Raw genomic sequence first — 57,671 nt, forward strand, 5'->3', positions numbered from 1 at the left:
CTTCGGGCAGTTGAAGTCCGAGATGTTCTATCTGCAGAAATTCGACACGGTCGAGGACCTCAAGGCCGCGATCGATGAGTACATTCATTGGTATAACTACGAACGGATCTCGTCACGACTTGGCGGCGTTGCCCCGATGGAATATCGAAGCAAGACCGCCAAGGATGGTGAGCCTATTTACGAACTATGCTGACCTCACAGCAGTCCAACTTTTGGGGACCAGTCCACGCCAGGTTGCTGCGCCGCCATCAGGTAGTAATAAGGAGGTGGGGAATGTCTTGAGGGATCGTCCGGAGATCCCTACTTCGGAGCAAGTCGTTTTGTCAGTGATGTGAACATTATGACGACGAACGACACTGCATTGCACGCTCAATCAGCGGAGCCGGACGCCCAACAGTCTCGGTTACGGTCGCGCTGGATCGGTATGCTCTGGGCCCTGCATTGGCTGCTGCGCATCGGATTGGCGATCGCGCTCCTGCCCTACGCCTGGACGAAGATCTTCCACGTTCAGATGGGCTATGCCGACTACGCTGACGCATTAGTCCAGTACGGCGAGATGAGCCCCATGGGGCTGCTGTGGCGGTTCATGGCGTTCTCCCCGACCGTTCAATTCCTGGCTGGCCTGGCTGAGCTTCTGGCCGTCGTCCTACTGCTCTTCCGTCGTTCTGCCTGGCTCGGCGCACTCATCGCGGCTCTCGACATGAGCGTGGTCTTCCTTCTCAATCTGACGTTCGACGTGCCGGTGAAGCAGCGCTCAGGAGCGATGGCCCTGGTCGGTCTCATCCTTCTCATCCCCAACGTGCCCCGAATCGTGAGATTCGCACTCGGGCGCAGCGTCGGACCGGTTGTCAGCGGCCTAATCTGGCACAACCGGATCTTCGTTCGCATCACCCGCTGGGTCTCCCCGATACTTGCTGTCGTCATCATCGTCGGCAGTGGACTGGCAACCGGAATCAGTCTCAAATGGGGCCGCCCTGGGACTCCTGAGGAGATCTCAGGTGTCTATACCATCACCACGTCAGGCAAACCGGCCCCGATCGAGGGCACCGACCATACAACCGCAGATATCACTCAGATCGCTTTCGGGCAGATAGGCTGGGGCTAGGGCAAGAGAATGAGCGTGCGGTACTCCGACGGAGACTTCCAGGACGGTGTCTACAGCGTCGATGGCCCGTCGATCACAGGGAAGCTCTACCAGGTCCGGAAAGGCGCTCAGGCGCTTATTCGCGATCCCTCCGGCACGGTTGAGTTCCGGTACGCGAAGGTCGGAGAGGGCGAGTTCTCTCTTCAAGCAGAGGACTCGGAACTGACGCTGCGCAATGATGATGAGCGAAGGTTCCTCTTCGATCGAGGCTTCCGCTGGGGACCCGAGACGCCCGTCAACCGCTGAAAGCCGATGAATGATTTGGGGCCCCGCCGATCGGCGGGGCCCCAATCCTTCAGGGATTCAACAGCTCAGCGGCGCATCAGCGTCCGAACAGCTTGGAGAACAGGCCCTTCTTCTTCGGCTTGGCGCCCTTGCTCGGTTCTTCCGCGATCGGAGTATCCGTCTCGGCGGGTTCGACAGACCCGTCTCCGAGCAGCCGCTCGTCTTGCTGCTGCTGTCCGCGTGCGGCGTCCGAAGCCTCCGCCGCAGGCTCTGCCGCTTCCTCGGCCTGAGCCTCGGGCGCCGGGGCCGCTTCCGCTGCCGGCTTCTCGTCTGGCACGGACTCCGTGGGTGCAGCTTCCTCTGTCTGAGCAGGCGTCGGTGTCGCGGGGGTCGACGCAGGTGGTGCGGCAACATCCTTCGCGGCGGGCGCGGAAGTCGAATCGGTCGCGTGAGAGGCGGCGGCTGCCTCGGCGGGGGTGCTTGTGGTTTCCGCAGCCGCGTACTGCTCGGCGGCCTCGCCCTCCAGCGGCGCATTCAGGTCGCAGTTGGAGATTCGACGCTGATCGTCGAAGGACAGGTCAGCCGAGCCGTCGGCGAACAGCATCCGCAGGCCGCCCTCGGGGAGCTCAGCCGTCGGAATGCCGCGTCTGGCGACGTACGCTTCGATGGCCGCGCGGTGGTCGGTCACCGTCGTCTGCGTCAGTCCCTGCATGAGCGCCCGCACAGAGACCTTGACCTGCGGTGCGGGCAGTGCGATCTCGGCGGCATCGACGAGGAGCCAGACAGTGGTCCCGGCTCCGGCGGCGGCAGGATAGTGGGCCCACTTGTCGGTGGCCTCCTTCGACGCCAGGGTCAGCCGCAGTGCGAGCTCCTCATCGAGGGAGAGCTCAGGTGTCGTGAGCTCGCTGACGTCCTTGGCGGCCCCGAACTTGCGCACCTCGTGGGAGAGCCCGACGACGGCATCGGGGAAGTCATTGACGTTCTCCCAACCCCACAGCCACGTCTTCTCCCTGCCTGACTCCGATCCGAGCAGATGCGGCCGGGTGCGCAGGACGGCGCCCTCGGTCGAGGTGAACGTCAGGTGCGGGTCGGAGCTGAAGTCGACTTCCCACTCGGCGTCGGCGATGAGCGCACCGAAATGCGTCTGCACCTCCGTCGAATAGAAGACGGCACGATTGACCAGGTCCTGCAGAGTTGAGCTCATGCTTTCAAGCGTATGCGGGAGCGCCCGAGAATCGAGGAGGCACGCGGTGCGAAGGCCGTGTCAGTGCCTCATGGTGAAGTGGAGGTCGTGGCAGAACGCCTGGATCTGCCGCCGGCTCGTCTATCTCTGAGAGGAGAACCAAAGTAAGATAGTCTGTTGCGCTTCGCAACTCTCACGACTCCATCATCAGCCGCTCTTCTCTCAGGACGTTCAACGTGGCATTACTCCGCCTGTCCCTGAAATACGCCAAAAACTACTGGCCGTTCATCATTCTGGTCGTCATCCTGCAGCTGGCCTCGACCATCGCAGCACTGTACCTGCCCAGCCTCAATGCGCGGATCATCGACGAGGGAGTCGCCAAGGGCGATACCGACTTCATCTGGTCGACGGGCATGACGATGCTGCTGGTCTGCCTCGTGCAGGTCGTCACCGCGATCACCGCGATCTACTTCGGCGCCCGCACGGGAATGGGCGTCGGCCGCGACCTCCGCAGAGCCATCTACCGTCAGGTCGACGACCTGTCGATGCTCGAAGTCGGAAAGTTCGGATCCGCCACCCTCATCACCCGCAACACCAACGACGTCCAACAGGTTCAGATGCTCGTGCTCATGACCCTGAACTTCATGGTCTCGACACCGATCATGTGCATCGGCGGCATCATCATGGCCCTGCGGGAAGACGCCGGGCTGTCCTGGTTGGTGTGGGTGTCCGTGCCCGTCCTGTTCATCGTCGTCGCCATTCTCGTCTACCTCCTCATGCCGCTGTTCCGCCGGATGCAGGACCAGGTCGACGACATCAACGGAGTTCTGCGCGAACAGATCACCGGCATCCGTGTCATCCGCGCTTTCGTCCGCGAGCCCTTCGAAACCGACCGCTACGCCGATGCCAACCGTGCCCTGACCGAAACCTCGGTCAAGGTCGGCAACCTGTTCGTGCTCATGTTCCCTGCCATCATGATGATCCTCCATCTCGCGACCGCCGCCGTCCTGTGGTTCGGCGGCCACCGCGTCGACGCCGGACAAATGGAAGTGGGATCGCTGACCGCGTTCCTGCAGTACCTGCTGCAGATCCTCGTGGCCGTGATGATGGGCGTATTCATGATGATGATGATTCCGCGCGCCGTCGTCTGCGCCGAACGCATCGCCGAGATCCTCGACACCCGCAGCACGATGACCATCCCGGCCGGTGTCACGGAGCTGCCCGGTCGCGGTGAGCTCGAATTCCGCAATGTCACCTTCGGCTATCCCGGCGCCGAGGTGCCTGTGCTCGAAGGACTGAACTTCACGGCCCAGCCCGGAACGACGACCGCGATCATCGGATCGACCGGTTCCGGCAAGTCGACGATCGTCAACCTCATCCCCAGACTCATCGACCCGCAGGTCGGCGAGATCCTCATCGACGGCACCCCCGTCACCGAGTTCAATCGCCACCAGCTGGCCCAGCTCATCGGTCTGGTGCCGCAGAAGCCGTACCTGTTCTCCGGCACGATCGCCTCGAACCTGCGCTTCGGCAATGAAGACGCCACCGATGAAGAGCTGTGGGAGGCCCTGCGCATCGCTCAGGCCGACGATTTCGTGGCCGAGAAAGAAGACAAACTCTCAGAACGCGTCGCCCAGGGAGGCACGAACTATTCCGGTGGGCAGCGGCAGCGTCTGTGCATCGCTAGAGCCCTGACGGTGAAGCCGCAGATCTACGTCTTCGACGATTCGTTCTCCGCCCTCGACGTCGCCACCGACGCCCGCCTGCGGGCCGCCCTCGACGAATCGACGGGGGACGCCACCGTCATCGTCGTCGCCCAGCGTGTATCGACGATCCGGGACGCCGATCAGATCATCGTCCTCGAAGCCGGGAAGATCGTCGGCCGCGGCACCCATGAGGAACTCGCCGAGGCGAACCCGACCTACCGCGAGATCATCGAATCCCAGCTGACCACGGAAGAGGTGGACTGACATGGCCGACAACACCTCAACTGAGACCGTGGTGGCCGCGGAAGACGAATACATCCCCGGCGGCGAAGAGCTGGAGATGAGCGGAGGCACACCTCCGCGCAAGGCCAAGCACTTCTGGCCATCGGTCAAACGTCTGTTCGGACTCATGGCCACGGAGAAGAAGGGCATGTTCTACGTCGTCGCCCTCGTTGTCGGCTCCGTCGTGCTCACCGTCATCGCGCCCAAGGTCCTCGGCAAGGCGATGGACGTCGTCTACTCCGGAGTCATCGGCGCTCAGCTGCCCGCTGGCGCGAACATCGACGACATCATCGCCGGGGCCCGCGCCGAGGGCCGGGACGACTTCGCCGATATGCTCACCACCGCCGAGGTGGTGCCCGGGCAGGGGATCGACTTCACGGCGCTCGGTCAGATCATCATCGCCGTCCTGCTCATGTACCTCGTGGCCTCGATGCTCATGTGGGCGCAGGGGTATATCCTCAACGCCCTGGTCATGCGCGTGGTCTACCGTCTGCGTGAGGACATCGAACGCAAGATCAACCGGCTGCCGCTGCGCTACTTCGACACCCGTCAGCGCGGCGACGTGATGTCGCGAGTGACCAACGACGTCGACAACATCCAGCAGGCCCTGCAGCAGGCGTTCTCTCAGCTCGTGCAGTCTGCGCTGACGATCATCGGCATCGGCGTGATGATGTTCATCGTGTCCTGGCAACTCGCACTGCTGGCTCTCATCGCTCTGCCGCTGTCGGCGATCATCGCCGGCGTCATCGGCACCCGTTCGCAGAAGCTGTTCAAGGCGCAGTGGAAGCACACCGGTGAGGTCAACGGGCACGTGGAAGAGTCATTCTCCGGCCTTGACATCGTCAGGGCCTTCGGTCGTGACGCGGTCATGCTCGAGGAGTTCGACCGTCGCAACGAATCGCTGTACAAGGCTTCGGCAGGAGCACAGTTCGTCTCCGGCATGATCATGCCCTCGATGCAGTTCGTGTCCTACCTCAGCTATGTCCTCATCGCCGTCGCCGGCGGCCTCAAGGTGGCGACGGGACAGATGACGCTCGGTGATGCGACCGCGTTCATCCAGTACTCACGTGAGTTCTCGCAGCCGATCTCCGAAATGGCCGGTGTCGCGAATATGCTCCAGTCCGGGGTCGCCTCGGCGGAGCGGACCTTCGAACTGCTCGACGCCGAGGAGGAGGACCCCGACGAGGTGCAGCAAGAACTGCCCCCGCGCACTCCGGGCAAGGTCGAATTCTCCGAAGTGAGCTTCCGGTATGCTCCGGAGACGCCTCTCATCGAGAAGGTGTCCTTCACCGCCGAGCCGGGACATACGGTGGCGATCGTCGGCCCGACCGGCGCCGGCAAGACCACCTTGGTCAACCTCGTGATGCGCTTCTACGAGATCACGGGCGGCACCATCTACCTCGACCGCATCGACACCCGCGACCTCAGCCGGGCCGACCTCCGCTCACATGTGGGCATGGTGCTCCAGGACGCGTGGCTGTTCGAAGGCACCATCGCCGACAACATCCGCTACGGCCGGCTGGGCGCCACCAATGAGGAAGTCGTCGCAGCCGCCAAGGCGACGATGGTCGATAGGTTCGTGCGCCAGCTGCCCGACGGCTATGACACCGTCATCGATTCCGACGGCGGCAGCGTCTCGGCCGGCGAACGGCAGCTCATCACCATCGCCCGAGCGTTCCTCGCCGACCCCTCACTGCTCATCCTCGACGAGGCGACCTCTTCGGTCGACACCCGCACTGAGGTACTCGTGCAGCAGGCGATGGCAGCGCTGCGAACCGATCGGACGTCGTTCGTCATCGCCCACCGGCTGTCAACGATCCGTGACGCTCACACCATTCTCGTGATGGAGGACGGAGCGATCGTCGAACACGGCAATCACGAGCAGCTGCTCGCGGCAGAAGGCGCCTACCACCGGCTGTACATGTCGCAGTTCCGCGGGGAGGACGCCGAGGAGCAGTTCACTGCCGAGGTGCTCGCCGAGGCCGAGGCCGGTGCGTCGGTCGACGAGGCTGCGGCCTCCGACAGCGCGGACGGACCGGATGCCGAAGGTGAAAGCCCCGAGGCGCCGGCAGAGGAAGGCCGCTCTCCGCAAGCCTGATCGTTCCGAGCAGTGGCAGGGTCCCCGAGCTTGAGCGCGGGGACCCTGCATCGCATTCACCGCAGAAATCAGGTGGCGAACGAGAATCCGACATAACGTTTTTCGGGGCATGAATGCCGAAGTCGATCCAAATGTGACACTGTTCTGAACGCTCTGCAGTGCGGCTCACCAGCCCCAAATAGAAGTTGCTGTGCAGGTGAGAGCACAGCCTGAGGCACGAACACGTGAAGCACCATAATCAGGGCGCACGACCAGTATTGCGAAGTGATAAATATTCGGCCAAACACCTCTATCACTTCTGTCATGACCTAAATGACCTAAAGTCGTGCGCTCTCCTATGCCTGCGTATGGTCCATGCCATAACCGAAGACGGCAACCGACCAGAACTCTGGAAGGACCATCATGAAACGGTTGGCAATGGCGGCAACGTTCGCTCTGGCACTCTCCCTCGGAGGATGGGGTCAGGCAGCCGCACAAGCAGATGAGCGCACAACTGCGCAAGCTGCCGACGTCCAAGCCGCAGGAGAAGCAGGAAACAGCGACGCAGAATCCCCGGGCACAGAGGACCCGCCCACGGATCCTGGTGACGACGCCGCTGATCCCGGCACACCCACCGAACCCGGCGACGGGGAGGAATCGACTGAACCGGGAGGCGATGAGAACGCAGCCGATGCCGGCGACGGTGAAGAGGCGGCCGACCCTGGCGAAGGTTCGGACGAACCGACCGAGGACTCGACCCCGATCGATGCCTCGTTCTCCCTCGACCAGTCGTCGATGACCGTCGACGAGGCAGCCGAGGCCATCCCGTACACCATCACCGGGCTGAAGGCCGGAGACACCGTCACCGCCGGACCCGGCGAGAACGGCTCCATCACCGTCGACAGTGACGGAACGTTCAACGGAGAGCTCCGCGGCAACACCGAGCTCAAGGTCGGCGACGTCGTCGATGTCACCGTGACCGTCGCCCGCGACGGAGAGGAGTCGAAGACCTTCAGCGGCAGTGTGGAGATCACCGACAGCCAAGATGACTCGGATGCGACCGTCAGCGTCGACCCGCAGAGCCAGGGGATCGACTCGTATCTCGACAACGGTGTCGACATCACCGTGAGCAATTGCGAGGCGGGCGAAGAAGTGACCGTCACCATCGTCCGCAAGGGCGAAGATACGAGCATCTGGGAAGAGACGAAGACCGCCGGCGATGACGGTTCGGTCTCCACGTCCTTCATGCCAGGCACCGGCGGTGACGGATGGATCGGTGACTTCGTGGTCAGTGCAGAATGCGGTGACACGAGTGCCGAGACGACGTATTCCGTCACTGAGAACGACGACGGCTCCGATGCGGACCTCAGTGTCACCCCGCAGAGCCAGAAACTCGCCGACTTCCTCGAGAACGGAGTCAACATCACCCTCGTCGACTGCCATGTCAACTCCGAGGTGAAGTTCCAGGTGAGCTCCGCGAAAGACCCCGACACCGTGATCTGGGACGAGACCCAGGAAGCCGGTGAGGATGCAGCGGGATCCGTCCAGTTCCTACCCGACGGTGACGGCGGCAAGGGCTGGATCGGTGACTTCAAGGTCGTGGCCTCCTGCGGTGACAAGAGCGCAGAGACCACGTCCACTGTCACCGACGACGGCATCGTCGTCGACCCCGAGCTCTCGATCAACCCCGAAAAGATTTCGGGGGAGGACTTCATCGACCGGGACCAAGGTGTGCAGCTGATGGTCAACAAATGCGTCCCGGATGCTGACGTCCACTTCGAGGTCTATTCCGGGGACGAGGGCGAGAAACTCTACGAACAGACCGCGACGGCCAATGAAGAAGGCGCGGCCGGAATCCACGTCTACGGACTCGGGGATGATCCCGCATACTACGTCGGGACCTACAAGGTCTTCGCCGAATGCATGGACATCGGCAGGTCAGGAAAGTTCGCCGTGACCGGCGGTGAGTTCGGTGGCGGCAACGGAGGAGACTCCGGTGAAGCCGGCGGATCCGGGGGCGGCTCGTCGATGCCTCGCACCGGTACCGAACTCACCGGGCTGGCTGCAGGCGTCCTGCTCATCCTCGGCGGTGGAGCGGCCATCGGTCTGGTCCGCCGGAAGAACAAGAGCTGACAGTGACCGGTGACCCGTCGGGTTGGTGACTCCACCCGGCCCGACGGCGAGAAGCGGTCCTGGCGGAAACGATCGGCCCCGATTCCTCGACTTCGTGTCGAAGAACCGGGGCCGATCTGTGCTGTCCTCACGGGCGGTGCCGAACCAGTTCGCGTGCACGCCCGTTGAGTCTCGTCGGAGCCTTGCAGGTGCAGGAACAACGGGCCTAGCTTGATCGTCGTGGAGGCAAGGAAGCTTCCACGAAACCGATGAAAGAGGAGCACAGTCATGTCCAATCCAGGACAGCCCGAAATCAAACGCGGTGACAAGGGCGCCGCGGTCCTGCGTGCCCAGCGAGCTCTGCGGAGAACTCCCGATCTCAGCGTCGCAGTCGACGGTGATTTCGGACCCGACACCGAAGCGGGGGTCAAACGGTTCCAGAAAAGCGTCGGTCTGGATGACGACGGCATCGTCGGAAAGGACACCTGGGAAGCACTTCCGATCGGTGGTCCGATGCCTCTGCTGAAGACCGGATCGATAGGTGATGTCTTCCGCGACCTGCAGAAGGTACTCATCTCTGGTGCAGACAGCGGTGATTGGTCGTCGCGGGGCGAAGCCGACGGAGACTTCGGGGCTGGCACGAAGGAGTCTGTGGAGGACTTTCAGAAGTGGGGTGGCGTCGACTCAGACGGCATCGTCGGGGACAGACCCTGGGCCGTCCCACTGCACACCACGAACAGCACTCTCGAGACCGCCGTCGGACTCGACTGGGCCGAGGACTGAGTCCCGCCAGGCTGCTGCTGACGGTTGCGGTCCCCTCTTCCTGAGTTGCGAACAGGGGACTGCAATCTGAAGTCTCCGAAATCGGCGATAACAATCCAGCCTGCCGAATTCTGCGGAGTGATGACGATGTGATCGACAGTCTGATCACTGCCTGTGCACCCGCATCTGTCTGCCGCATCCGGAGCTGCCAACTCCGAACCGAGCTCGCCGGGACAGAGCGGATGACCAGGAACGACAGCGTCGCCTCGTCGAGGTCGCAACTGCGCGTGGAACTCGAACCTGAACGACGGCTCAGCGTTCGAATCAGCAGGTCACATTGACGTCTCGAAACCGGCCGGAACGCTGTTTCGAAGTTGTCATGACCACAATGATCAGAACTCCACAGATCGCTTTCGTCTTGCCTACGGTCGCACTACAACCGAATACGGCAGATCAACCCGACAACGCTTTCAGAACATCACTGGCAAAGACGAAAGAAGGATGATCACAATGAAGAAGCTCGCACTCGCCGCGACCGTCGCCCTCGGCATCTCGGCCCTCGCGGCCGGACCGACCGCGGCCTCAATCGGGCCAGCATCCGCCGCAGAATCGGGTACGGAAGGTGCTGCGGCGGACCGGACGGACTCGAACCACACAGTCTCCTCTGGCGAGGTCGACTCGAGTGACGATTCGACGGTCAAAATAGCCGACCTGGCATTGAAGTATCGAACGATGACGCCGGCTGAGGTGACTGAAGGCAAAGGCATCGAGTACACGATCGACGGGCTCGAGAAGGGCGACCGGGTATCGACAAGCTTGGATAACATTCTGCATACGGTCGAAAAGCACGGAGCGTTCGACGGGGCTGTCGCGATGGACAAGAAACCTGATGTCGGTTCGAACGTCGAATTCACGGTGAAGCTCGAACGCGGGGATGAACCGGAGCGAGTGTTTCACGAGCGAGTTCGGATCATCGAAGGGGATCGGGGCGACTACGATGACGGCACCCTCGAGATGGATCCGGAATCGACGATGCTCGACGAGGGCCTCTACCGGGAGGGACTCAACCTGACAATGGTCAACTGTTCGGCCGAGGACACAGTTGCCTTCACCGTGTACAGGAAGGACGACGACGTCAGGAAGAAGGTCTGGGAGAAGAGCCAGGTGACCGGGGAGGACAAGTCCGCATCAGTGCGGTATATGCCGAGAGAGAACATGCCGCCGACCGGTGAGTACGAGGCGGTGGCCAAATGCGGTGATCTCGAGGACTCGGCGACGATCGAAGTGGATCCCACCGAACCCCCTGCGTGAGGTCATTGCAACGGACTTCGGCAGTATGCCGAGGAGAAGCGCAGCCTCTTGCGGCTCAGCCCTTGGCGACGAGCGTGCGCACGGCGGAGGAGAAGAACCCCTGACCGTCGATTCCGCCGCCCGACTCGGGGCCGAAGCCGGCCTCGACGGCGTGTTCGGGGTGCGGCATGAGGCCGACGACGTTGCCTGCTTCGTTCGTGATTCCGGCGATGTCGCGCAGAGATCCGTTCGGGTTGAAGCCCTGGTAGCGGAAGACGACGCGTCCGGTGGACTCGAGTTCGTCGAGCACTTCGTCGGTGGCGACGTACCCGCCCTCACCGTTCTTCAGCGGAATGCGGATCGTCTGACCCTGCTCATAGTCGCTCGTCCACGCGGTGTTCGCGTTCTCCACGACCAGGTCCTGGTCGCGGCAGATGAAATGCTGGTGATCGTTGCGGATGAGCGCACCGGGCAGCAGATGGGATTCGCAGAGGATCTGGAAGCCGTTGCAGATGCCGAGCACCGGCATACCGGCATTCGCCGCAGCGACGACGGACTCCATGATCGGAGCGAATCCGGCGATTGCGCCGCAGCGCAGGTAGTCACCATAGGAGAACCCGCCGGGCAGGATGACGGCGTCGACTCCGGACAGAGTCGAATCCGCATGCCATAGGTTCACCGGGTTCGCACCGGCCAGACGCACGGCGCGAGCGGCGTCGCGGTCATCAAGCGTTCCGGGGAACGTGACGACTCCGACGGAGACACCGGACTCGGGCGTCGCCTCGGCGGTGGGATCAGCCGCGACAGCGGTCACGACGCGTCCTCGGCCACGCGGACGGCCACGACGTTTTCGATCACGGGGTTCGACAGCAGCTTCTCCGCGGCTTCGCGTGCCTGGGCGAGGACCTCTTCGGTGGCTTCGCCGTCAACCTCGAGTTCGAACCGCTTGCCCTGACGAACCTCACCGAACCCGGTGAAGCCCAGACGGGTCAGTCCGCCGGAGATCGCCTTGCCCTGGGGGTCAAGGATCTCGGGTTTGGGCATCACCTCAACGACGACACGTGCCATGCGTGTACTGCTCCTTTGTGAAAGTGTTCGGGAGTTCCTCCCGCGCTCACCCAGAGTCTACCAACCACGGCCGAATTCCCCGCCCGCGGTCCGGTCGCCGGACAGGCCGGAGCCCTCAGGAATCGAAGCCCATGCCGACTGCATCGAGGACCTTGAGCAAAGGTCCGCGACGGCCTTCGTTCTCATCGGCCTTGATCAGCGCATTCGTCGTCATCTTGATGCCCAGCCACGCCACCGGCTCGGGCGGGAACGGCAGGGGCAGCTTGCGCACCATCTCGAGCTCGGTCAGTTCGGTGTCCTCACCGGAGAGCAGATCGAGCATGACCGTTCCAGCGAACCGAGACGCACCCACTCCGAGCCCGGTGAACCCCGCAGCCATGGCAACCTTCTTCCCATAGGCGCTGGTGAAGAACGAGAAGAACCGCGAGCAGGTGTCGATCGGTCCGCCCCATTTATGGGTGAACTTCAGCCCGACCAGCTGCGGGAAGGTCTCGAAGAAGTGCTCGGCGAGGGTCTCGAACGTCTCGGGCCGCTGATCGTATCTCCACGACACCTGCCGCCCGAAGTGGTAGACGGCGTCCCAACCGCCGAAGAGGATCCGGTTGTCAGCGCTCAGCCGGTAGTAGTGGAATCTGTTTGCACAGTCGCCGATGCCCTGACGGCCCTCCCACCCGATCGCAGCCATCTGCTCGTCGTTCAGCGGCTCGGTCATCAGCGCATAGTCGTAGACGGGAACCGTATGCAGACTCACCCGCCTGAGGAGCGAGGGGAACACATTCGTCGCCAGGGCCACGCGCTGCGCGGTGATCGTCGACGATGCCCGCGAGGAGGCAGCCGCCCCCGTTCCGCCGCCCGTCGTATTTGCGGCCTCGCCGGTGGGCTCGGTGGCGACCTCTACGGTGGTCTTCCGATCGCTGACATCGGTGACCTTCGTGCCCTCATAGACCTCGACCCCGAGTTCGCGGACGACCCGCAGCAGCTCCCAGCACAGCTTCGCCGGATGGACGAGCGCGACCTCGCGAGAATCCCACAGCGCACCCTTGTACGTCGGTGACTTGACGATCCCCGCGAGCTCCTGCTGGTCGAGGAAGACGAAACCGGAATCGGGATCGTGAGCCTCCCGCAGCTCGGCGACCTGGTAGTCCTCGGTGGCGACATCGAGTTCGCCCGTGCGTTCGAACTCTACGTCCATCCCGTACTTCGCCACCGTTGCTTCGATGGTGTCGAGGTTCTCCCGGCCCAGCTGCGCGAGCCGATCGTTCTCCTCCGGCAGGTGGGCTTCCCCGTTGTCATAGCCGTGAGTGAGGCTGGCCGCGCAGAATCCGCCATTGCGCCCCGAGGCGGCCCACCCGATCGAGTTCGCTTCGACGAGCACTACCCGACGGTTCGGGTCCCGCTCCTTGGCCTGCAGAGCAGTCCACAGACCCGTGAACCCGCCGCCGACGACGAGGAGGTCGGTCTCGCGGTTCTCCTGCAGCGGCGGCAGCGGCTCCGGACGCAGGTCGGTGTCGAGCCAGAACGGAATGGTCGAGGCGTCGGCCAATGCGGCATTGACGTCCATGTCACTTCACTTTCTTCGCTGTGCGGTCGGTGGGCACTCTGCCGGACAGGCAGGTGCGGTCGGTTGGCACTCTGCCAGACCGGCAAGTGCGGGGTGGTGCGAAACGGCGGGCCGGCACGAGCCGGCGAACTTCGGGGCCGCCTCGGTGATGGGGCTCCTCATGCGGCCATCGTCTTGATGATCTCCGTGGCGTTCCCGCCGGCCTTGCGCAGGACGAAGCCGACGAAACCGAGCGCGGCGAGGGTGAGCACGAACATCACCGTCGACATCGCCGCGACCTCGGGGCGCAGAGCCACGCGGACGGCGGAGAAGATGTAGACCGGCCACGGGGTGTAGCCCGGCTGCTGGACGAAGCTCGAGAGGATCGTGTTGTCGAGGCTGACGGTGAACGACATCAGAGCTCCCGCGAGGATGCCGGGAGCCGCGATCGGCAGCGTGATGTCCTTGAACCGGTTCCACGGGGTGGCACCGAGATCGGCGGCGGCATCCTCGAGCTGGGTGTCCATTCCGGCGAGCCGGGCCCTGACGATGAACGTCACGATCGCCATGGAGAACATCGCGTGCGAGATGATGAGCCTGACCAGGCCGTTGTTGAGCGGGGTGATGCCCCAATCGACGCCGACGGTGACGAACCACGGCAGGAATGAGATGCCGTCGACGATCTCGGGGGTGACCAGGGTCAGTCCGAGGATCGCGGTCAGTCCGAGTGCCCACCATGCGCCCCTTCTGGCCCTGGCCAGAGCGACTCCGCCGAGGGTGCCGAAGATCGTCGAGACGATCGCTGTGCCGACAGCGGCCTGCAGGCTGGTGACGATGGAGGAGACGATGATGTCGTTGTTGATGCCGCTGATGTAGGCGTGCAGGCCGAAGCCGCGGAAGTTCGCGAGCACCTTGCCGTTGTTGAACGAATAGGCGATGATCACCGCGATCGGCACGAACAGGTAGATGAAGACGAGGATGCCCCAGGCGTGCAGGGCGATATCTGTCGGTGTCCGACGTGCGAACGTGTTCTTCTTCGGCATCTCAGGCCCTCCCGTCATGCAGCGGAACACTGTTGAGCTTGGCCGTGATCGCCTGCCCGAGCTTGAGCAGTGCGAAGCCGACCCCGACGACGGCCAAGGTGGAGATGATGAGGATCATCGCCATGGCCGCTCCGACCGCCCAGTTCTGTGCGGTGTTGAACTGATTGGCGATGAGCTGACCGATCATGGAGCCGCTCGCTCCGCCGAGGACGGTCGCGGTGACGTAGTCGCCGTTGAGCGGGATGAACACGAGCAGGCAGCCGGAGACGACTCCGGGCATCGCCATCGGCAGCGTGACCCGCATGAAGGTCTTCACCTTCCCCGCGCCGAGGTCGTAGCTGGCTTCGCGCAGCTTCTTGCCCGAGGCGTCGATGGCGACGAACAGCGGCAGGATCATCAGCGGCAGGTAGTTGTAGACGACGCCGATCTGCACTGCCGTTCGCGTGTAGAGGATGTCGAGGGGGCCGTCGAGCAGTCCGAGTCCCTGCAGCCAGTTCGACAGGAACCCGTCGGGAGAGAGCATGATCTGCCACCCGAGGGTGCGGACGAGGAAGTTCGTCCAGAACGGCACCATCACCAGGGCCAGAGCCAGTGACCTGCGGGCGGGTGCAACCTTGATCGCCAGCCAGTACGCGAACGGCAGGGCGATGATCAGGCACAGCAGGGTGCCGAGCAGCGAGATGCGCAAGGTCGCTGCGAAGGTCGAGACGAAGCTTGCGCTCATCGCCTCCGGGTACCGACCGAACGACAGGCGATCGGTGGCGATGGCCGTGAACTGGTCGGGCTTGTACCCGAAGCTGTAGAAGACGATGAGGGCGAGGGGAATGATGAAGAAGAACAGCGCATAGGCCCATGTCGGAAACGACATGGCCGCCGCGCCGAAGAACTTCGTCGCCGGCTTCTTCGGTCGTGGCTGCTGCGGTCGGGTCTGTGTGCTCATGCTCCGCTCCTGGCCTGGGCGTCGGTGAGGATCTTCGTCCGGATCTGATCGGCCGGAGTCTGCTTGCTCGGTTCGAGGCGGTCGAGGACCTTCTGTGCGGGGAAGATGAGGTCCTGCTGGTCGAGGTCGGCCTTCTTCGCCTGCTCGGCCAGGCCCTTCGTTCCGATCGGGTAGCCGATGTAGTCGAGCTGGTCGACCGCGGTGTCCGGCGAGAGCATGTGGTTGATGAAGGCGTGCGCGGAATCCGGGTGCGGGGCGCCGGTGGCGATCGCCCAGCAGTCCATCCACAGATTCGCCGAGGGGGTCGGAAAGACGAACTTCCAGTTCTCCGGGTCCTTGACCTCGGTCAGGCCCTGCCTGGCGTCGCCGTTGAAGGCGTGCAGAAGAGTGAAGCTGCCCTGAATCATGCTCGTGGCGGCATTGCCGACATAGGCCTTCACGTTCGGAGCCAGATCGTCGACGATGATCTTCCGCGCCTTGTCGAGCTCTCCCTCGTCCTGAGTGTTGAGGCTGAAACCCTGTGCAGCCAGGGCGATCGCCGAGACCTCCCAGGGGTCCTCGAGCAGAGCGGTCGTCCCGGCCGCTTCCTTCTGTGCGGCATCGAGGAAGTCCTGCCAGCTGGTCAGCTCCCGGTCGATCTTCTTCGTGTTGTAGACGAATCCGGTGGTGCCCCACGCCTTGCAGATCGAGTACGTGTTGTCCGGGTCGAAGTACTGATGCGTGAAGTTCGGGTCCATGTGCTCGAAATTCGGGATCAGGCTGAGGTCGAGCTCCTGGAGCAGGTCATGTTCGAGCATCTGCGGAATGTTCGACCCCGTCGGCACAACCACGTCGTATCCGGACGTCCCGCGTGAGGTCGAGAGCTTCGCCACGAGCTCCTCGTTCGACCCGTAGGCGTCGACCTGAACGAGGATGTCGTTCTTGGATTTGAACGCGTCGAGGAGTTCGGGATTGTCGTAGTCGCCCCAGGAGTAGAGGTTGAGCTTCGATTCGAGCTCTCCGTCTGTCGGCGGCGACGCGGCCATCTTCGTGGTCTTCCCGCAGGCGCTCAGCGCACCGAGGCCGACCACTCCGAACCCGGCCAACAGCGCTCGCCGGCTCAACCTCGCCGAGGCGGCCCGCGGCGCCAGGAATGTCACATCGGGTCCCTGCCGGACCATTTCAGGCACCGTCTTCGACGGCGGCAGTGACCGCGCTCGGCTCATGGTCGTACACGGCGACGGCGTCGGCGTCCCAGCTCAGCCCCACCTCGGTGCCGGCGCTCATCGGCTCCCGCCCTGCGGCAGGCACGCGGGCGAGGATCTCGTCGTTGTCACCGACGACGATCATGTACTGGATGACATCGCCCAAGAACGAATACGAGATCACGGAGCCGCGGGCCGTGTTCGCCTCCCCGGAGTTCTCACCTGCCGGGGCGACGTGCATCCGTTCGGGGCGGATGGCTGCGCGCACTCGGTCGCCGACCTCGAGATTCCGGGGCTCACCGGCGGCGGTGGCCGGTTTGAGTGTCAGCGTCGGGGCGGTGAGCACGGCGTTGGCCGTGCGCAGGGTCGCGGCCGTCGAATCGGTGGACGCCACCTCGGCGGAGATGAAGTTCTGCTTGCCGATGAAGCCGGCGACGAAGCCGTTGTGCGGGTTCGCGTAGATGTCCTCACCGGAGCCGATCTGCTGGATGACGCCGTCGTACATGACGACGATGCGATCGCTCATCGCCAGCGCCTCATCCTGATCGTGGGTGACGAAGACGAAGGTCGTGTCGAGCTTCGTGTGGAGGCGTTTGAGCTCGAGCTGCATCTCCTCCCGCAGCTTCCTGTCGAGCGCCGACATCGGCTCGTCGAGAAGGAGGACCTGCGGCCGGTTGACCAGCGCCCGGGCCAGGGCGATGCGCTGCTGCTGACCGCCGGAGAGCTGTTCGGGCTTGCGCCCGGCGAAGTCCTCCATCTGCACAAGTGCGAGGGCCTCGCGGACGCGCTGCGCGATCTCCGGTTTCGGGACCTTCGCCTGCTTGAGTCCGTAGGCGATGTTGTCGGCGATGTTCATATGCGGGAACAGCAGGTAGGACTGGAAGACCGTGTTGACCGGTCGGCGGTGCGGCGGCAGGGACACGATGTCCTTGCCGGCGAGCAGGATCGCACCGTCGGTGGGGGTCTCGAAGCCGGCGATCATCCGCAGCAGGGTGGTCTTTCCGCAGCCGGAGGGGCCGAGCAGGGAGAGGAATTCGCCCTTGCGGACGCTCAGCTCAAGGCGTTCGATGGCGGTATTGTCGCCGAAGACCTTCTTCACACCTTGGATCTCGAGGTGGTCGAGTCCGGTCTGCGCAGAGGGCGCCGAGGTGGCTGTACTGGTCATGATGGCCTTTCGTCTTCAGCTGGCTGAGCCGGTGGTGGTCGGGGCGGACGGCGTGGTTGGTTCCGGTGTGCGAGGCGGCAGGGCGTCGTGGACGAGGCGTCCGTCGCAGATCGTCAGTTCGTTCGTGATCTCCGCGATATCGGTCGGCGGCAGTTTGAAGGGATTGGCGCCGGCCAAGGCGAGGTTGGCCGGCCGACCGGGGCGGATGTGGCCGTTGTCGGCCGAGCGCAGCAGGCGTGCCGAACCTGCGGTGTAGGCACGCAGCGCCGTCATCAGATCGATGGCCTCGTCGGGCAGCAGCGGCGACTCATCCGCGGCGGTCGGGTGCGAGCGGTTGAGCGCGACATGGATCGCGTCCCACGGGTTCGCCGTCGATACCGGCCAGTCCGAACCCATCGCCAGATGGGTGCCGGAGCGGTTGAGAGACCCGAAGGGATAGAGCCAGCCGCTGCGCTCGGCACCGAGGAACGGCAGGTTGAGGTCGATCATCTGCTCGTCATAGCAGGCCCACAGCGCCTGCAGGTTCGCGGTGACGCCGAGTTCGGCGAAGCGGGGGACATCGGCGGGATCGACGACCTGGACGTGGGCGATATGGTGACGGCGTTCGCCGGTGTCAGCTGCGCCGGTCGTCCCGGTGCCGGCCGTGCCCTGGCTGCGGACAGCCTCGAAAGCGTCGAGGGCGGCCTTGACTGCGGCATCGCCGATCGCGTGGCAGTGGATGTCGAAACCGGCCGCATCGAGGGCCGCGAACGAGGCCTCGAGGTGGGCGCGAGTGAAATAGCTCGTTCCGAAGCCGCCGCAGGTGCACGTGTATTCGGTCGTCATCGCCGCGGTCCGGGACTCGACGATCCCGTCGAGCATGAACTTCACCGAGGTGGCGCGGAAGCGTCCGTCGGAGCGTGCGAGATCAGTCAGTCGGGCCACTTCGGCGTCGATGTCCTCGACTCCGCGCCGCCACCACAGGCTGCCGACGACCTCGGACCGGAGCACGCCCGATTCCGCTGCCCCGACGTAGGTGTCGTACGGGTCGCGGTGGCCGCCGTAGTCGCCGACGATGGCGTCCATCCACGCGGTCACGCCGAGGGAGTTGAGGTAGCGCTGACCTTCGCGCAGACCGGCCAGGACCTCCTCATCGGAGGCGGCGGGAACGTGGGCTGAGACGAGGTCGATGGCCGATTCGTGCAGGCACCCGGTGGGACGGCCCGCGGAATCGGCGACGATGACGCCGCCGGCAGGTGCCGTGGACGTCTCGTCGAGTCCAGCTGCGGTCATCGCCTGCGTGTTCACCCATGCCGAATGGTGGTCGGCGCTGAGCAGGATCGCGGGCCTGTCGGGGCAGGCCTCGTCGAGGATGTCGGCGGTCGGGTCTCCTCCGGGAAAGTGGGCCATCGACCAGCCGCCGCCGATGACCCAGTCGTTCGCGGGGTCGGTCGCGCCGTCATCACGGGTCGTCTCGGCGACATAGTCGCGGATCATCTGCAATGCCGCTTCGAGGCTGTCCGCTCCGCTGATATCGCAGGCCAGGGCCTCCTGACCGCCGAAGGTCGTGTGCACATGCGCATCGACGAAGCCGGGAGTGAGCAGCTTGCCGTCGGCGTTGATCGTGCGCGACGCGGGCACAGCTGCGGGTCCGGTGCCGATCTCGGTGATGATCCCGTCGCGGATGCTCACACGATTCTCGGCGCGCAGAGCCTCACCGTCGAAGATCGTGACATCGAGGATATCGAGGTCCAAGGCTGCCTCCCGACTGCAGTGTCGTGGCAGAGGCGGATGGCCGAGCCCGCTCTCTGAGTGTGTTGTGGATCACTGTGAAGTCACCTTATCCGAACTTCCCCCGTGATTCCACTGATTTCGTGGCAGAAATATGCGGCAACTGAGGGAAACTGCAACACGGATCGCCAGTAGCGCTGATTCAGCGTCTCACACTGCGATATTCGCACAGGAGTCGTTGGCGGCAATGGTGAAGCCGCGGGGCACCGACTTGTCGTCGATGCCCCGCGGCTTCTGTGGGGTTGAGAACTGCGCGCTTCAGCCGGGGAAGGTCTCTCCGGTGAGCTTCTCGAAAGCCTCGATATAGCGGGCACGGGTCTTCTCGACCACCTCGGCGGGCAGCGCCGGGGGAGGAGTGTCCGATGCCTTGTCCCAGCCGGATTCTTCGGTCAGCCAATCGCGGACGAACTGCTTGTCGAAGCTCGACTGAGCCTTGCCTGCCTCATAGCCCTCGGCGTCCCAGAAGCGGGAGGAGTCCGGGGTGAGCACTTCGTCGCCGAGGACGACCGTGCCGTCGGGCAGGGTGCCGAACTCGAACTTCGTGTCGGCGAGGATGATCCCGCGTTCCCGGGCGATCTGCTCGGCACGCTGGTAGATCTCCACGGTCAGGTCGCGCAGCTTCTCTGCGGTCTCGGTCCCGACGGTCTCGGCGACGGCTTCGAAGCTGACGTTCTGATCGTGCTCGCCGAGCTCGGCCTTCGTTGCCGGAGTGAAGATCGGAGGCTCGAGGCGATCGGCCTCGACGAGTCCGGCCGGCAGCTGGATGCCGCACACGGACCCGGTGGCCCGGTAGTCCGACATTCCCGAACCGGTGAGGTAGCCGCGGGCCACGCACTCGACGGGGACCATGGAGAGGTTCTGCACGATCAGCCCGCGGCCGGCCACGGCTTCGGGCACGTCTGAGCTGATGACATGGTTGCCGATGACATCGGAGAGCTGGTCGAACCACCACAGGCTCAGTCCCGTGAGCACCTTGCCCTTGTCCGGGATCTCCGAGTCGAGGACCCAGTCATAGGCGGAGATCCGGTCCGAGGCGACCATGAGCAGCTGTTCGGCACTCGCTGCATCGGCGGCGTCGGCGGGAATGTAGAGGTCGCGGACCTTCCCCGAGTACACGTGCTTCCAGCCCGGCAGCACTGGGGCGACTGGTGCGGGGGCGGCGTATCCGGAGGCGAGCTCGATACGTCCGGCGGCGGCCGCCTCGGCGATATCGGTGCGGTGCTGCTCACCGTCCCACTTGATCTGGTCGACCGCTGCGTAGGCCCTCGCTCGCGCATCGTCGAGGTCGTCGCCGAGGGAGACGACGGAGAGCACGCGGCCGCCGGAGGTGACGATGTCACCGGTCTCGGCGATGTCCTTCGTGATCACGGCATCTTCGGGAGCGAATCCGCCGCTGGGACCGGTCGCGAGTTTCGTGCCCGCGTGCAGGACGCTGGTGTCGGGCAGGGTCGCGACGGTGCCGAGCCCGCGGATGATGTCGCCGGTGGTCGGAGTCCCCGGGTAGTTCTCGGCGGCCATGACCACTGTCACCGAGGAGCGCGGATCCCATTCGAGAGGCGCGGTCTCGTTCAGGCGTCCTTCGGCAGCGGCGAGCAGCGTCTGGCCCAGGGGGCTGGACAGGCGGGCGAGCACCGACTGGGTCTCCGGATCGCCGAAGCGGACGTTGAACTCGATGACGCGCAGACCCTTGCGCGTCAGCGCGAGGCCGCAGTAGAGGAGCCCGGTGAACGGGGTGCCGCGGCGGGCCATCTCATCGACGACGGGCTGGGCGACGGTGTCGATGATCTCGTCAACGGTGCCGGCAGGCAGCCACGGCAGCGGCGAATACGCGCCCATCCCGCCCGTGTTCGGGCCGGTGTCACCGTCTCCGATGCGTTTGAAGTCCTGAGCCGGGGCCAGGGGAACGGTGGTCGTGCCGTCGCAGAGGACGAACAGGGAGACCTCGGGGCCGTCGAGATAGTCTTCGATGACGACCCGGTCGGAGACTTCGAGGCAGGAGCTCGCATGCGTCATCGCGGCGTCGAAGTCATCGGTGACGACGACTCCCTTGCCGGCGGCCAGGCCGTCGGCCTTGACCACGTGCGGGGCGCCGAATTCGCGCAGCGCGGCCGCCGCCTCGTCGGTCGAATAGGCGACGACGGTGCGTGCAGTCGGCACGTTCGCGGACTCCATGACCTCCTTCGCGAACGCCTTCGAGCCTTCGAGGTGCGCGGCTTCCGCGCTGGGGCCGAAGACGGGGAAGGAGGCTTCGCGCAGAGCATCCGCAACTCCGGCGACCAGCGGGGCTTCGGGCCCGATGACGACGAGATCGACGTCGAGGGTCTCAGCCAGCGCGGTCACGGCGGCGGCATCCGAGGCATCGACTGCCTCGGTGTGGGCGATCTGCGCGATACCGGGATTGCCGGGAGCGGCGATGACGGCGTCGACCTGCGGGTCGCGCGAGAGAGCGAGGACAAGGGCGTGTTCACGGGCGCCCGAACCGATGACAAGAACCTTCACGCCACCAGCCTAAAGGGTCGTAGGCTTGAGTGCGTGACCTTCTCGACTTTCACCCCCGTGCAGGCCGCCGAGCTCGCAGTCGTCGAGCGCTCCGGCTTCATCGAATCCCGGCACATCGGGTCCGCCGTCGTCCTCGACCCGGACGGATCACCGCTGATCAGTCTGGGCGCCCCCGACGCTGCAGTGTTCACACGCTCGAGTCTCAAACCGCTGCAGGCGATCGCGGCGATGAGCCTCGGGGCGCAGCTGACCGGACCCGCCGCGGCCCTGGCCGCCGCCTCGCACAAGTCCGAAGCCGGGCACGTCGAGGTCGTCGAATCGATGCTGGAGGCCGCCGGGCTGAGCGTGCCCGATCTGCAGTGCCCGTCCGCCCACCCTGCCGACGGAGCCTTCCGCCGCGAACTGCAGGAACTCGCACGGACGCAGGGGGACGAGAACACCGACCCGCGCTCGCCCCTGTATTTCAACTGCTCCGGCAAGCACGCTGCGTTCCTCGCCGCCGCCCGCGCCATCGGCGCCGACACCTCCACCTATCTGTCCCCGGACCACCCCGTGCAGCAGAAGGTCGCCGAGGTGGTCGCCGACTTCGCCTCAGAGGAACCGTCCGCGGTCGGCATCGACGGTTGCGGAGCCCCCGTGTTCGCGCTCAGCCTCACCGGCCTCGCCCGCGCCATCGGCCGCGTCATCCGGTTGGGCAGCAGCGATGACACAGAGGATGACACAGAGAAGGAGGGAGCGTGGGCTGCCTATGAGAGCGAGGCTCGCACCCTCACCGAGGCGGTCTTCGCCGATCCGTGGACGATCGAAGGACACGGCCGACCGAATTCGACCGTCATCGACAAGCTCGGCGTCTTCGCCAAGGGCGGGGCCGAAGGAGTCATCGTCATGGCCACCCGCTCCGGGTATGCCGTCGCCGTGAAATGCCTCGACGGGTCCTCGCGGGCCACCGGGCTCGTCGCCCTCACCCTGCTCCAGTGGGCGGGAGCGTTCGACGTTGAGCCGGGAGCCGCCTCGGCGTCGGGGAAGGATACGGTCGACGCCGTGATCGCCGCGATCACGGATCCGGTCACCGGAGGCACGGATTCCGAGGGGCGGACGAACGTTGTCGGACGCCTGGAGCTCGGGGAAGATATTGCCACAATCGGTGAGAGGAAGAGGGACTGATGGCGATTCGCAGAAGGATCGACCCCGATCAGGGGCGCAGCGCACTCGAGATGTGGCTGACTCAGGCGAGGCTCGACGCAGCCCCGGCCGACCGGTCGACCATCGCCACCGCCGTGCGGTTCACCCTCGAGGAGCTCGCCTCCCGAGCCGAAGGCAACAGCGTCGAAGTCCGGGTCCCGCCGTTCGGCGTCACCCAATGCATCGCCGGACCCCGGCACACCCGCGGCACCCCGCCGAACGTCGTCGAGACCTCGGCCGAGGTGTGGCTGGGTCTGGTCACCGGACGCACCGACTTCCAGGCCGCGCTCGCCGCCGGCGACATCGAGGCCTCGGGGACCCGAGCCGACCTCGGCGACTTCCTGCCCCTCTTCACCACCGCAGAACTCGAGGCCCGAGCATGAGCGCACAGATCACGCAGACGACGTCGTTCATCGGCGGGCGGCATGTGCCGTCCCTGCTCACCTACGCCAATATCGACCCGGCCACCGGAGGCCAGCTCGGCGATATCGCCCGCGCCGGAGCCGATGAAGTCGACCGGGCGGTGCAGGCTGCGGCGAAAGCGCAGCGGGAATGGAAGCGCTCGAGCCCGGAACAGCGCTCCCGCCTGCTCATCGCCACCGCCGCCGTCATCACCGCCAACCGCGACGATCTGGCCCGCATCGAATCCGAGGACACGGGCAAACCGCTCACCCAGGCCTATGCCGACGTCGATGTGTGCGCCCGCTACTTCGAGTTCTACGGCCACACCATCGAGTCCTACTACGGTCACGCGATCCCGCTGGCCGAGGACATGCACGTCTACACGCGCCGGGAGCCCTTCGGCGTCACCGGACACATCGTGGCCTGGAACTATCCGCTCCAGCTCATCGGCCGTGCCGCCGCCACCTCGCTGGCCACCGGCAACTGCGCCGTGGCCAAACCCGCGGATGAGACCCCGCGCTCGACCGTGCGGTTGGCTGAACTCATCCACTCCGTCGGCTTCCCGGCCGGAGCCTTCAACGTCGTCACCGGCCTCGGCGCGGAGGCGGGAGCGGCACTGAGCGCCCACCCCGGAGTCGCACATCTGGGCTTCGTCGGGTCGACGCAGACCGGCTCGGCCATCGCCCGCGCCGCTGCCGATCGGGTCGTGCCCACGGTCCTCGAACTCGGCGGGAAGTCCGCGAACATCGTCTTCCCCGACGCCGATATCGAAGCGGCGATCCCGTCGCTGGTGCGCTCCATCATCCAGAACGCCGGGCAGACCTGCTCGGCCGGGTCCCGGCTCATCGTCCACCGTGACATCCACGCCGAGGTCGTCGAGAAGATGGCCGCCGCTATGGCGCAGGTGACCATCGGCTACGGTCTCGAGGACCCGATGCTCGGGCCCCTGATCTCGGCCAAGCAGCATGAGCGGGTGGACGGGTTCCTCTCCGAGGTCGGTTCCGGGCAGATCGTCACCGGCGGCACACGGCCCGACGGTCTGGCCGACGACCTTGCGGCCGGGGCGTTCATCACCCCGACCATCGTCGACTCCGTCGACCCGGCGTCCCGGATCGCCCAGGAAGAGGTCTTCGGCCCCGTCGTCGTGACCCTGCCGTTCGCCGACGACGATGAGGCCGTGGCGCTGGCCAACGGCACCGACTACGGTCTGGTCTCGGCCCTGTGGACGCAGAACATCTCTCGTGCCCACCGTCTGGCCGCCGAGGTCGACGCCGGTCAGATCTTCGTCAACACCTACGGTGCCGGCGGGGGAGTAGAACTGCCCTTCGGCGGGTTCAAGAAGTCCGGCTACGGACGCGAGAAGTCCATCGAAGCCCTCGACGAATACACGCAGACGAAGACCGTCGCCATCAAACTGTGACTGTGCCGAAGAGGGCGGTGCTGAGGTGACCTTCCCGGTCCTCGGGCTCGTCCTCATCGCCTCCGTCGCCCACGCCGTATGGAACCTCGCCGCGAAGTCCGTCACCGGTAAGGGGTACGCTTTCGTGCTCGCCTACCACGGGCTCTCGGCGATCCTGCTCGCTCCGCTGGCAATCGTCATCGTCCTCACCGGAACGCAGTCGCTGAACTGGGGTCTGGTCGGTGCGGCGGCGCTGAGCGCGGTCTTCCACATCGCCTACTCCGTGGCCCTGCAGTCCGGCTACGACCACGCCCCGCTCGGCGTCGTCTACCCGACGGCGCACGGCACCGGGCCCGTGGTCACGATCATCATCGCCGTGGCCTTCCTCGGTGAGCGTCCCACCTTCGCCGAGGCGGCCGGAGCCTTCACCGTCATCGCAGGGATCGCTGTCGTCACGATCCGTCCCCGCGGCGGGGACGGCCCCACCAGCAGTGACGGACTGCGCCGCGGGCTCGCTTGGGGCGGGCTGATCGGGGCGTTCATCGCCTCATACACGCTGTGGGACGACTTCGCCATCAATCATGTCAGCGACTCCCCGCTGCTCTACTTCGCCGTGTCCGAAGCCTGCGTCGGGTCGATCATGACCGCGGGAGCCTTCGCACTTCCCGGCGGGCGGGAGAAGCGCGCCGATTTCAGAGAGATCCTGACGAGCCACAAACGCGCGCTGGTGACCGTGGCGTTCCTCTCACCCTTGGCGTATGTGCTCGTCCTCTATGCGATGCAGCAGGCACCGGTGGCGCTCGTGGCCCCCGTACGGGAGACCTCGATCATCGTCGGCACACTGCTGGCCTGGTGGTTCTTCGGAGAGAGGAACGTGGTGCTCAAACTCGCCGGTGCCCTCCTCGTGGTCGCAGGTATCGGGCTCATCGCCCTCGGGTGAGAGGGGCGCGGCTCAGCGGCGGCGCCCGGGCTGACGGCGGTTGACCCGCACCACCCGCACTGGGCACACTGCGTGCGAGAGCACGCCCTGCGACGTCGACCCGAGGACGGTGGCGACGAATCCGCCGCGGCCGCGGGAGCCGATGGCCATGAGATCGGCGGTGTATGTGGCCGACACGAGTACCTCGGTGGCGGGAGCATCGAAGACCGAGTACCGCACCTCGAGATCGGGGAAGTCGCCCTCGAGGGAGTCGGCAGCGGCAGTGAAGGACTTCGCCGCTTCGTCGTACATCCGGATGAGGTGCTCCTCGCTGGGCATCCACTCGGGCGAGAGGATATGCGTGGCGGTGACCCCGACGAGGCGCAGCGGAACACCGTAGATCGCGGCCTGCGAGGCCGCGGCACGCAGCACCGGGGTGTCGGTCTCGAAGGGATCGACAGCGGCGACGACCTCCCCGGAGAAGTCGGGTCGGGTTCGTCGGTCCGCCTCGGCGGAGGGATCATCCGTCGTGCGGACGGGAGCGTCGACGGGCAGGGGAGTCGTCGGCATGACCCGGGTCGGCCACGTGCTCGGGACGACGACGGTCGGGCACTGCGAGTGCGCGGGCATCGCCAGGGCCACGGACCCGAGGAGACGACCGGCGAACCCGCCGCGACCGCGGGCGCCGACGACGGCGAGGGCGGCGTTCTTCGAATGCTCGACCATGACCCCGGAAGCGTCACCGGGCGCGATCGTCGTCGACACGGGAACTCCGGCCTTGGTGACGGTGGCGGCGGCCGCCTCGGCGATGTCTTCGACGGTCTTCTTCACGGCGCTGTCGAAGTCGGCGGGGTAGACGATGTCGGCCTGGCTCATATTGACGCCGGGGACGGTGTAGGCGGAGACGATGCGGATCTCGGAGGAGGTCTTCTGTGCATGCGTGATCGCCCACTGCAGGGCGCATTCGGCGTTGTCGGAGCCGTCGATGCCGACGATGATCGTGTGGGACATATCGCTAACCTCTGTCTTCAGTGACCGTCAATCTGGTTGAGTCCAGCTTAGATGTGTCCAGTTTATGGGAACTGGCATGAGACTGCCTGGGAGGAACCTCAGGCTGACTCGACTAGACTGTTCGCGACCTGTTGTTCCGGGGCATTCCCGGCGATCCATCGGCCTCGAGGCCACGTGTCCAAGGAGATCATGAAGGACCAGATCGACGTCTCCGTCCGTCGCAGCCCCAAGTACTCGGTGTTCATGGGCATCGGCGCGGTGCTCGGCATCGTCGCTGCGGGAATCCTCGCGGTCTTCGTCGACCCGGCCGATATGCCGATGGGCTACACGGTGGCCAAGGGACTGGGCCTGCTGCTGCTCGTCCTCGGGATCGGCGGACTGTTCCTCGGTGGGCTCGTCGCGCTCGTCCTCGACTGGCGGGGACGGAAGAAGTCGAAGGAGTTCCGGGTCGGTGCGCAGATCGACATGGTCGACGACCCGAAGGAGATCGCGCGCCGCCGCATCGCCGAAGCCCGCGGGGAGGACCCGGATGCCGACGCTGTCGAGGGCGGGACCGCCTCGGCGAGCCAGGACGCCGCACCAGCGGCAGACGATGTTGAGCCCACCGCGGACGATGCAGACGAGGCGGGAAAGGGTCGGAATACGGCCCCCGGTTCCACAGTCTGATCACCGAGTCAGAGCGCAGTTGCGGGTATGAGACAATTTCACTCGTGGCAAGAGGAGACGGGCAGCTGACGCACGAAATCGACCCCCAGGACCGCGGACCGCAGGACGAATGCGGTGTGTTCGGAGTCTGGGCCCGCGGCGAGGAAACCGCCAAACTCACCTACTTCGGGCTCTACGCTCTGCAGCACCGCGGACAGGAGTCCGCGGGAATCGCTGCCAGCAACGGCAAGCAGATCCTCATCTACCGTGACATGGGCCTGGTCTCTCAGGTCTTCCATGAGCGCGATCTCGAGCTTCTGCAGGGCCATATTGCCGTCGGGCACACGCGGTATTCGACGACCGGATCACCGTCGTTCGAGAACGCTCAGCCCACCCTGGGGCCGACTCCGTTCGGCACTGTGGCACTGGCGCACAACGGCAATCTGACGAACTTCGACGCGCTTGAGGCCATGGCCGATTCCCGTCGCGACGACGCGACGAAGGTCGTCGAGGAGGCCACGAAGAAGACGTCCCGCACCCGGCCCTTCCGTGACTCCTCGAACGACACCTCCCTGGTCACCGAGCTGTTCGCGACCGAAGACGGAGAGAACCTCACCGAGGCGGCGCTCAACCTGCTGCCCCATGTCGAGGGTGCGTTCTCGCTGGTCTACATGGACGAGCACACCCTCTACGCCGCCCGGGACCGGCACGGGGTGAGGCCCCTGTCGCTGGGCCGGTTGGAGAACGGCTGGGTCGTGGCCTCGGAGACCGCGGCACTCGATATCGTCGGTGCGAAGTTCGTCCGTGACGTCGAACCCGGAGAGCTCATCGCCATCGACGAGGACGGTCTGCGTTCGCACCGCTTCGCCGAATCGGACCAGGCCCGCTGCGTCTTCGAATACGTCTACCTCGCCCGTCCCGACAGCATGCTCGCCGGCAAGAACGTCCACGCCGCGCGCACCCAGATGGGCCGACAGCTGGCCGAGGAGTACCCGGTCGACGCCGACCTCGTCATCGCCACTCCCGAATCCGGAACCCCGGCGGCCGTCGGCTATGCCGAAGCTTCGGGCATCCCCTTCGGCCAGGGGCTGATGAAGAACGCCTATGTCGGACGCACGTTCATCCAGCCGTCACAGACTCTGCGGCAGCTGGGCATCCGCCTCAAGCTCAATCCGATCCGGGAGAACATCGAAGGCCGACGCCTCGTCGTCGTCGACGATTCGATCGTGCGCGGAAACACCCAGCGGGCGCTGGTGCGCATGCTGCGGGAGGCCGGAGCGGCAGAGGTCCATGTGCGCATCTCCTCCCCGCCGGTGAAGTGGCCGTGCTTCTACGGAATCGACTTCGCCACCCGGGCCGAGCTCATCGCCAACGGACTGACGACGAATGAGATCTGCGACAACCTCGGCGCGGATTCTCTGGGCTATATCTCTCTGGACGGCATGATCGCCGCCACCCAGCAGGAGCGCAGCCAGCTGTGCACCGCCTGCTTCTCGGGCGAATACCCGATTCCCGTCAACGACACCCCCGCCGACAAAGGATGCTGAGTTGAGTTCCGACGCGAACCCGAAGTCCACCACCTATGCCGCCGCAGGCGTCGACGTCGAGGCCGGAGACCGCGCCGTCGAACTCATGAAGGCGGCGGTCTCGGCCACTCACAACTCCTCGGTCGTCGGTGGGATGGGCGGATTCGCCGGACTCTTCGACGTCTCCGTGCTCAAGGATTTCGACCGTCCGCTGCTTGCCTCGTCGACCGACGGAGTGGGCACGAAGGTCGCCATCGCACAGGCTCTCGATAAGCACGACACCATCGGCTACGACCTCGTCGGTATGGTCGTCGACGACATCATCGTCTGTGGTGCCCGCCCTCTGTTCATGACCGACTACATCGCCTGTGGCAAGGTCGTGGCCGAACGCATCGCCGATATCGTGCGCGGAATCGCCGACGCCTGCGCCTCGGCCGGAGTCGCACTGGTCGGTGGGGAGACTGCCGAACACCCGGGTCTGCTCGGGGTCGATGAGTACGATGTCGCCGGTGCCGCCACCGGAGTCGTCGAGGCCTCGAAGCTTCTCGGCCCGGAGAAGGTCAAGGCCGGGGACGTGCTCATCGGTCTGCCGTCCTCTGGCATCCACTCCAACGGATACTCGCTGGTCCGCCACATCATCGCCGAGGCGGGTTGGGGCCTGGATACACATGTGTCGGAATTCGGGCGCACCCTCGGTGAGGAGCTGCTCGTTCCCACTCATGTCTACACCGGCGAGCTCGCCGCTCTCTTCGACGCACTGCCCGACGCGGTGCATTCGGTCTCGCACGTCACCGGCGGCGGACTCTCGGCCAATGTGGCCAGGGTGCTTCCGCAGGGCCTGGTCGCGAAGATGTCGCGTGCCTCGTGGGAGATCCCGGCCGTGTTCTCCGTGCTCGGCGACCTCGGCGGAGTGCCGCAGGACGACCGCGAACGCACGTGGAACCTCGGTGTCGGCATGGTTCTCGTCGTCGACGCAGCGTCGGTCGATGGTGTGCTCGAAGCGAGCCCCGGAGCCTGGGTGCTCGGCGAAGTCGCCGCCGATGACGGATCTCTGGCGACCGATCCCTACTATGTGCAGGGCGCCAAGGGCGTCGACGGCGGCGCCGCAATCCTGCAGTAGGTCTCGAGCGGCACACCAGATCTCGAGCGGCTGGCCTGGTCGCGGGGCATCCCTCACCGTTAGTCTCACAGCCTCGGCGCACAGGCTTCGCACACCGTTAGTCTCACACCCTCGTGTTCCTGCACGGGGGTGTGCCGCTTGCGGTGTGTGATGGCCGCGGGAGTGGAGGAATTGCACTCAACGGTGCGTGATGCTCCTCGGCCACAGCCGCCTCGGCGGGGGAATGCCCACGAGCGGAGGGACCGGCGGGCCCACGGCCGTCTGCGCGCACGACAGAGGGCGGGGACCGAAGTCCCCGCCCTCTGTGCGTGTCAGATCAGCCGTGTGCGGCTGGACTCATCCGAGCTCAGTTCTCGTACTCGTCGTCATCGTCGACATTGTACTTGTCGGCGTAAGCCGAGTAGTCGGGTTCATCGTCGTACGGATCGGACGGACCGGACTTGCTCGCGTCGGCGCCCAGCTCCTGCTGGAGTCTATTAAGGTCGGTATCCGGGCTGTAGTACTTCAGCTTCCGAGCTACCTTGATCTGCTTTGCCTTTGCGCGGCCGCGACCCACTGGCGTGACCCCCTCCGTCGTCAATGGGGCGAATGGCCCCGGACTAGATCTCTGCTATGCGCTTAAATCCTACCTGTTCATACTGGGAAGTTCCATTTTGTGAGTGGACCTTGGATAGGCTGAACCCATGGCCTACCGTCGCGATTATGTCGTCACCCTGCGGATCTTCGAACCCCTTGTGGTGCATTCCGAATTGCAAGACAGGCAGGTGGAGGACAGCCGGTCACGCATCGAGGAGCAGATTTCCCACGACGCTGACAAGCGCTTGATCTCCCTGCCTCCTTCGCCCGTGGCCGATTCCTTCCGGCGCACTCCGATCTATCTTCCAGCGTCTCAGACCGCGGACGGGGTGGACCGTTTCTGCCCTGCTCAGGAGGACATTCGCGGGTGGGAGGCGCTCGAATCACTGGCCGAGCACACCTCGAAGGCGACCTTGGACATCGTCGCTCCGAAGTCCGCTCGCCGACGTGCCGCCAGCCGTCGTGCGGAGTGGCTGCAGGATGCCAAGGACACACGGATCTTCACCCGGGTCTCGGCTTGGGACGTGCCGCCGTCGTGGTGGCTGTTCTTCTCCCTGACCGAGGATCAGATCATCACCGAGGAGACCGACGAGGGGCTCCGCGTACTCATCCGCACGGACATCCTGGCCGCCTCGGCGCGCATGGAATGGGCCTCGGAGACGATTGCGGACACCTCGAAGGTCGTCGATATGGTCGAGCAGACCTCGGTTCTGGCCGAATGGATCGACACCTTCGACATGAACTCGGTCCTCGAGCTCGACCTCGGCGGAATGTCCGATGTGCTGTGGCCGAGCGAAGCCGCCGAACTCGTCGACTCGTGGGTCACGGCACTGAGTAACAACGATTCCGAGTCCGCGGTCGCCGCCTTCCAGAAGTATGCGGCCGGCTGGGAGCAGCTCAACCTCTACGCCCGCAGCTCCTGAAGGGCGGATAGGATTGTCTGCGAACGAGCCGCACCCGAGAGGACGAGTCCCGCAAGCGTATGGAAGAGAAGAAGCGCCGTCTCCTGACGAGCCAGGATCCTGCCGCTCAGGGGCCTGATATTGCCGGCTCGTCCGCCTCACGCACAGGCGAGCCCGGCTCGGATAAGTCCGGCTCCGACGACCCCGCCGCCGGGCCGACCACCCGGCCGAAACCCTCGACCCGGGTCAAACCGCTGTCGAAGGTCTGCATCGGCTGGCGCATCGTCGTTCCCGCCATCGCGTTCGTCATCCTCACCTGCGGACAGTTCCTCAACACGAACGACTTCTTCCCGCTCGGATCGCTCACCCAGTACGCCACCGCCAAAGACCTCAACGGGACCGTGAACTCCACGTGCATCGAAGCCCAGTTCCCCGGCGAGGACGAACCGCGCCGCCTCGGGTTCAACGCCGCGACCGTCGGCATCGAACGCGGTGACGTCGAATCCCAGCTCGACCGGGTCATCGCCCACCCCGAACTCCTGCAGTCGATGGCCGACTCGTACATCCGGCTGCACCCGGACGAACCGAAACCCGAAACGATGATCCTCTGCCGCATCACCACACACCTGAAGAACGGCCTGGCCGTCGGCGAACCCGAACAGACGACGCTGGCGAAGTGGGAGGTCCGATGAGCAGCATCCCGACCCTGAGGTCGACCCCCACCGAGGCGGCCCCCACGAATCCGTTCCTCCGCTGGTTCATGCCCGAGGTCCCCCTGGCTCGGGTGGCCGTGTTCCGAGTGTTCCTCTACCTCTTCATCATCATCGATGTGCTCACGATCTCCGGCGACGTCATCGCCCACGGCTGGACGCCGGAGTTCTACCAGCCACTGTGGCTGGCCCGGTTCCTCCACATCCCGGCCGTCAGCGTCCTCGGCGCACAGATCTTGCTCGCCGCCATCATCGTCTTCTCGTTGCTCGCCGCCGCCGGAATCCTCCAGCGCCTCAGCGGCTGGGCCGTGGCGCTCAGCTTCGGTGCGTGGATGTTCTACACGCAGGGCTACGGTTACGTCGCTCATGATCATATGGCGCTCGTCATCGCCGCCTTCGTCCTGCCGACGGTCGGAACGGCGCGCTTTCGGGACCTCGGCACCGCCTCGGCGCGGGCAGGCTGGGCACTGCGCGTCGTGCAGATCGCGGTCGTGCTCACCTACTTCTACTCGGTGGTGATGAAGTGGATCGCCTCGGGCAACATCACCCGCTGGGCCAATGGTGCGGTCATCATCTGGGCGCTCATGCGGCGCGGCGCCGAATGGTCGAAGCCGTTCCTCGAGATGCCCGGCTTCCTCATCGCCGCACAGTGGGCGACACTCGTCTTCGAGTTCCTTTCGCCGGTTGTGCTGTTCCTCAAGGGCAAGTGGCTGTACGGGGCCGTCGCCTTCTTCTTCCTCTTCCACCTCATGACGTATCTCGCGCTGGGCATCCACTTCCTGCCGACCGTCATCTGCTGGGCGGCGTTCCTGCCCCTGGAGAAGCTCGTGCCCAAGCGCTTCACCAGCATGGGCACCGCCTAAACCGCGGCGTCGTCGACCCGGCTGAGCGCACTGATCACAGCACGCACCGCGACACGTTCGGCCGTGTCCGGACGCATCACGGCTACGATCCAGCGTGTCGTCGTCACCCCCGTCAGCGGCACCAGCGACAGTCCCGCATCGCGCGGCGTCGTGAACCGGGGGAGGAGCGCGACCTGGTCCGAGGAGGCGACGATCGCTTCGATGAGCCGGTTGTCCCGGATGCGTTGGACGACATCGAGGTCGCGACCGGTGAGATGCTCGATCGAGGTGAGAATCGTGTCGAAGGGGTATCCTCGGGGCACTCCGACCCAGCGACAATCGACGATATCGTCCGGGGTCAGCTCGGCGCGATCGGCAAGCGGATGGCCGATGGCGAGGGCCACGTCGATGGGTTCGCGGGCGAGCGGGACGACGGTGAGTCCGTCGGTGCCCAGGGGGCGTTCGGCGACGAGGCTGTGTGCGACGACGATATCGACATCTCGGGTCAGTCCCGCGAATTCGTGCTCGGCGAGGTCGACATCGTCCATGCGCAGGTCGATGTGCGGGTGGTCCTCCCGCAGCCTGCGCAGCGCATCAGGGAGGAGGTGGGTGAGCGCGCTCGGCAGTCCGGCCAGGGTGATCTCTCCGACAGCTTCGCCGAGGTGGCCCTCCCATTGGGCCTGCACCCGGGCGAGCGTGCGGGCCACGTCCCGACCACCGTGGGCGAGCAGCCGTCCCGCGGCGGTGAGCGTGAGTCCGCGACCGGCGGGTTCGACCAGAGCGTGGCCGATCTCGCTCCCGGCCTGCCTCAGCTGCTGAGAGACGGCCGAAGGGGAGCGATGGGTGACATCGGCGACAGCGGTGACGCTGCCGTATTCGTCGAACAGGCGCAGCAGCTCGAGATGCTTCGGATCGATGACCATGAAGTCATGCTACAGAGTCGATGAAGCACTCTGCGATTGTGCTTCATAATGGTTGCGGTTGAGAATGGGGCCATGTCCTTCAAGCACTGTCTGCTCGCCGCCTCGGTGGCGGTGATGTGGGGACTGAATTTCCTCGCCATCGATCTCTCTCTGGCCCAGTTCCCGCCCTTCTTCCTCGTCGCTCTGCGCTTCGCCCTGCTCGCGGTCCCCGCGCTGCTCTTCGTACCGAAGCCCGACGTCGGGCTCCGGTGGATCATCGGCTACGGACTCGGCTTCGGACTGCTGCAGTTCCTCTTCCTCTACTGGGCGATGGCCGCCGGCATGCCCGCGGGACTCGCGTCCCTCGTCCTCCAAGCCTCGGGCCCCTTCACGGTGCTGCTGGGCATGACATTCCTGCGCGAGAGGGTCCGCGGCTCGCAGATGACCTTTCTGCTCGTCGCGATGGCAGGGCTCGCCGTCGTCGGCTGGCAGCGCTTCGACTCGAACGCGAGCTTCCTGCCCTTCCTCCTCACCCTCGCCGGCGCCTTCGGCTGGGCGATCGGCAATATCTGCAACCGGCAGTCCCATTCGACCGAGCCGATCAAGCTGACGATGTGGATGTCGGTCATCCCACCCCTGCCGATGCTCGCCCTCTCCCTCGCGGTCGAAGGACCCAACCGGGTCGGGGCGTCGTTCACGGGGCTGACTACCCCGACCGGACTTCTTGCCCTCGCTGGGCTGATCTATACAGTGGTCATCGCGACGATCCTCGGTTCGGGCATCTGGTCGTGGCTGATGTCGCGCAACCCGGCCGGCGTCGTCGCACCGTTCTCGATGCTCGTTCCTGTGGTCGGGATGAGCGCGGCATTCGTCTTCTTCGGCGAGCGAGTGAGCCTCGGGGAGCTGTGCGGAGCAGCCCTCGTCATTATCGGTGTCCTCGGAGCGGGTCTCAAGGCTGCGAAGGGGGCCCGTATTCTCGCAGCCGCCGAGGTTGCCGTGCCGGTGAGCGCGCAAGCGGAGGATTCCGACGCAGGCGATTCCATCAAGGCCAGCTGACAGGTATTCGCGTAGCCTGAGGTCATGACCGCCGATGATGAGCCTCCGACCCTTCATGACGACCGCCTGTCCGTCGAGGATCTGCTCGCGTCCCCGCGGGGACGCTCGCTCGTGTTCGGGCTGGCCCTGAATGGACGCGACGACGAATTCGACGAGGAGGGCGAACCGCTCACCGAGGGGGCGCGTGCGCTTTCCGAGGCTCGCCACGATGTCTTCATCGCCGGCTTCCTTGCCGACAAGGAGCAGGGCGCTGCGGTGGCGATGTACCTCGGCGAGGGAGACTCCGAACCGGAATCCGGAGACGTCACTGCCCAGGACGTCGCGGCAACCCTGCGACGCGTCACACCGTTGAGGCCGACTCAAATTGACCTGGAGAACGAGATGGCCGAAGTCATCTCCGGCGCCATGTACTGGCAGCCTCCTCACGGTGCCGATCAGATCGCTGCTGCCCCAGAGGTGCGGGAAGCTCTGCGCCCCTTCGCGGAGATGCTCATATCCACTGGCCTGCTCGATGTCTGGACAGCGCCTCTGCACCCGGGCAATCAATGGGCTCTGGCTTGGGATGACGCAGATCATCGCAGTGGGCTGCCTGCAGTATTCGACCGGCCCCTAGGTCCTGTTGATTCGACAGCGGCGCCTGCGATCACGCTGACCGATCTCTATCCGCCTCTCGAGGGAGACGTCGCGAGGCTCTCGTGGGGGTTGGACGAGTGGCTCGCAGATGTCCTCACCACCGAAACCGAGTACCGTCACGACTTCGCCAAGAACCCCTACGAGGAGGTCAGCGGCGAATGGTGGTCGACTCCGCCAGACGGGCTCTGGTCGTCGACGGGGACCTGGCCGGACGGAACCCTGATCGGCGTCGAACTCGTCGAGGACGATTTCGGTCTCGAGCGTGCCCGAGCCTGTCGTCTGAAACTGCGCCCGGATGCCCGCATCGCCGAGATTCGCGGACCTGAGGATTGGGCGGATCTGTGCAGGCGCTATCCGCTCGACGTCACCGCGCAGCGCCGTCAGGTGTGGTTCGAGGCCACCAGTCGCAAGGGTCGGTGGGTCATTCCCGATTGGTCACGGGTGTCCGAGGAATTCGACGGTGTACACGTGGGTCTGGCCGGCTATCTGCGTACGGCCGGTGCGGTCATCGACGTGACGGAGGGCCGCCTCGGCGAGGAAGCGGAGACCGTCCCCACGGCAGGTAATACGGATGATCGGACGGCGAGTCTCGTGGCAGGGTGGCATCCGGATACGACGTTTTGGCTGAACAACGTCATCGAGGCCGTCACCGAGGTGGCCGAATGGCGCTATGACGGCGACGCTGATCGGTGGGTGCGGGGCTGAGTCAGCTGAATGAAAGTCAGTCGCCCGGGGACAGGCTGGGTGTCTCGTCGATGCCGAAACGGGTTTTGAGTGCCCGGCGGGCGGAGAACCAGCCGTTCATTCCGTGCACGCCCGGTGCCGGTGGGGTCGCCGCCGAGCACAGGAAGGCACCCGGCACGCCGAGGCTGTAGTTGTCCCAGCTCGTGCGCGGCCTGGCCATCATCCGATAGAAGGACACAACACCGGTGGCGATGTCCCCGCCGATGTAGTTCTGGTTGTGCTCGGCCATCTCGGAGGCGGGGATCGCGTTGTGCGCGACGATGCGGTCGCGGAAGCCCGGGGCGAAGCGTTCGATCTGCCGGGTGATGTACTCGGTCGGGTCGATCGGGCAGTCGAATGGGACGTGACAATACGTCCACAGTGGCCGCAGGCCGTTCACCTCGCGTGATGGGTCGAAGACGGTGGGGTCGGAGACGAGACACACGGGATCGGCCGGCATGCGTCCGTTCGTCACCTGCGCCTCGGCGGCGGCCATCTGCGCACGTGAGCCGCCCACGTGGATGGTTCCGGCACGCCCCACCTCGGGGTCGGACCAGGGCACGGGCCCGTCGAGGACGAAGTCGACCTTCGCCGCGGCATTGCCCTGTTTGAACCCCCGCAGGCTCTTGTCGACTTGGGCCGGCAGCAGGCCGGAGAAGATCTGCGCCGCACCCAACGCAGAGGTGTCGAGCAGATAGGCGCGGGCCTTGGGCAGGTCGGTGACGTGGGCGATCGGGGAGTTTGCGTGCACGCTCCCGCCGTGGGCCTCGAGATCGGCGACGAGGTGGTCGATGATCGCCTGGGATCCGCCTATGGGGGAGGGCCAGCCGCCCGCATGGGCGACGGTCGAGAGCATCGTGGCCGTGGCCGCGGTGCCCATGGCAGGCAGCCCGCCGATCGCGTGCGCGGCGACACCGGTGAACAGGGCCTGGGAGGATTCGTGGGAGAGCGGAATGTTCCACGCAGGGCTGGCCTGGGACAGGAGCCGAAGACCGAATTTCACGACGTTCGCGATGCCGGGAACGTCGCGCAGGGTCTCGGGCACGGAGCGTTTGTCACCGAGGGAGAGCCAGATCGCGTCATCGACACGCTCGAGGAGCGGGGCGAAGAATCGCCGCCATTCGGGTCCTGCTTCGCCGAGGCGGTCGACCGTTTCGTCGAGATCGTGGAAGGCCAGCGCGGCGGGCTTACCATCCAGCGGTTGGGCGTAGGAGATATCGGGAGTCGTCAGCTCCATGCCGCGAGCGCGCAGGTCGAAGTCGACGAAGAAGGGACTGGCGATGGCCAGTGGGTGGACGGCCGAGCAGATGTCGTGAGTGATGCCTGGGGCCAGTCCGAGGTCGAGGGTGCGGGCACCGCCGCCGATCGTCGGCTGAGCCTCGAACACTTCGACGCTCAGCCCGGCACGGGCCAGGGCGACCGCGGCGGCCATGCCGTTGGGACCACTTCCGACGACGACTGCATCAACACCTGTGCTCATGTGGCCAGTCTAGGTCAGTGAGATGGACGGCTGCGGTGTGCGTTCCCTGGCGGCTCAGTTGTCGTACACGTCGTCGAAGAAAGCGCATTCGAGGTCGACGGCCCGCTGCCAGACGTGGGTGAGGGTCTCGGCCTCTGAGCTCTGGTCTTCTTCCTCCGGGAACACGCGCTCGAGCTCGTCGACGAGGAACTGCACCCACCCGTGGAAGGCCTCGCCTCGGTGGAGGTCGATCCATCCTCGGTGGACCTGTCGCGGCGGCATGTCCTCACGAGACTCGGCCCAGCCGAGATAGAGCGATTCGGCGACGACGAGAGCGATGAGCATTCCCAGCTGTCGGGCGAATCGCAGCTTTGCGTCGAGTTCATCGGCGTGGGCCGCGCAGGCGCCGAGCATGGACAGGAACGACTCGAAGAACTGATAGTCCTGCACCAGATAGTCGCGCATCACCGTGTCGTCGATGCCGCCTGCGAAGAGCTCCCGGACGAATCTGTGGTCGACCGCCTCAGGTTCGGCCGGTCCAGGTCTCGATTGTCGAATACCCATGTTGCCTTCTCCCACGGGGACGCCTCAGAGAAATAGAGACGTTGACCGCCGACATAGCGAAGATTCGACGCGGCCTCGGGATCGGCATCGAAGGCTCCGGCAAACCGCTCGTTTCCTCGTGGGACCGAGACTTCAAACGGAACATCGACCCACACGCTCGCATCCCAGAGATCCACAAGCTCGGGACGGTGGAGGAAGATTCCGTCGATGAGGAGGACACAGTCGTTCGGCTGATTCCGAGGCACCGGCGCAATCGGTCGATCCGCGTCGACGTCCCACACGGCTGGAACGACCGAGTCGCCTCGTCGAAATGGTTCGACGACGGAATCGACGAATGCTCCGTAGTCATAGGAACGGCGATAGAAGGTGTCTGGCCCCGTGCCTTGGGCGTACCGGATCGCCCGAGAGTGGTGGAACCCGTCGATGCTGATGGCGGTGACCCGGCGGTCGGAATCATGTCCAGGAACGTCCGCAGCGGTCTTGGCCAAATTCACGAGCTCGTGAGCGAGCATCGTCTTCCCGGCCCCATCGACCCCGTCGAGGGCAATGAGCGCACGATGCCCCGGCCGGACTGCGCGGAGCTCAGCCAGCAGGTGTCGTAGGACCGTGTCCAGGGACCTCACCGGGCTGCGGGCCCGGCGGGGGATACCGACTGCGGGGCCGCCTCGGCGAGGGTGCCGGCGATGAAATCGGCGATACGGTCCGCGGCAGGCTGACGACCTGCTGACTTTTCGGCGGACTCGACGGACGGGTTGTAGTTCGTGTTCGTGTTGATGTCGTAGACGACCTGACGGCCGTCGACAGTGTCGATGAACTCGATGCCGGCGATCTCGATGCCGAGGTCGGTCAGCAGCGTTTCGAGGCGAGAGATCAGCGGTGTTCCGGCCGTGATCTCCTCACGGCGGGCGAACTGGGGGACCGCCTCGACGTCGGGATCAGCCCCGGCACCCGGAATCGTGCAGGCATCGGCCGGGCACAGCTCGAACGACCCACCTGAGACGTCGACGCGCACCGCATAGTGGAAGCGACCACCGATGAACTCGGCACGGGTGATGAACGGCTGGGCAGGCTGCACATACTCCTGGATGAGGGTGATGCCGTCGATCGGCGCATTCGCGCCACCGGGCGCGAACTCATCGGCGACCGCCTCGAGCTCGGCGTGGGAGTCGAAGCGACGCACACCGAGGCCCTTGCCGCCCTGATTGTGCTTCGTGATGAACGGGGGAGTGAAGCCGGCAGCGGCCTCGACGAGCGCCCGCGGTCCGAACGCGGCCGCGGTGCGCGGCACGTCGAAGCCCCGGCCGGCCAGCTCGCGATGCTGACGGATCTTGCTGACCTCGATCTCGTAGACGTCGCGACCGTTGATCATTCGGCGACCGGCGGCGGCGAGCCAGTCGAGGACCGCGCGCCCGTACTCCTTCACATGCGGATCGGTCCGGGTGTGCGCCGACGCAGACAGCCGCGACCAGAACAGTCCGGCAGGAGGTTTCGCGGCAAGATCGATCGTGGTCTCGGGCAGCAGCCATTCGACATGGGCGACGCCGAGGCGGTCGAGCGCATCCGTGAACGGGGCGATCCATTCCGGATTGTCGTGTATGACGTGCACCGCCGGACCGTCGCCGACGGGCAGCATGTGAGAACTCATCGCGCACCTTTGCTCGGGGTGCCGGCGCGATCGCTCGCCCGGCGGATCTGCTCAACGATCTTACGCCACCCCGCCCGTCGTTGGCCCCTTCGTCATGTCCGTGCTGCGGCGTAGACTCAGGTCATGGCTATCGCAAAGCAACCTGTGGTCGTACTCGATGCTCCCGACGCCGCCGAACTCGCAGAGTTCTACGGGCAGCTCCTCGATTGGAAGGTCGCGGTCGAGGAGGACGGCACCTGGGCGGAAGTCACCTCCGATTCTTGGCCCCCGCTGTGCATTCAGCAGGTCGAGGACTATCACGCGCCCAGCTGGCCCGGTCAGGCCCACCCGCAGCAGATGCACCTCGACGTCATCGTCGACGACCTCGATGTTGCTGAGGAGTCCGTGCTCGAGATCGGTGCGGGCAAGGCCCCAGAGCAGCCGGGAGAGACGTTCCGAGTGTTCCTCGACCCGGCCGGTCACCCGTTCTGTCTGTGCAAGGGATGACCACACCATCACCGAGGCGGCCCCACCCGTCCGTGGTGTGCTGAGTCATGCGCGCGCTCGCCTCGTTTGCCGACCGTAATCCTGTCCTGTGGGCCAATGGTGCCGGTCAGACCACTGAGCTCGTCTCCCTGGCTGACTCCGCGCAGCTGACTCCGGGGCTGCGTCCTTGGCGGTTGAGCATCGCTCGACTCGAACGCGTGGGCCCGTTCTCAGCGCTGCCCGGAATGGCGCGCACCTTCCTCCCCACCGCCGATGTGGTCCTGGAGATCGACAGAATCGTGCACCCGGTGCCGGCGTTGCGCCCGGAACATTTCCACGGAAGTCAGGACGTGAACCTCGTCGAACTGGCAGCGCCCTGTTTCGCCGTCAACCTCATGGTCGCCGACGACGGTATGGACGACTCCGCTCACGACACCGGCACGGGCGCGGGCAGCGAAACCGAATGTGCCTGCGGCGAGCTGCAGATGGGCATCGGCGAGCAGTTCCCGGCCAGCAGATTCCGGTTTGTGCTCACTCTCGAAGCGGGGTTGGATCTCCCGCGTTTTCAACTGCTGGAACTCGAACCGAACGAGACTGCTCCAGATGAGGTCTCGATGGCGTATCTTCACTCCGAAAGTGGCGACGCGCACATCTGAGAAGTCGGTGAGAACCTACTGTAGTGGGCGTCATATTCCCGCGTATCGTCCCAGGTGACGGTGCCGTTTCCGGGCATTTTCATCAGGCCTTTCTCAGCTTCGGACGGGTAGTGTCAGGATCCCCGAACGTGCATGTTCGAGAATGGTTCTCCACCGGAAATTGGAGGAACTTTGACGGTCGGCGACAGCGGCAAGAACAGACAGCACGAGCGCAACGACGAAACTCGTCTGCCCGAGCATTCCCAGACCCTGCCGCTGATCACCGAAGAGATCGTCAGCTCCCACCCGGCCCCGGCAGCCGAACCCACCGAACACGTCGTCACCGAGGTGATGCCGCCCAACCCGATCCGCCACGACGGCCAGACCACCCAACAGCAGACGAGGACATTGCCGGACACAGCCGCGGACTCACCTACGACTGCTGCGGCCACAGCTGCCTCCCCGACCGCCGTCGCCGAAGCGGCAGAGACGGCCGAGGACAAGAAAGAGGGGAAATCCTCAGAGGGCCGGATCTCGGCCACTCAGCTGCTGGCGGGCGCCGGCGCAGCTGCGACCTCCTCGGTCATCGGCGGTCAGCTCGGCGTCGCGGGCACAGTCGTCGGTGCCGGAGTCGCCAGCATCGTCACCGGCCTGGCCGTCACTCTCTACGGTCGCAGCCTCGACAAAGGCAAGGAGAAGATCCAGGAAGTCGGGTCCAAACTCGCTCCGGCCGTGAAGGCGAAGATCGCGAAGAATCCCAACGGGAAGACCACTGCAGTCGATCCCTCACTCGCCGAAGATTCGGCCTTTGCTCCACCGGAACCCGGCGGCGGCAATGCGACCGCGGCAGCCACCTCGGCGCCGGACGACAGAACAGACGAGGACGGCGACGGCAGTGAAACCGAGAGCGAGCCCCGCTCCTGGTGGCAGAAGCTGCGTCGCAAACGGGTCCTCTACCCGTTGACGATCGGCGTCGCAGCCTTCGGAATCGGACTCGGCGCGGTCGTGATGGCCGAGAACTTCACCGAAGCCGATATCTCACCAGGCACCTCGCAGATCTCGCGATCGGTGACCGGGCAGTCGACGAACGACCAACCCGTCATCGACGACGGGACTTCGAACTCCGGGACCAGCGGAGACGAATCGTCGAGCGGATCCGGGTCTGGCGCCGACGGCGGTCAGAGCTCATCGAACAGCGGATCGGGCACGCAGAACGGTCAGTCCACCTCGGCGGGGGAGACCGGCGCCGAAGGTGCGACCGAGGGGCAGAGCTCTCAGGGTACGGACACGACGACGGGCACGGGCGATTCCACCGGCAGTTCGACGAGCACCGACGGCACCGGTGCGAGCAGCGGTTCCACCTCGACCGATGGCGCCGGCAGCTCCGGGGACACCAGCGGCGGGGCAAGCAGCACAGGCTCCGGATCCGCCTCGGACGCCTCGGGCAGCGGCTCGTCGGGTTCGGGCGGATCCGGAACCGGCGGTTCGGGTGGTGGATCGGCCGCCTCCGCGGAGGGGTGAGTCTGACACGTCGAGCACGGGAATTTAGACAGCCCGCCCTTGGTTGTATGAAGTAGAGAACATCGCTAGATTGAAACTAACTTTGTCAGTGTTCTGCCGAAGTCGGGATATCGAGACTGGGCGAACGGCACTGAGCCGACCGATCAGCTGCACCGCTGGGAACCGCATCTCACCGGTGGCCGTGATCGCGGGCTGAGTGACGCCGCCTGAAATCAAACGGTTGAAGGAGATGTTATGACGCAACATACAGATCATGAATATGCTGGCCACGACAGTACGAAGGCAACGACCACCGAGTCCGGTGCGCCGCGGGAATCCGATGCTCACTCGCTGAGTGTGGGCGCGAACGGGCCGCTGATGCTCCACGACGTGGCTCTGGTCGAGAAGCTTGCTCGCTTCGACCGTGAGCGAGTTCCCGAGCGCAGCCCCCACGCAAAGGGATCCGGCGCATTCGGCGAGCTCGAAGTCACCGAAGACGTCTCCAAGTACACGAAGGCCGACTTCCTGCAGCCGGGCAAGAAGACCCCGATGCTCGCCCGCTTCTCCACCGTCGCCGGTGAACTAGGCTCGCCCGACTCCTGGCGCGACGTGCGCGGATTCGCGCTGAAATTCTACACCGAAGAGGGCAACTTCGACATGGTGGGCAACAACACCCCCGTGTTCTTCGTCCGCGATCCCATGAAGTTCCCCGACTTCATCCACTCGCAGAAGCGCCTGCCCGACTCCGGTCTGCGGAGCAACAATATGCAGTGGGACTTCTGGTCGCTCTCGCCTGAGTCGGCTCACCAGGTCTCCTACCTCATGGGACCCCGCGGCCTGCCCAAGAGCTGGCGCCACATGAACGGCTACTCCTCGCACACCTACATGTGGGTCAACGCCGAGGGCGAGAAGTTCTGGGTCCAGTACCATTTCCACACCGACCAGGGCGTGGAGAACATGAGCAACGAGGAAGCCGGTCGGATGGCGGGCGAGGATGCGGACATGCATCGCCGCGACCTGTTCGATGCCATCGAGCGCGGCGACTACCCGTCCTGGACCTTCAGCGTGCAGATCATGCCCTACGAAGACGCCAAGGACTACCGCTTCAACCCCTTCGACCTGACCAAGATCTGGTCGAAGAAGGACTACCCGCTCATCAAGGTCGGCAAGTTCACCCTCAACGAGAACCCCTCGAACCACTTCGCGCAGATCGAGCAGGCTGCCTTCAGCCCTTCGAACACCGTGCCGGGAACCGGGCTCTCGCCGGATAAGATGCTGTTGGGCCGCGTGTTCTCCTACCCGGATGCACAGCGCAACCGCATCGGCACGAACTTCAACCAGCTGCCGGTCAACGCCCCTGTCACGAAGACGAATTCGTACGACAAGGAAGGCCAGATGCAGTACCACCACTCGGGTAATGCGCCGGTCTACGCCCCGAACTCGTACGGACGTTCCTTCCGAGACGAGCAGGGTCCGGTCGACAACGGCTGGGAGGCCGATGGTGAGCTCGTTCGCAGCGCCTACAGCCTGCACGCCGAGGACGACGACTTCGGCCAGGCACACACCCTGGTCCGCGAGGTCTACAGCGAGGAAGAGCGCCAGGGTCTCATCGCGACTGTGGCCGGCGCACTCTCCGACGGAGTCGAAGAGCCGGTGCTGTCGAACGCGATCCAGTACTGGAAGAACATCGACGCCGAGGTCGGCGCGGCCATCGAAGCCAAGGTCAAGGGCTGACAGGCTCTGAGATCTTGAGCGCCTGACCGCTTGAGAGTTCGGCACGAGACGGCGGCCCGGAACTTCCACACCGCGGGAGTGTCCGGGCCGCCTTCTCTTTCCCAATTGCTACCTGACGGCGGCTCAGCAACCTCGCGCGAGGTTGCTGAGCCGCCGTCAGGTAGTTCGTGGAGTCAACTGAGGTTCGCGGCGCGCTGGGCGATGCGACCACCGGCGAGGACCATCTCGACCTGACGCGGCGACAGGCCATGGCGGAATTCGAACTTTCGGCCGGCCGCCTCGGCGGTGATCGTCATCCCCGCACCGAGCTCATCGCGCAGACCACGGAACTCAAGCACATCACCCTGGGACAGGGATTCGTAGTCGGAATCGTCCGTGAACTCGAGGGCGAGGACGCCGAAGTTCGCAAGGTTCTGCCAGTGGATCCGCGCCAACGACTTCGCCACCACTACCCGCAGTCCGAGATAGCGCGGAGCGATGACCGCATGCTCGCGAGAGGACCCCTGACCGTAGTTCTCCCCACCAACGATCGCGTGTCCGCCGTCGTGGTCGGCGGCACGGGTGGCATAGGTGCCATCGACCTGGATATAGACGAACTCGGAGATCTTCGGGATGTTCGACCGGTACGGCAGAACGCGGGATCCGGCGGGCATGATCTCGTCTGTAGAGACGTTGTCGCCGACCTTGAGCAGGATCTCCAGGTCGATGTCATCGGGCAGCGGGTCGAAATTCGGCAGGGTCGAAATGTTCGTTCCCTTGACGAGTTCGACGTTCCGGGCTTCCTCCGGTTCCAGAGGTGGAACAAGCATCTTGCGGTTTGCGGAGAACTTCTCCGGCAGCCGCACCTCGGGATAGTCCATGTCGAGGTCGCGGGGATCGGTGATCTTCCCGGTCAGCGCGGCGGCCGCGGCAGTCTCCGGAGAACACAGCCACACGGAATCCTCATCGGTGCCGGAGCGACCGGGGAAGTTGCGCGGCATGGTGCGCAGACTGTTGCGCCCGACCGCAGGAGCCTGGCCCATACCGATGCAGCCCATGCAGCCGGATTGGTGAATCCGGGCCCCGGAAGCTACCAGTGAGGTCAGCCATCCGCCGGCGATGAGGTCGGCAAGGACCTCACGTGAGGTGGGGTTGATGTCGAGCGAAATCTGCTGATCAATCTGGCGGTCGGCAAGTGTTTCGGCGACGACGGCGAAGTCCCGCAGCCCTGGGTTCGCCGAGGAGCCGACGACGACCTGGAAGACGTCCTCACCGGCGACCTCGCGCACCGGAGTGACGTTGCCCGGAGACGACGGCGCGGCGATGAGCGGTTCGAGCTGCGAGAGATCGATGCTGTCGGTGAGATCGTATTCGGCACCTTCGTCGGCCTCGATGCGGGTGAAGTCCTCGCCTCGGTCAACGGCTTCCAAGTAGTCGCGGACGGCATCATCGGCGGGGAAGACCGTGGCGGTGGCGCCGAGTTCGGCCCCCATATTCGCAATCACGTGACGGTCCATGGCCGTGAGGTTCCGCAACCCGTCCCCGTGATATTCGATGATCTTCCCGACTCCGCCTTTGACCCCATGACGACGCAGCATTTCGAGGATGACGTCCTTGGCTGAGACCCAGTCGGGCAAGGTGCCTGTGAGTTCGACGCCCATGATCTGCGGGGCGCTGATGAAGAGGGGTTCACCGGCCATGGCCATGGCGATCTCGAGTCCGCCGACGCCGATGGCGAGCATTCCCAAAGCGCCGGCGGCACAGGTGTGGGAGTCCGAGCCGATGAGAGTCGTCCCGGGCTTGCCGAAACGGGACTGGTGGACAGGGTGGGAGACGCCGTTGCCGGCAGGGGAGAACCACAGACCGAACCGTGCCGCGGCAGAGCGGAGGAATTCGTGGTCCTCCGGGTTCTTCTCATCGGTCTGCAGCAGGTTGTGATCGACGTACTGCACGGACAGATCCGTGCGGATCCGGTCGAGGCCGAGCGCCTCGAGTTCGAGCATGACCAGGGTGCCCGTCGCATCCTGGGTGAGCGTCTGGTCGATCCGGATCCCGAGTTCGTTTCCGGGAGTGAGCTCCCCGGACTCCAGATGCGATCGGATGAGCTTCTGAGCAACGTTCTCAGCCATTGTCCGCCTCCTTCGGCAGTCAGCGATCCACCGAAGCCACTCGGCTTCGGGTAGTCAATCCACGCTAGTCCTCGATCGATGGGTTCTCAAGGTCGGTCGCCTCCTGTGACCGGGTTTGCGCGTCTCAGAACTACCTGACGGCGGCTCGGCAACCTGGCGCGAGGTTGCTGAGCCGCCGTCAGGTAGCAATTGGGGGTGTTGGGATTGGGAGGGGAGGAGGATACTGGGACTATGCCGGAGTTGCCCGAGGTCAATGCGCTGATCGACTTCCTGCGTCCGCGGCTGATCGGGGACTTCGTCACCCGCGCGGACATCGCCGAACTCAGCCTGCTCAAGACCGTCGACCCGAGCATCGATGCGCTCGCCGGACTTGCTATCACCGAGGTGGCCCGCCGTGGGCGAGCCCTCGTCATCGGTTTCGACGGACTCAGTCTCGTCTGCCGGTTCGCCCGAATGGGCTGGCTGAACTGGCATGACACCGCACCGAGTGGTCCGACCCGGATGGGCAAGGGGCCGTTGGGAATGCGCGTAACCCTGGCATCGGGGGCCGCCTTCGACCTCATCGAACCCGGGTCGAAGAAGAACGCCGCCGTCTCCCTCGTCCGCGACCCCTCCGAGGTGCCCGCCCTCGCATCGCTCGGCACAGACGCCCTGAGCCTCACCATCGACGAACTCGCCGCGGCCCTGTCCGAATCGACTTCCCGGATCAAAACGGTCCTCGAAGATCAGAGAATCATCGCAGGCCTCGGCAATGCCTATACCGATGAGATCCTCCACGCCGCGAAGCTCTCCCCGTTCGCAACCGCGAAGACCGTCGACCCGCAGGCGCTGCACACCGCCACCCACGAGGTGCTCGATGCCGCCCGCAGCAGGCTCATCGGCCTGCCGCCGGGCAAGATCAAAACCGCGAAGAAACGCGGATTCTCCGTTCACGGCCGCACAGGTGAGACCTGTCATGTCTGCGGGGAGACCATCGCCGAGGTGTCCTTTGCCGACAAATCCTTCCAGTACTGCCCCGGCTGTCAGACCGGCGGAAGAAAGCTCTCCGACCGTCGAATGGACCGCCTCCTCAAGTAAGGCGCCGCCTCAAGTGACGCCTGACCGCCGGCATGGACGGCACCATCGACAGGATCTGTACCGCGCTCGCCGTACCCTCACGCTGGGCGGAGGCGGAAACGGCGGTCGGCGATGCCATGGGCGCCGGCTACGAGGACGCGGCGGTCACGACCTCCCGCGCGGGGCGCGGTCAGGGGTGGGTCGCCTCGGCGGAATAGTCCTCCAGATCTATCCGTTGTGCGGAAGTGCGGCCCGTTTGCGGCCGATCATTCGACGAATGGAGGAAAGCTTGACCACGCGGAAGCAGATTCCCGGCACCGACCTGTCCATCTTCCCGATCAATCTCGGCACGAACACCTTCGGGTGGACGGCCGATGAGGCGCAGTCTCATGCCGTCCTCGACGCCTTCGTGGCCGGCGGCGGCAATTTCCTCGATACCGCCGAGTCCTACCCTGCGTGGGTGCCCGGCAACACCGGCCGCGAATCCGAGACCATCATCGGCACCTGGCTGGCCTCGCGCGGCAACCGGGACGAGGTCGTCATCGCGACGAAGGTCGGCGACCATCCCGAGCACAAGACGCAGGATCCCGAATACATCCGCACTGCCATCGACGCCTCACTGGAGCGTCTGCAGACCGATCACGTCGACCTCTACTACGCCCACCGTGACGATGAGGTGACCCCCATCGCCGAGGTGGCCCGCGTCTTCGATGAGATCGTCCGTTCCGGTAAGGCCAAGCACATCGCGGTGTCGAACTATTCGCCGGCGCGTCTGGCCGGGTGGTTCGCAGCGGCCGAGGACGAAGGACTGGTCAAGCCGGTCGCGATCCAACCGCAGTACAGCCTCGTCTATCGGCGGGAGTTCGAGACCGACCTGCGCCCGGTCGCCGAGCGGCGCGATCTCGCGGTGTTCTCGTACTTCAGCCTTGCCGCCGGCTTCCTCACCGGCAAATACCGCACCGAAGCCGACCTCGAAGGCGCCGATCGGGGTGGCATGGTGCAGGGATATTTCAATGCCGAGGGGCTCAAGGTCGTCGACGATCTCGTCGCGATCGCTGATTCGCACAATGTCGCTCCGACGACTGTGGCGCTGTCCTGGCTGCTGGCGAAGGGCGTGACGGCACCGATCGCCTCGGCTCGCACCCCTGAGCAGCTCGAGGCGGTCATGGCCGCACCCGGGCTCGAGCTCAGCGCCGACGAAGTCGACCGTCTCGACCGGGCCTCCGCGCCGTTCGCGCAGGAGGACCCGTCCTGACCTTCCCTCCCAATTACTACCTGACGGCGGCTCAGCAACCTCGCACGAGGTAGCTGAGCCGCCGTCAGGTAGCTCTAGGGGTGTCTCAGGCGACGATTTCATCCTTGGGCTCGACCGCGTGGGCGATGGCGGCGCCGATGACCGTGCCGATGGCGATGGTGAAGAACGTGGTCGCAGCCGCCAGCATGCTGCCGGCAACCCCAGTGCCGTCACCGAACTCGATCTGCGAGGCGTTGAGGAGCCCGAACGACCCGGGAGCGACGACGAGGAACGCGGGCACGAAGCTGATCCGCCAGATCGGGCCTTTCGGTAGGCGCGAGAGCACGACGGCCACCACCGATGCGGTCAAAGCGCCGGCGAGGCCGCCGATGGCCGCACCGAATTCGGCACCGATGCCCAGTTGTGCCAGTGCGGCCGCAGCGATAGTGAGGACGATCGGCACCGTGTGCTCGAGCGGAGTGTGCAGATAGATGATGAGGCCCAGCGTCGCGGCGGCCACGCCCAGGGCGGAGAGCCACCATGTCGAGGCGGTGAGCTGGGAGTTCGCAAGCGCCTCGGCGCCGGTGCCAGTGACGACGGAGGCACCGGCGACTCCGGCGATGAACATCGCCAACTGGACGGTGGCCGAGACGAGCCGGGAACTGCCTGCCGAGAGGGCGCCGGCGGAGATCTCGGTCAGTCCGGTGACCACAGCGCTGCCGGGCAGCAGCAGCGCCAGGGTGGCGACGATCGTGCGCAGGGGACTGTCCAGCCAGTCGAGGCGGAAGCCGATGAGGATGAGCACCGCGACGATGAACGCCGAGGCGACCGGCAGCAGCGGTCCGAGGCTGGGGTGGCGGGCGTTGACGGCGAGCACACCCGCGACGATGAGCGAACCGAGAGCGGCGAAGGCGAGGTTGACCAGTCCCGGTTCGAGCAGCAGGCACAGCCCGACGCCGACAGGCACCGCGCCGAGGCGGGTCACCCATCCGGGCCAGCGCGGGGGAGCACCGTAGACCTCGGCCTCGATCATGCGGCGAGCGGCGTCGATGCCGAGCCGGCGCGACCGCACGGCGTCGACGATGTCGAGCAGCTTCGCGGTCTGGTCGAACCGCAGGTCAGGACCGATGCGTTCGAACCGGGTGGGACTGCCGGGGCCGATGGTGAGGAACAGGCCCTTAGGAAGAGCTGCGACGTTGATGGACTTCAGGCCGACCGCTGGTGCCAGCCCGGTCAGTGCGTCTTCGACATCGACCGAGGAGATCCCACCGGCGAGCAGCTCGGTCCCGATCGTCACCAGCAGCTCCTGCGCAGGGACGGTCTTTTCGCTTGCCTCGTGCACTCCCAGTCCCTCTCGTCTGCAGATCAGCCGACGAAGTAGAAGATACCAGCCTCTTACTACCTGACGGGGACCACTCCAGCGCCAGGTTGCTGGGCCCCCGTCAGGTAGTAATGGGGGAGGGGAAGAGTTCGCGGACGATGTCGAGTACCCTCGCCAGCGCCTCCGACGGGTTGTTCCGTCGCCAGCCGAGCGCGAGAGTGAACGAATCCCCGCCCTCGGCGAGGCGGACATAGCGCACTCCGTCGATGCGGATGTGATCCGAAGACTCGACAACGACGGCCATCCCGACCTGCGCGCCGACGAGTGCCAGAAGACTGTAGGGATCCGGTGCCTCCTGGACGACCTGCGGCAGGAAACCGGCGTCATCGGCCAGCCGCATCATCACCTCTCTGACCTGAGATCCGTGCGACGGGGCATAGGAGATGAACGGCTGACCGGCGAGCTCACCCATGCTCACCGACTCACGCTCGGCCAGCTCATGCCCCGAGGGCATGGCGATCATCACGCTCTCCTGCCGGATGACGTGGACCTCGACACCGGCCGGCACCGGCGGGCTGATGATCGCGAGATCCGTCTCGCCGTCGCGCAGCGCGATCGCGGCTTCACCGCAGTACATCTGTGGCTGCAGGTCAAGGCTGATGCCCGGGTGCCGCTCACCGACCTCGCGGGCCAGTCTGGAGAGGATGGAGTAGCCGCTCGTGCCGCCGAATCCGATGCGCACCCGTCCCGCCAGGCCCTGCTGTGCGGCCCGGGCGATGCGCCGGGCACCGTCCACCTGAGTCCCGATCGCGGCAGCGGGTTCGAGCAGCGCCTCGCCTGCCGGCGTCAGTCGGACCCGCCGCGTCGTCCGCTCGAACAGATCGACGTCGAGGTCCTTCTCGAGCGCGCGGATCATCTGGCTGAGCGCGGGCTGCGCGATGTGCAGACGTTCCGCGGCCCGCCCGAAATGCAGCTCCTCGGCGACGGCGAGGAACGCTGTGACCTGCCTGAACTCCATGTCATATCCCCGTTGCCCAGATTGATAAGAATTTACGCTTAATCACCATGATATTACCTCTTGGACTCTGAGTAGTTCCGGTGGCACTGTTGAAGACGAACTCAAGCCCATAGGAGACACCCATGACCACCGACACCATCAGCGACCCTTCCGACCTCCTCGACCTCGCCGGACTCCTCACCGACGACGAGCTGGCGCTGCGCGAGAAGGTCCGGACCTTCGTCGACAAGCGGATCCGCCCGAACATCGCCGAGTGGTACGAAGGCGCGGTCTTCCCGACCGAGATCGTCCGGGAGATGGGCGAACTCGGACTCCTCGGCATGCACCTGCAGGGCTACGGGTGCCCTGGACGCTCCGCCGTCGAATACGGTCTCGCCGCACTCGAACTCGAAGCCGGCGATTCGGGACTGCGCACCTTCGTCTCCGTCCAGGGATCGCTGGCGATGTCGGCCATCCACAAGTTCGGCTCCGAGGAGCAGAAGAACCGCTACCTGCCCGGGATGGCCGCCGGCGAGATCATCGGCTGCTTCGGATTGACCGAACCCACCGCCGGATCCGACCCCGCCTCGATGGCCACCACCGCCACCCGCAACGCCGACGGATCCTGGACGCTCAACGGTGCCAAACGTTGGATCGGTCTGGCCTCGATCGCCGATATCGCCGTCATCTGGGCGGCCACCGACGACGGCATCCGCGGCTTCCTCGTACCCACCGACATCCCCGGATTCACCGCCACCCCGATCACGCAGAAGCTGTCGATGCGGGCCTCCATCCAGTGCGATATCGACCTTGAGGACGTGAAATTGCCCGCCGAGGCGGTCCTGCCCGAGGTCACGGGACTGAAGGGGCCGTTCTCCTGCCTCAATGAGGCCCGGTACGGAATCATGTGGGGCGCCATGGGGGCCGCCCGCGACTCCTTCGAAGTCGCCCTCGACTACGCACAGAATCGCCTCCAGTTCGACAAGCCGCTCAGTGCCTACCAGATCACTCAGGAGAAGCTGGTGAACATGGCCCTCGAGATCCAGAAAGGCACCCTCCTGGCCATCCAGACAGGACGACTCAAAGACGCCGGGACTCTCGACCCCGTGCAGATCTCCGTCGGCAAGCTGAACAACTGCCGCGAAGCCATCGCCATCTGCAGGGAAGCCCGGACCGTGCTCGGCGGCAACGGCATCACCCTCGAATACTCACCGCTGCGGCACGCGAACAACCTCGAATCCGTGCGCACCTACGAAGGCACCGACGAGGTCCACACCCTCATCCTCGGCCGCCACATCACCGGCCAGCAGGCCTTCCGCTGATCCGTCGCCATCGCCCGACGGCGCCGCTCACAGTTCCGGGAACGTGACCCCGGTCAGCTCTTCGGACACCGCCCACAGTCGGCGGGCCACCTCGGTGTCGGTGGACTTCGTCGAACGGGATGCGAACCCAGGCTTTCCGCGGGTCTCGAACGGACCTGTCGGGCCGATATAGCTGCCGCCGGGCAGATCGGCGACAGCGGCACAGAGGATCGGCCGTGCTCCGTCCTGCTCGCGCTGCGCGAAAACGCGGGTGAACGTCCGGTTGATTCTGTCACTCAGACGGTGCTCGTCATCGGAGCCGAAGAGGTTCGTCGCCGCATACCCCGGATGCGCAGCGACCGCCGTGACCGGTGACGAGCTCTCCTCCAGTCGGCGTTGGAGTTCAGCGGTGAAGAGCAGGTTCGCCAGCTTCGACTGACCATAGGCGGCCATCGGCCGATACGATCGGCCGGTCCACTGGAGGTCGTCGAATTCGATCGTGCCGAACCGGTGGGCGATGGAGGCGACGGTGACGATGCGCTCGCGCACCTGCGGGAGCAGCAGATTCGTCAGGGCGAAGTGGCCGAGGTGGTTCGTCCCGAACTGCGATTCGAACCCGTCGACGGTCCGGTACAGGGGCGGGATCATGATCCCCGCATTGTTGATGAGGAGATCGATCGGATCGGTGAAGTCCGCAGCGAAGTCGTGCACCGAGGACAGGTCGGCGAGGTCGAGGTCGCGCACCTCCGTACTGCCGGGCATTGTCTTCGCGGCGGCTTCACCCTTCGCGCGGTTGCGGACGGCCAGGATGACGTGGGCACCGCGGCCCGCGAGAACCCGAGCAGTCACCCGGCCGAGTCCGCTGTTCGCGCCGGTGATGAGGACCGTGCGCCCTGTGAGATCGGGAATGCCGAAGTCGATCGGAGAAGTCATGAGGCCATCCTAGATTTCCGCCCTGGCAGTCAGCTGTCCAACCGAGCCGCCACCCCACCGCCGAATTTGTTAGGGTAGCCTTCGTGCCGAAGACCCCTGAAACCGGTGCGCAGATTCTGCGCCGAGCCGCCCGTCGGCGCATCCGTCCGCTGCTCGGTGGAGCAGGGGCCCTGTCGGTCTGGCAGGTCTGCGAAGCGCTCGTGCCGGTGGCGATCGGCTTCATCGTCGACCGGGCGATCATCCCGCTGTCGATCCCGGCTCTCGTCATCTCCATCATCGGCCTCGGCCTCCTCTTCACCGTGCTCAGCCTCGGCTACCGTTTCGGTGCACGTCTGTGCAACTCCGCCCGCGAGCACGAAGCCCACGCCCTGCGTGTTGAGATCACACATGCGGCACTGACCGCCCCGAGCCTTCCGGCCGACCGCACCTCGGGCGAGGTTCTGTCGATCGCGTCCGCCGAGGCCGACACCGCGGCCGCGTCGTTCCAGCAGGCTGGACGCGGCATCGCCTCGGTGCTGGGCATGATCACCGCCGCGGTCTTCCTCCTCATTGCCGACCCCGTGACCGGACTCGTCGTCCTCATCGCCGTGCCCATCGGACTGATCGTCGTCGCCCTGCCCGGCCGGTCCGTCTCCGCGCGTGCGACCGCGCAGCTCGAAGCCGTTGCCTCCGCCGGACGCTCGGCGTCTGACCTCATGCACGGACTGCGCGTGATCAAGGCGATGGGAGGCGAGCCGTGGGCGGTGCGGCGTTACCGCGCGACCTCCGATGCGGCCGCCGAAGCCGGCGTCGCCACAGGTGAGAGAACCGGACGCCTGGCCGGGCTCGGGGCACTCGTCATGTCCGCGGTGCTGGCGATTGTCCTCATCGTCGCGGGCCTGCGCCTCATCGACGGCCAGATGAGCGTCGGCGCGCTCATCGGCATCCTCGGCATGACCGCCTTCCTCACCGAGCCCATGCGCGCACTCGCCGACATCGTCGGCCTCTTCGCCCAATCCCACGGCGCCGCCGAACGGATCGCCCGCCTGCTGACCAGCATCGATGCTGAAGCAGGCACCGGCGATGCGACAGACACCAGCGCTGAGGCGGCCCCCACCACCCGTGATGCCGCCGATATCCGCCCGAGAGTGACCACCACCGAATCCGGAATCACCATCACCGGATGGCCGACGACCGCCGAGTCCCGGGCACTCACCACCGCCGGGGGAGCGCTGACCTGCATCGTCTCCGACGACGCCGAGGACGCAGCGAGGCTGCTGGCTGAGCTGACCTCCCACGCCCGGAGCCTCGGCCCCGCCCGGATGCTCGTCGCACCCCACGACGTCGATCTGTTCGAAGGCACCATCGGATCGAACATCACGATGGTCGTCGCCGACGACAGTGCAAACACCGACGACCGCACAGACACAGCCGACCACTCGCCGATCTCGGCCGAGGTGCTCACCGCCTCGGGAGTCGACGAGCTGCTCGACCTCGTCGATGGGGGACTCGGCTGCCGGATCCAGGAACTCGGCGGGAACCTCTCGGGCGGCCAGCGGCAGCGCGTCGCCCTGGCTCGAGCCCTGAACGCCGACCCGCAGATCCTCGTCCTCGCCGAACCCACCACCGCCGTCGACGCGGTCACCGAAGCGAGGATTGCTCACGGGCTCAGCCGACTGCGCAGCAGGAGAGGAGACCAGGTCACGATCATCCTCACCTCATCCCCGGCCTTCCTCGCAGCCGCCGACACCGTCGTCTATCGCCCCACGTCAGGCCCGCTGCTCCTCGGCCGCCATGCCGATCTCCTCGAGACAGACACCGACAGCGCCGAGGCCTACAGAGATGCGGTGACCCGATGACGGCACCGACGCACACCACCCTGACGATCGCCTCGCGGCGTCGCTCCTTCGCCCACCTGGCCCCGCTGTTGTGCCGCCGAGCCGGCTGGATCGTCATCCTCGTCGTCGCGGGACTGGCCAATGCCGGGGCAGGGCTCGTTGGGCCATGGGCGATCGGCCGTCTCGTCGACGAACTCCCCGCCGGAGCCGGCCCCGAACTCGTGTGGGCCTGCGCCATCGCCGTCGCGATCGCCGGCATCGTCATGGCCGCCGGTACATGGATCGGCGCCTGGGCGCTCGCCCGCATCGCGATGCCCGTCGTCGCCGAACTGCGCACCGAAGTCGTCAACTCAGCCCTGACACTCGAGTCCCAGCGGATCGAACGCACCGGCACCGGCGACCTCATCTCCCGCGTCGCCGACGACTCCCGCAAGATCGGCGAGGCCGCCGGCCAAGTGCTGCCGCTCGTCGTCGAATCCCTCCTCGTCGTCGTGGTCTCTGCCTTCGGTCTGGCCGCCATCGATTGGCGTCTCGGCCTCACCGGGCTCGTCGCCGTTCCGATGTACTGGCTCACTCTGCGCTGGTATCTGCCCAGATCAGAACCCATCTACAAGGAGGAACGCGCGGCCTTCGGACGGCGTGCCGGCCGGCTCCTCGGCGGGCTCACAGGCAGCGCGACCCTGCGCGCCTATCGTGCCGAGGCAGGGGAGATGCGACGCATCGACTCCGCCTCCGCGCATGCCCGCGACCTGTCGATCGACGTCTTCCGGTTCGTCACCCGCGCCTTCGGCCGCAACAACCGCGCCGAGGCGGTCGTCCTCTCCCTGCTCCTGGTCGCCGGCTTCGCCCTCGTCTGGTCCGGCGAGTCCACCGCCGGCGCCGTGACTACGGCGGCTCTGGTCTTCCACCGTCTCTTCAACCCCATCGGCGCCCTCGTCGGACTCTTCGACCAGGTCCAATCGGCCGGTGCCTCCCTGACCCGGATGGTCGGAGTCATCGACGAGGCCGCCACCGCGCCGAGGCGATCGACCCGGACCGCGCCTGCCGCCCCGAGCCTTGTGCTCGAGGATCTGTGGTTCTCCTACGACACGGACTTGGATACGGACAATCACGTGCTGCGCGGGGTGAACCTGAGCATCGCGCCGGGTGAGCACATCGCCGTCGTCGGCACCACCGGTGCCGGGAAGACGACGCTGGCGAAGATCGCCGCGGGACTGTCCGCACCCGCTCACGGACGGGCACGTCTCATGAACGGCGGGACCGCCTCGGCGAGCGGGGTGGACGTGGGTGCGATGGACGAAACCACGCTGCGCCGACATATCGCCATGGTCGCGCAGGAGGTCCACACGTTCTCCGGCAGCCTGCATGACAATGTCGCCCTGCCGCGTCCGGATGCGACCGCCGACGATGTGCGCACTGCCCTGGACGTGGTCGGCGCCGGGTGGGCGACCTCCCTGCCGAACGGCCTCGACACGCAGATCGGGGAGGGCGGGGTCCGCTTGTCCGCGGTTCAAGAGCAGACGATCGCGCTCGCCCGCCTCGTGCTCGCCGACCCGGACTTCGTGATCCTCGACGAAGCCACCGCCGAGGCGGGATCGGCCGGAGCCCATGTCCTCGAATCCTCCGCCGAGGCGGCCCTTGCCGGCCGTGGTGCGCTCATCGTCGCCCACCGGCTCAGCCAAGCGGAGAAAGCTGACCGGATCCTCGTCATGGAGCACGGGCAGGTCATCGAGGAAGGCACCCACGCCGAACTCGTCGGTGCGGGCGGCCGCTACGCCGAGTTGTGGGAGGCATGGTCGGGCTGAGGTCGTTGCCCAGCCCGCGTCATCAGCTCAGGCCGAGCACCGTCGTGGCGATCGTGAAGTAGAGGATGAGGCCCGTGGCATCGCAGAACGTGGAGATGAACGGGTTGGAGAACACCGCCGGATCCGCTCCGACCTTCTTCGCGATGATCGGCATCAGTCCTCCCACCGTCGCGGCCATGATGCACACCGACAGCAGCGTCAGCCCGATGACCAGGCCGATGGCCCAATCGTAGACGAGTCCGGCGACGACGAAACCCAATGTGCCGAGCACGGAACCGAGTACCGCGCCCACGCGCAGCTCTCTCCAGATGACTCGGCCGAGGTCGCGGACGCGCACCTCACCGACGGCCAGGGCGCGGGTGACGGTGGTGGCCGCCTGGTTGCCGGTGTTGCCGCCGGTGCCGGTGAGCAGCGGAATGAAGAGCGCGAGGACGACGACCTGATCAAGCCGGTCCTCATAGACTTCGAGGACCTGGACTGTGAGGATCGCGGAGACCGCGAGGACGAGCAGCCATACGATGCGGCTCTTGACCAGCCGGATGATGGTCGAAGACAGATA

Annotated in this window: 51 protein-coding genes (1 of these 51 running past the window's edge); 30 read left to right on the forward strand and 21 right to left on the reverse strand. The window is 65.6% G+C overall.

Annotated features, from left to right (window positions below; translation table 11 throughout):
- The 3 genes from BI49514_RS09435 to BI49514_RS16940 all read left to right on the forward strand — a co-directional run.
- On the forward strand, positions 1–193 hold a 193-nt coding region (locus BI49514_RS09435; protein ID WP_145996187.1), incomplete at its 5' end, for an IS3 family transposase.
- 231 nt (positions 194–424) lie between these two features.
- Positions 425–1,105 (forward strand): hypothetical protein, encoded by a 681-nt coding sequence (locus BI49514_RS09440; protein ID WP_244195003.1) that lies wholly within the window; start codon positions 425–427, stop codon positions 1,103–1,105.
- Between the two features lie 9 nt (positions 1,106–1,114).
- A complete protein-coding gene (locus BI49514_RS16940) occupies positions 1,115–1,390 on the forward strand; it encodes a hypothetical protein (protein WP_244195004.1) in 276 nt (91 codons plus the stop codon).
- A 76-nt stretch (positions 1,391–1,466) separates the two neighbouring features.
- Here the strand turns inward: BI49514_RS16940 and BI49514_RS09445 are convergent, their stop codons facing one another.
- Complete coding sequence (locus BI49514_RS09445; protein ID WP_167443911.1) at positions 1,467–2,573, reverse strand: DUF6882 domain-containing protein; 1,107 nt, start codon at positions 2,571–2,573, stop codon at positions 1,467–1,469.
- A 215-nt stretch (positions 2,574–2,788) separates the two neighbouring features.
- Between BI49514_RS09445 and BI49514_RS09450 the strand changes: the two genes are divergently transcribed.
- From BI49514_RS09450 to BI49514_RS09470, 5 genes are all read left to right on the forward strand, one after another.
- Positions 2,789–4,522 carry an ABC transporter ATP-binding protein gene (locus BI49514_RS09450; RefSeq protein ID WP_101546308.1) on the forward strand — a complete coding sequence of 578 codons (1,734 nt, stop codon included), beginning with the start codon at positions 2,789–2,791 and terminating at the stop codon, positions 4,520–4,522.
- Position 4,523: 1 nt separating this feature from the next.
- Entirely contained in the window at positions 4,524–6,638 is a 2,115-nt protein-coding gene (locus tag BI49514_RS09455) for an ABC transporter ATP-binding protein (RefSeq protein WP_101546309.1), read from the forward strand.
- A gap of 402 nt (positions 6,639–7,040) precedes the next feature.
- The gene (locus BI49514_RS09460) at positions 7,041–8,750 is read left to right on the forward strand and encodes an ICP22 family protein (protein WP_145996201.1); all 1,710 of its coding nucleotides are present in this window, start codon (positions 7,041–7,043) and stop codon (positions 8,748–8,750) included.
- A gap of 267 nt (positions 8,751–9,017) precedes the next feature.
- On the forward strand, positions 9,018–9,512 hold the full coding sequence (locus tag BI49514_RS09465) for a peptidoglycan-binding domain-containing protein (protein WP_101546311.1): 495 nt from the start codon (positions 9,018–9,020) through the stop codon (positions 9,510–9,512).
- A 489-nt stretch (positions 9,513–10,001) separates the two neighbouring features.
- Positions 10,002–10,802 carry a hypothetical protein gene (locus BI49514_RS09470; RefSeq protein WP_101546312.1) on the forward strand — a complete coding sequence of 267 codons (801 nt, stop codon included), beginning with the start codon at positions 10,002–10,004 and terminating at the stop codon, positions 10,800–10,802.
- Between the two features lie 55 nt (positions 10,803–10,857).
- Here BI49514_RS09470 and purQ read toward each other — a convergent pair whose 3' ends face one another.
- The 9 genes from purQ to purD form a co-directional block, all read right to left on the reverse strand.
- The gene (purQ, locus tag BI49514_RS09475) at positions 10,858–11,595 is read right to left on the reverse strand and encodes a phosphoribosylformylglycinamidine synthase subunit PurQ (RefSeq protein WP_101546313.1); all 738 of its coding nucleotides are present in this window, start codon (positions 11,593–11,595) and stop codon (positions 10,858–10,860) included.
- Positions 11,592–11,849 carry a phosphoribosylformylglycinamidine synthase subunit PurS gene (gene purS / locus BI49514_RS09480; protein ID WP_025780534.1) on the reverse strand — a complete coding sequence of 86 codons (258 nt, stop codon included), beginning with the start codon at positions 11,847–11,849 and terminating at the stop codon, positions 11,592–11,594. The genes purQ and purS overlap by 4 nt, the downstream gene beginning before the upstream one ends.
- Before the next feature lie 115 nt (positions 11,850–11,964).
- Positions 11,965–13,410 (reverse strand): NAD(P)/FAD-dependent oxidoreductase, encoded by a 1,446-nt coding sequence (locus BI49514_RS09485; RefSeq protein ID WP_101546314.1) that lies wholly within the window; start codon positions 13,408–13,410, stop codon positions 11,965–11,967.
- Positions 13,411–13,568: 158 nt separating this feature from the next.
- Entirely contained in the window at positions 13,569–14,432 is an 864-nt protein-coding gene (locus tag BI49514_RS09490; protein ID WP_101546315.1) for an ABC transporter permease, read from the reverse strand.
- Between the two features lies 1 nt (position 14,433).
- Positions 14,434–15,372, reverse strand: coding sequence for an ABC transporter permease (locus BI49514_RS09495; protein WP_101546316.1), 939 nt, complete (start codon positions 15,370–15,372; stop codon positions 14,434–14,436).
- On the reverse strand, positions 15,369–16,511 hold the full coding sequence (locus BI49514_RS09500) for a polyamine ABC transporter substrate-binding protein (RefSeq protein ID WP_244195005.1): 1,143 nt from the start codon (positions 16,509–16,511) through the stop codon (positions 15,369–15,371). The genes BI49514_RS09495 and BI49514_RS09500 overlap by 4 nt, the downstream gene beginning before the upstream one ends.
- 22 nt (positions 16,512–16,533) lie before the next feature.
- A complete protein-coding gene (locus tag BI49514_RS09505) occupies positions 16,534–17,721 on the reverse strand; it encodes an ABC transporter ATP-binding protein (RefSeq protein WP_101546318.1) in 1,188 nt (395 codons plus the stop codon).
- A 15-nt stretch (positions 17,722–17,736) separates the two neighbouring features.
- The gene (locus BI49514_RS09510) at positions 17,737–19,455 is read right to left on the reverse strand and encodes an amidohydrolase (protein ID WP_101546319.1); all 1,719 of its coding nucleotides are present in this window, start codon (positions 19,453–19,455) and stop codon (positions 17,737–17,739) included.
- Between the two features lie 294 nt (positions 19,456–19,749).
- On the reverse strand, positions 19,750–21,990 hold the full coding sequence (purD, locus tag BI49514_RS09515; RefSeq protein WP_101546320.1) for a phosphoribosylamine--glycine ligase: 2,241 nt from the start codon (positions 21,988–21,990) through the stop codon (positions 19,750–19,752).
- Positions 21,991–22,023: 33 nt separating this feature from the next.
- On the opposite strand from purD, the gene BI49514_RS09520 reads away from it, so the two are divergent.
- Genes BI49514_RS09520 through BI49514_RS09535 form a run of 4 tightly spaced genes read left to right on the forward strand, consistent with a single transcriptional unit; the run spans position 22,024 to position 25,913 of the window.
- The gene (locus BI49514_RS09520; protein ID WP_101546321.1) at positions 22,024–23,154 is read left to right on the forward strand and encodes an asparaginase; all 1,131 of its coding nucleotides are present in this window, start codon (positions 22,024–22,026) and stop codon (positions 23,152–23,154) included.
- On the forward strand, positions 23,154–23,555 hold the full coding sequence (locus BI49514_RS09525; RefSeq protein ID WP_101546322.1) for a sterol carrier family protein: 402 nt from the start codon (positions 23,154–23,156) through the stop codon (positions 23,553–23,555). Before BI49514_RS09520 ends, BI49514_RS09525 begins: the two co-directional genes overlap by 1 nt.
- Positions 23,552–24,994, forward strand: a complete 1,443-nt coding sequence (locus BI49514_RS09530) for an aldehyde dehydrogenase family protein (RefSeq protein WP_101546323.1) — start codon at positions 23,552–23,554, stop codon at positions 24,992–24,994. The genes BI49514_RS09525 and BI49514_RS09530 overlap by 4 nt, the downstream gene beginning before the upstream one ends.
- A 25-nt stretch (positions 24,995–25,019) precedes the next feature.
- On the forward strand, positions 25,020–25,913 hold the full coding sequence (locus BI49514_RS09535) for an EamA family transporter (RefSeq protein ID WP_101546324.1): 894 nt from the start codon (positions 25,020–25,022) through the stop codon (positions 25,911–25,913).
- Between the two features lie 12 nt (positions 25,914–25,925).
- On the opposite strand, the gene BI49514_RS09540 is transcribed toward BI49514_RS09535, so the two are convergent.
- A complete protein-coding gene (locus BI49514_RS09540; protein WP_101546325.1) occupies positions 25,926–26,903 on the reverse strand; it encodes a universal stress protein in 978 nt (325 codons plus the stop codon).
- A 189-nt stretch (positions 26,904–27,092) separates the two neighbouring features.
- Here BI49514_RS09540 and BI49514_RS09545 point away from each other — a divergent pair, with 189 nt between their 5' ends.
- Genes BI49514_RS09545 through purM form a run of 3 tightly spaced genes read left to right on the forward strand, consistent with a single transcriptional unit; the run spans position 27,093 to position 30,194 of the window.
- Positions 27,093–27,569 (forward strand): hypothetical protein, encoded by a 477-nt coding sequence (locus BI49514_RS09545; RefSeq protein WP_244195006.1) that lies wholly within the window; start codon positions 27,093–27,095, stop codon positions 27,567–27,569.
- A gap of 44 nt (positions 27,570–27,613) precedes the next feature.
- Positions 27,614–29,095 carry an amidophosphoribosyltransferase gene (purF, locus tag BI49514_RS09550; RefSeq protein WP_101546326.1) on the forward strand — a complete coding sequence of 494 codons (1,482 nt, stop codon included), beginning with the start codon at positions 27,614–27,616 and terminating at the stop codon, positions 29,093–29,095.
- A 1-nt stretch (position 29,096) separates the two neighbouring features.
- Positions 29,097–30,194 (forward strand): phosphoribosylformylglycinamidine cyclo-ligase, encoded by a 1,098-nt coding sequence (gene purM / locus BI49514_RS09555; protein ID WP_101546327.1) that lies wholly within the window; start codon positions 29,097–29,099, stop codon positions 30,192–30,194.
- A gap of 346 nt (positions 30,195–30,540) precedes the next feature.
- On the opposite strand, the gene BI49514_RS09560 is transcribed toward purM, so the two are convergent.
- Positions 30,541–30,750, reverse strand: a complete 210-nt coding sequence (locus BI49514_RS09560; RefSeq protein WP_101546328.1) for a DUF3073 domain-containing protein — start codon at positions 30,748–30,750, stop codon at positions 30,541–30,543.
- A 127-nt stretch (positions 30,751–30,877) separates the two neighbouring features.
- On the opposite strand from BI49514_RS09560, the gene BI49514_RS09565 reads away from it, so the two are divergent.
- The 3 genes from BI49514_RS09565 to BI49514_RS09575 are packed head-to-tail and all read left to right on the forward strand — an operon-like array spanning position 30,878 to position 33,245.
- Positions 30,878–31,693 (forward strand): DUF8083 family protein, encoded by an 816-nt coding sequence (locus BI49514_RS09565; RefSeq protein ID WP_101546329.1) that lies wholly within the window; start codon positions 30,878–30,880, stop codon positions 31,691–31,693.
- Between the two features lie 59 nt (positions 31,694–31,752).
- Complete coding sequence (locus tag BI49514_RS09570) at positions 31,753–32,364, forward strand: hypothetical protein (protein ID WP_101546330.1); 612 nt, start codon at positions 31,753–31,755, stop codon at positions 32,362–32,364.
- Positions 32,361–33,245, forward strand: coding sequence for a hypothetical protein (locus BI49514_RS09575; RefSeq protein WP_244195007.1), 885 nt, complete (start codon positions 32,361–32,363; stop codon positions 33,243–33,245). The genes BI49514_RS09570 and BI49514_RS09575 overlap by 4 nt, the downstream gene beginning before the upstream one ends.
- Here BI49514_RS09575 and BI49514_RS09580 read toward each other — a convergent pair.
- The gene (locus BI49514_RS09580; RefSeq protein ID WP_244195008.1) at positions 33,242–34,147 is read right to left on the reverse strand and encodes a LysR family transcriptional regulator; all 906 of its coding nucleotides are present in this window, start codon (positions 34,145–34,147) and stop codon (positions 33,242–33,244) included. The genes BI49514_RS09575 and BI49514_RS09580 overlap by 4 nt on opposite strands.
- Before the next feature lie 72 nt (positions 34,148–34,219).
- On the opposite strand from BI49514_RS09580, the gene BI49514_RS09585 reads away from it, so the two are divergent.
- Together BI49514_RS09585 and BI49514_RS09590 are read left to right on the forward strand one after the other, a co-directional pair.
- A complete protein-coding gene (locus tag BI49514_RS09585; protein ID WP_101546332.1) occupies positions 34,220–35,182 on the forward strand; it encodes an EamA family transporter in 963 nt (320 codons plus the stop codon).
- Between the two features lie 24 nt (positions 35,183–35,206).
- A complete protein-coding gene (locus BI49514_RS09590) occupies positions 35,207–36,520 on the forward strand; it encodes a hypothetical protein (RefSeq protein ID WP_101546333.1) in 1,314 nt (437 codons plus the stop codon).
- A 16-nt stretch (positions 36,521–36,536) separates the two neighbouring features.
- Here the strand turns inward: BI49514_RS09590 and BI49514_RS09595 are convergent, their stop codons facing one another.
- Positions 36,537–38,018, reverse strand: a complete 1,482-nt coding sequence (locus BI49514_RS09595; RefSeq protein WP_101546334.1) for a phytoene desaturase family protein — start codon at positions 38,016–38,018, stop codon at positions 36,537–36,539.
- Positions 38,019–38,072: 54 nt separating this feature from the next.
- A complete protein-coding gene (locus BI49514_RS09600; RefSeq protein ID WP_101546335.1) occupies positions 38,073–38,561 on the reverse strand; it encodes a TenA family protein in 489 nt (162 codons plus the stop codon).
- Between the two features lie 41 nt (positions 38,562–38,602).
- Between BI49514_RS09600 and BI49514_RS16555 the strand changes: the two genes are divergently transcribed.
- On the forward strand, positions 38,603–39,163 hold the full coding sequence (locus BI49514_RS16555) for a hypothetical protein (protein WP_167443913.1): 561 nt from the start codon (positions 38,603–38,605) through the stop codon (positions 39,161–39,163).
- Between the two features lie 17 nt (positions 39,164–39,180).
- Here BI49514_RS16555 and BI49514_RS09610 read toward each other — a convergent pair whose 3' ends face one another.
- The gene (locus BI49514_RS09610) at positions 39,181–40,206 is read right to left on the reverse strand and encodes an ATP-grasp domain-containing protein (RefSeq protein WP_101546337.1); all 1,026 of its coding nucleotides are present in this window, start codon (positions 40,204–40,206) and stop codon (positions 39,181–39,183) included.
- A gap of 123 nt (positions 40,207–40,329) precedes the next feature.
- Here BI49514_RS09610 and BI49514_RS09615 point away from each other — a divergent pair, with 123 nt between their 5' ends.
- The 4 genes from BI49514_RS09615 to BI49514_RS09630 all read left to right on the forward strand — a co-directional run bounded on the left by BI49514_RS09615 (position 40,330) and on the right by BI49514_RS09630 (position 44,540).
- On the forward strand, positions 40,330–40,692 hold the full coding sequence (locus BI49514_RS09615) for a VOC family protein (RefSeq protein ID WP_101546338.1): 363 nt from the start codon (positions 40,330–40,332) through the stop codon (positions 40,690–40,692).
- Positions 40,693–40,739: 47 nt separating this feature from the next.
- On the forward strand, positions 40,740–41,327 hold the full coding sequence (locus BI49514_RS09620) for a HutD family protein (protein ID WP_101546339.1): 588 nt from the start codon (positions 40,740–40,742) through the stop codon (positions 41,325–41,327).
- A 171-nt stretch (positions 41,328–41,498) separates the two neighbouring features.
- A complete protein-coding gene (locus tag BI49514_RS09625) occupies positions 41,499–42,827 on the forward strand; it encodes a hypothetical protein (protein ID WP_101546340.1) in 1,329 nt (442 codons plus the stop codon).
- A 234-nt stretch (positions 42,828–43,061) separates the two neighbouring features.
- Complete coding sequence (locus tag BI49514_RS09630) at positions 43,062–44,540, forward strand: catalase (RefSeq protein ID WP_101546341.1); 1,479 nt, start codon at positions 43,062–43,064, stop codon at positions 44,538–44,540.
- Between the two features lie 173 nt (positions 44,541–44,713).
- On the opposite strand, the gene BI49514_RS09635 is transcribed toward BI49514_RS09630, so the two are convergent.
- Positions 44,714–46,648, reverse strand: a complete 1,935-nt coding sequence (locus BI49514_RS09635) for an aconitate hydratase (RefSeq protein WP_101546342.1) — start codon at positions 46,646–46,648, stop codon at positions 44,714–44,716.
- A gap of 231 nt (positions 46,649–46,879) precedes the next feature.
- Between BI49514_RS09635 and BI49514_RS09640 the strand changes: the two genes are divergently transcribed.
- The gene (locus BI49514_RS09640; RefSeq protein WP_101546343.1) at positions 46,880–47,725 is read left to right on the forward strand and encodes a DNA-formamidopyrimidine glycosylase family protein; all 846 of its coding nucleotides are present in this window, start codon (positions 46,880–46,882) and stop codon (positions 47,723–47,725) included.
- A gap of 268 nt (positions 47,726–47,993) precedes the next feature.
- The gene (locus BI49514_RS09645; RefSeq protein ID WP_244195009.1) at positions 47,994–48,959 is read left to right on the forward strand and encodes an aldo/keto reductase; all 966 of its coding nucleotides are present in this window, start codon (positions 47,994–47,996) and stop codon (positions 48,957–48,959) included.
- An 85-nt stretch (positions 48,960–49,044) separates the two neighbouring features.
- Here BI49514_RS09645 and BI49514_RS09650 read toward each other — a convergent pair whose 3' ends face one another.
- Both BI49514_RS09650 and BI49514_RS09655 read right to left on the reverse strand, forming a co-directional pair.
- Positions 49,045–50,235: a threonine/serine exporter family protein gene (locus tag BI49514_RS09650; RefSeq protein WP_167443914.1), complete on the reverse strand. Its 1,191-nt coding sequence runs from the start codon at positions 50,233–50,235 to the stop codon at positions 49,045–49,047.
- A gap of 145 nt (positions 50,236–50,380) precedes the next feature.
- On the reverse strand, positions 50,381–51,277 hold the full coding sequence (locus BI49514_RS09655) for a LysR family transcriptional regulator (protein WP_101546346.1): 897 nt from the start codon (positions 51,275–51,277) through the stop codon (positions 50,381–50,383).
- A gap of 122 nt (positions 51,278–51,399) precedes the next feature.
- On the opposite strand from BI49514_RS09655, the gene BI49514_RS09660 reads away from it, so the two are divergent.
- Positions 51,400–52,578 (forward strand): acyl-CoA dehydrogenase family protein, encoded by a 1,179-nt coding sequence (locus tag BI49514_RS09660; RefSeq protein ID WP_101546347.1) that lies wholly within the window; start codon positions 51,400–51,402, stop codon positions 52,576–52,578.
- A gap of 27 nt (positions 52,579–52,605) precedes the next feature.
- On the opposite strand, the gene BI49514_RS09665 is transcribed toward BI49514_RS09660, so the two are convergent.
- Entirely contained in the window at positions 52,606–53,490 is an 885-nt protein-coding gene (locus BI49514_RS09665; RefSeq protein WP_101546348.1) for an oxidoreductase, read from the reverse strand.
- A gap of 83 nt (positions 53,491–53,573) precedes the next feature.
- On the opposite strand from BI49514_RS09665, the gene BI49514_RS09670 reads away from it, so the two are divergent.
- Positions 53,574–55,328 carry an ABC transporter transmembrane domain-containing protein gene (locus BI49514_RS09670; protein ID WP_101546349.1) on the forward strand — a complete coding sequence of 585 codons (1,755 nt, stop codon included), beginning with the start codon at positions 53,574–53,576 and terminating at the stop codon, positions 55,326–55,328.
- A complete protein-coding gene (locus BI49514_RS09675; RefSeq protein WP_101546350.1) occupies positions 55,325–57,112 on the forward strand; it encodes an ABC transporter ATP-binding protein in 1,788 nt (595 codons plus the stop codon). The genes BI49514_RS09670 and BI49514_RS09675 overlap by 4 nt, the downstream gene beginning before the upstream one ends.
- A gap of 22 nt (positions 57,113–57,134) precedes the next feature.
- Here BI49514_RS09675 and mgtE read toward each other — a convergent pair whose 3' ends face one another.
- A protein-coding gene (gene mgtE, locus BI49514_RS09680; RefSeq protein ID WP_101546351.1) for a magnesium transporter crosses the window boundary here: on the reverse strand, positions 57,135–57,671 show its 3' end. Its footprint extends 831 nt past the window's final position; only the last 537 of its 1,368 coding nucleotides appear in the window; its start codon lies off the right edge, out of view; it ends in the stop codon at positions 57,135–57,137.

Origin of the sequence: Brevibacterium iodinum ATCC 49514, assembly GCF_900169265.1 — a bacterium.
In the GTDB taxonomy this organism is placed as follows: Bacteria; Actinomycetota; Actinomycetes; order Actinomycetales; family Brevibacteriaceae; genus Brevibacterium; species Brevibacterium iodinum.

Bases quoted from the DNA above. Each gene is read 5' to 3' on its own strand.
- BI49514_RS09565 (WP_101546329.1), top strand. From the start codon at position 30,878: ATGGCCTACCGTCGCGATTATGTCGTCACCCTGCGGATCTTCGAACCC.
- BI49514_RS09460 (WP_145996201.1), top strand. From the start codon at position 7,041: ATGAAACGGTTGGCAATGGCGGCAACGTTCGCTCTGGCACTCTCCCTC.
- BI49514_RS09470 (WP_101546312.1), top strand. From the start codon at position 10,002: ATGAAGAAGCTCGCACTCGCCGCGACCGTCGCCCTCGGCATCTCGGCC.
- BI49514_RS09455 (WP_101546309.1), top strand. From the start codon at position 4,524: ATGGCCGACAACACCTCAACTGAGACCGTGGTGGCCGCGGAAGACGAA.
- BI49514_RS09665 (WP_101546348.1), bottom strand. From the start codon at position 53,490: ATGACTTCTCCGATCGACTTCGGCATTCCCGATCTCACAGGGCGCACG.
- BI49514_RS09580 (WP_244195008.1), bottom strand. From the start codon at position 34,147: ATGGTCATCGATCCGAAGCATCTCGAGCTGCTGCGCCTGTTCGACGAA.
- BI49514_RS09485 (WP_101546314.1), bottom strand. From the start codon at position 13,410: ATGGACGTCAATGCCGCATTGGCCGACGCCTCGACCATTCCGTTCTGG.
- BI49514_RS09490 (WP_101546315.1), bottom strand. From the start codon at position 14,432: ATGCCGAAGAAGAACACGTTCGCACGTCGGACACCGACAGATATCGCC.
- BI49514_RS09635 (WP_101546342.1), bottom strand. From the start codon at position 46,648: ATGGCTGAGAACGTTGCTCAGAAGCTCATCCGATCGCATCTGGAGTCC.
- BI49514_RS09440 (WP_244195003.1), top strand. From the start codon at position 425: ATGCTCTGGGCCCTGCATTGGCTGCTGCGCATCGGATTGGCGATCGCG.
- BI49514_RS09585 (WP_101546332.1), top strand. From the start codon at position 34,220: ATGTCCTTCAAGCACTGTCTGCTCGCCGCCTCGGTGGCGGTGATGTGG.
- BI49514_RS09600 (WP_101546335.1), bottom strand. From the start codon at position 38,561: ATGGGTATTCGACAATCGAGACCTGGACCGGCCGAACCTGAGGCGGTC.
- BI49514_RS09675 (WP_101546350.1), top strand. From the start codon at position 55,325: ATGACGGCACCGACGCACACCACCCTGACGATCGCCTCGCGGCGTCGC.
- BI49514_RS16940 (WP_244195004.1), top strand. From the start codon at position 1,115: ATGAGCGTGCGGTACTCCGACGGAGACTTCCAGGACGGTGTCTACAGC.
- BI49514_RS09610 (WP_101546337.1), bottom strand. From the start codon at position 40,206: ATGAGTTCTCACATGCTGCCCGTCGGCGACGGTCCGGCGGTGCACGTC.
- BI49514_RS09525 (WP_101546322.1), top strand. From the start codon at position 23,154: ATGGCGATTCGCAGAAGGATCGACCCCGATCAGGGGCGCAGCGCACTC.
- BI49514_RS09655 (WP_101546346.1), bottom strand. From the start codon at position 51,277: ATGGAGTTCAGGCAGGTCACAGCGTTCCTCGCCGTCGCCGAGGAGCTG.
- BI49514_RS09495 (WP_101546316.1), bottom strand. From the start codon at position 15,372: ATGAGCACACAGACCCGACCGCAGCAGCCACGACCGAAGAAGCCGGCG.
- BI49514_RS09595 (WP_101546334.1), bottom strand. From the start codon at position 38,018: ATGAGCACAGGTGTTGATGCAGTCGTCGTCGGAAGTGGTCCCAACGGC.
- BI49514_RS09640 (WP_101546343.1), top strand. From the start codon at position 46,880: ATGCCGGAGTTGCCCGAGGTCAATGCGCTGATCGACTTCCTGCGTCCG.
- BI49514_RS09630 (WP_101546341.1), top strand. From the start codon at position 43,062: ATGACGCAACATACAGATCATGAATATGCTGGCCACGACAGTACGAAG.
- purS (WP_025780534.1), bottom strand. From the start codon at position 11,849: ATGGCACGTGTCGTCGTTGAGGTGATGCCCAAACCCGAGATCCTTGAC.
- BI49514_RS09660 (WP_101546347.1), top strand. From the start codon at position 51,400: ATGACCACCGACACCATCAGCGACCCTTCCGACCTCCTCGACCTCGCC.
- BI49514_RS09530 (WP_101546323.1), top strand. From the start codon at position 23,552: ATGAGCGCACAGATCACGCAGACGACGTCGTTCATCGGCGGGCGGCAT.
- BI49514_RS09445 (WP_167443911.1), bottom strand. From the start codon at position 2,573: ATGAGCTCAACTCTGCAGGACCTGGTCAATCGTGCCGTCTTCTATTCG.
- BI49514_RS09465 (WP_101546311.1), top strand. From the start codon at position 9,018: ATGTCCAATCCAGGACAGCCCGAAATCAAACGCGGTGACAAGGGCGCC.
- BI49514_RS09575 (WP_244195007.1), top strand. From the start codon at position 32,361: ATGAGCAGCATCCCGACCCTGAGGTCGACCCCCACCGAGGCGGCCCCC.
- BI49514_RS09540 (WP_101546325.1), bottom strand. From the start codon at position 26,903: ATGTCCCACACGATCATCGTCGGCATCGACGGCTCCGACAACGCCGAA.
- BI49514_RS09570 (WP_101546330.1), top strand. From the start codon at position 31,753: ATGGAAGAGAAGAAGCGCCGTCTCCTGACGAGCCAGGATCCTGCCGCT.
- BI49514_RS09545 (WP_244195006.1), top strand. From the start codon at position 27,093: ATGAAGGACCAGATCGACGTCTCCGTCCGTCGCAGCCCCAAGTACTCG.
- BI49514_RS09505 (WP_101546318.1), bottom strand. From the start codon at position 17,721: ATGACCAGTACAGCCACCTCGGCGCCCTCTGCGCAGACCGGACTCGAC.
- BI49514_RS09620 (WP_101546339.1), top strand. From the start codon at position 40,740: ATGCGCGCGCTCGCCTCGTTTGCCGACCGTAATCCTGTCCTGTGGGCC.
- BI49514_RS09590 (WP_101546333.1), top strand. From the start codon at position 35,207: ATGACCGCCGATGATGAGCCTCCGACCCTTCATGACGACCGCCTGTCC.
- BI49514_RS09615 (WP_101546338.1), top strand. From the start codon at position 40,330: ATGGCTATCGCAAAGCAACCTGTGGTCGTACTCGATGCTCCCGACGCC.